Source organism: Streptomyces sp. NPDC050619, from assembly GCF_040654815.1.
Lineage (GTDB): Bacteria > Actinomycetota > Actinomycetes > Streptomycetales > Streptomycetaceae > Streptomyces.
Window position 1 is genome coordinate 225,085 of record NZ_JBFAIR010000010.1, and the last position, 55,270, is coordinate 280,354.

Genomic DNA, 55,270 nt, shown 5'->3' on the forward strand with positions numbered 1-55,270 from the left:
CCCGAGGACCCGCCGGCTCCGGCTCCGGAACAGGCGGTGGCGAGCAGGGCGGTGGCGGCGGCGCCGGCTATCAGGGCGTATCTGGTCGATCGCATGACTGACTCCAGGGAGTGTTCGAGGGCATGGGGAACCCGGCCCCCGCCTTGCGGGGTGGGATAGGTGGGGACTGACTGCGGCTCAGGCCTGGATGACCTGGGGTCCCAGCAGTGCGTAGCGGCGGGCCTCGGAACTGTGCAGACCCGCGTCGGTGACGATGGCCTCGAAGTCCGTGACCTGTGCGAATCGGCAGAAGCTCACGGCACCGAATTTCGTGTGGACGCCGGAGAACACACGGCGCCTGGCGACTCGCATGACCTCGGCCTTCAGCGCGCTGACCGAGGGGTCGGGGGTGGTGAGTCCGTGCTCGCGGGAGATGCCGTTCGCGCCGACGTACGCCAGGTCGATGGCGAAGCCGGCCAGCATGCCGGTGGCCCAGTGGTCGACCGTGGCCAGCGTCCCGCCGCGTACCCGGCCGCCGAGCAGCAGCACGTTGATGTTCTCGGCGGATGACAGAGCCCCGGCGGTGGACAGCGAGGCGGTGACCACGGTCAGTGGCCGATCGCGAGGCAGGGCGGCGGCGATGAGCTGCGGGGTGTAGCCCTCGTCGATGTAGACCGTCTCGGCGTCCCCGAGGAGTGCGACCGCAGCGGCCGCGATCCGTGACTTCTCGGGGACGTTCATCGTGGTCCGGAAGGCGAGCGTGGTCTCGAAGCCCGCGCTCTCCACGGGATGGGCGCCGCCGTGAGTACGTCGGACCAGCCCGTGCCTCTCCAGCAGGTTCAGGTCGCGCCTCACGGTCTCCTTGGAGACTTTCAGTTCGGCGGCGAGTTCTCCGACGTCCACGGATCCGTCACGGCGTGCCGTTTCCAGGATTCCACGTCTTCGTTCCTCGGTGTCCACGGCGACACCTCCGTTTCACGGCTCCGCAAGTTGTGCCCGAGAGGGCGCCTTCCGGAGCCCGGCCCGTTCGGGCTCTGGTGGCCCAATTTCTACAAGGCGACTGCGGCTACTGACCAGGTTCGGCGTAGCGGACTTCGTGACCGAATGTGCCCGTTTTCCGGAGGGTGGAGCCCCTGGTTGACGCGGTGGAGGGTTCGGGGTGCGGGAGGCTGCTGCCTGTTCGCCGACTGGGATGTGCCCATTCACTGCCCGTTTCCTAGTGGATCAGGACATCTGGTCGCAGTGCGGCGTAGAAATCCGGCCATCTGCAGCCCTTTGTGGTGGGCACCACAGTCGGGGTCTCTTAGAACTCCTAACAAAGGCGTTCGACGACCCAGCGGAAGGTGCCCAGGCCGGTGCCGTGTGGCTGGCCGCCTTCGGCGATCGCCGGGCGGATGCCCCGCTCGCGCAGGAGTCGTCGGTACTTGTCGTGGTCGTAGCCGCGGTCGGCGAAGAGCGTGTCGGGCAGCCGTCGCCGGGGTCGTCCGACGGCGCCGGCCACGGCTGGGATCTTGTCGAGCAGGGGCAGGAGCTGGGTGACGTCGTTGCGGTTGCCGCCGGTCAGCGACACCGCGAGCGGGATGCCCTGTCCGTCGGTGAGGACGTGGTGCTTGCTGCCCGGCCGTGCGCGGTCGACCGGGCTGGGTCCGCTTCTGGGCCGCGGCGGGCGGCCCGGACATGGGAGGAGTCGATCACCGCCCTCGACCAGTCCAGCTGGTTCTTCGACCGCAGCTTCTTCAGCAGCACCGCGTGCAACTTGTCCCAGACGCCGGCCTCGTTCCAGGCCGCCAGGCGGCGCCAGCAGGTCATGCCGGAGCCGAAGCCCAACTCCTGTGGCAGGTACTCCCACTGGATGCCGGTGTGCAGCACGAACAGGATGCCGCACAACGCCTGCCGGTCCGGGACCCGCGGCCGGCCTTCGACCTGCTTCGGCCCCGGCTCCGGCAGTAACGGCTCGATCAGCGACCACAGTTCATCCTGCGCCAGTAAGAGGGTGCTCTGCGAGGAGCGGCGCCCGCACAGTTCCTCTTGATCTGCCACATCAACTCCCCAGTATTTATGCGCTTTTGAGGTTGAGGGCCATGGGAGTTGGTGGTTGCGTGGCTCCGCATCCCCTGTAAAGAGCGCGTAAGTAGCGGGACGGAGTTGCCAGAAGGCCGCCACGATCGTCGACGGTGAGTGGCACCACTGCCTGGACAGCGACTACGACGGTCGTGTCTTCATGAGCCCGTGCGGCGGTGACCGCACCTACTACCAGCAGTGGCAGGCGGTCGGCTCCACCCTCGTCGACGTGCAGACCGGGCTCTGCCTCGACGGCAACGACGCCGGCGCGATCTACACCGAGCCGTGCCACCCGCAGGACGCCTACCAGAACTGGCATGGGTCGAAGGGCAAGCAGGTCATCTTCAACGAGAAGACCGAGCGGTTCCTGTCGGCGAGCGAGACCGGGGTGATCGGCGGCGCCTACCTCGGCTTCGACCGGCAGCAGTGGACGACGACCGCGACGGCGGGGGTCTGTGACATCGAGCCGCTGACCATGGTGATCGACCATGTGCAGGACGAGTTCGTCTACGTCACGAACAGTCCGTTCGTGAGCCAGGCGAACGGGCGGCGCCACGTGCACTTCTCGGTCACCAGCACCAACACCAAAGGGGTCAAGGCCTCAAGGCGACTGGAGAACACCAGTGGACCGACGAGACGACGACATCCGAGTCGATCGCCGTGACCTCGGACTTCGACGCCGAGGTCCCGCAGGCGTGACGAGGATGGAGGCGGGCTGGGCGGTGTTCCGGCGCGTGGTCACCTTCCACTGGCACCGGACGGCGAAGGACTGCACCGACCTGACCAGCGGTGAGCAGGACCTGCGGGTTCCCTACGGACAGGGATTCGGCTGGGACTGCGAACCCAAGCCCGGCTGCAGGCAGGCCTTGGAGGAGGCGAACCAGGGCACGCTGGGCTACCTCCCCGAGGGGCCGCCCGACCCGCCTGACAATTCAGGGGGAGGGGGCGGCAGCGGCTCCTCCTTCCGGTCCTCCGCACAGCCTCAGGCCGCACCTGCCGCCGCGTACAAGTTCGACCGCGGGCTGATAGCCCGCTCGGGCCCGACACCGCCACCTCCTCCACCCGCCTGCAAGCCGATCACCATCACCTACACCGGCGTACGGTCGGCGGACTATCACGCGCCCTTCACCGCCTCGGCCCGGGTGACCAGCGGCGGCAGTCCGGCCGCCTTCGGCACCGTCACGTTCTCCCTCGGCGGCACCTCCTGCACCGCCCCGCCAGGGTCTTCGGGCGACGCGGCCTGCCGGCTCACCCCGAAGGACGCGCCCGGCCAACTGCCGCTACGGGTCCGCTACTCCGGCACCGACAATTATCTGCCCAGTTCCACCGAGGTGGCCTTCACGATCCGCAAGGCGGTCTCCAACCTGCGGTACACGGGCACGAAGCGGATCGCCAACGGACAGCCCGCCCAGTTGTCCTCAGTCCTCACCGAAGGCGCGACCGGGACCACCCCGATCGCGGGACGCTCCGTCCAGCTCGCCCTGGGCGACGGCCCCGCCAAGCAGGCGTGCACCGCGACGACCGACTCCCAAGGCGTGGCGAGCTGCACGATCCCGTCGGCCGACCAGCCGCTGAACGCCGATGCGACGGTCCCGGTCACCGCCGACTTCGCCGGTGACCGTTACTACCTGCCTTCGGGCGACAAGGCCCAGGCCCGGCTGGAGTACTACACCGGTCAGGCGACCGGCCTGTCCGCCTCGGTGAACCTGCCCCTGGTCGCCCTGTCGGTCGGCCCCTCGCCGGACACCGGCTTCGTCCGTACGGCTTCGGCCACCCGGACCGACACGCCCTGCACGGCCTCGGCCGGGGTGCTGCTGGTCGAGGCCGACTCGCTGTGCCCGCAGGTGACCACCCGCCTGGCGCCGGGCACGGTGGAGGCGACGGTACGGGTCGCGGATGTGCACGTCGGACTGCCGGGACTGCCGGTGATCGACATCTCCGGCCTCACCGCGTCCTCCACCAGCACCTGCACCAGGACGAGCGGCTCTGCCACGATGACACTCGCCATCGCGGGACGCCGGGTGGACGTGCCGACCAGCCCGAACAGCACCATCGCGCTGCCCGGGGGCGGCCGGATCGTCGTCGACGAGCAGTCGCCGGTGAGCGACGCGGACAGCGGGCTGACCGTCAGGGCCGCGCACATCGTGGTCCCCGGTGCCGCCGGCAATGTCGTCGACGTCAGCGTCGGCACGGCGCAGAGCGCGGCGCACAACTGCCGGTAGACGCAGACATGCGCAGAACACCCACTCAGCGCACCTGGCCCGGTCGACGACCCGCTTCCCCCTGAAGCCGCCGACCGGGCCTGGTCCTCGACCGCGCGCGCACGGGCTGCGGGAGTAACCCGGCGACCTGCGCGGGAGGCTTCGAGAGCCATGGTGGGTGATGACTCTAGAACGGATGTGCGCCGGGGCTAGAGGCCGAATAACGCCAAGTCCCGGACCAGTGGCTCTCCGTAGTCCGCGCAGGTGGTCCGAGGGGCCATGACCCGGCCAGGCCCGGACCGGAACCCCCGGCCATCGGCGCTGTAACAGCTCGTGGACAAGGCCGGGACGACCTCGTGGGCCCCGTGCCTGGTGTGTCACGATTGAGGCTTGGAACGGTGCACCCAAGGGGGAGTTGGATGTACGTCAGCAGGGGGGCTGGAACACGCCTGTCCGCGGCGGTGCTGGGGGCGGCACTGATGATCGCGGGTTGTTCCTCGGGGGACGGTGACGACAAGGAGGACGACGTCGGCACCGGGATCAGCCAACAGCCCAAGGAAGGCGACCCGTTCTGGGTCAACCCCGAGGGCAACGCGGCGCAGCAGGTGGAGACCTACCAGAAGGCCGGCAAGAAGGAAGAGGCCGAACAGATCCGCAAGATCGCCGAGCAGCCGACCGGCGAGTGGATCGGCCCGGAGAACCCGGAGCAGGAGGCGCGCGGCTTCACCGAGGCCGCCGAAAAGGCTGACCGCACGGCCCTGTTGGTCCTCTACAACATCCCGCACCGCGACTGCGGCCAGTACTCGCAGGGCGGCGCCGCCGACGGCGACGCCTACCGGGCCTGGATCGACGGCGTGGCCAAGGGCATCGAGGACCGCTCCGCGACGGTGATCCTGGAGCCGGACGCCGTACTGCACCTGGTCGACGGCTGCACCGGACAGGAATTCCACGAGGAGCGCTACGCCCTGCTCACCGAGGCGGTCGGCAAGCTCGCGGCCCTGAAGAACACCAAGGTCTACCTGGACGCGGGCAACGCCGGCTGGGGCAACCCCGACCAGATCTTCGAGCCCCTCCAGCGGGCGGGCATCGACCAGGCCGACGGCTTCTCGGTCAACGTCTCCAACTTCTACTCCACCGAGGACTCCATCGCGTACGGCAAGCAGCTGTCCGCGAAGACCGGCGACAAGCCCTTCGTCATCGACACCAGCCGCAACGGCAACGGCCCCTACGAGGAGGGCAAGCCCGACGAACGCTGGTGCAACCCGCCGGGCCGGGCCCTGGGCGAGCCCCCGACAACCGAGACATCGGACCCGCTGGTCGACGCGTACATCTGGGGCAAGCGCCCGGGGGAGTCGGACGGCGAGTGCAAGGGCGGCCCGAAGGCAGGCGAATGGTGGCCCACCTACGCCTTGAAACTGGCGCAGGCTTCAGCCACCTAGGGGCGCGGGGCTGTGACATATGCGGCTCCGCCGCGTGGGCGCGACCAGCCACAGCGCTCCCGCACCCAAGAGTCATCCTGCGGGAGCGCTACGGCACTCGAACCCACTGCGCCTTCGACGGCGTCCCCTGATCATCATCCACAAACACCATGTACCACCCCGACTGCACCAGATTCTTGTTCTTCGGCACAGTCACCGTGATCTTGTTCCCCGTCGCCTTGTAGTCCAGCGCGATGGACCGCTGATCGACGTCAGTCACGTGCGTCGACGCACTCGGCCGAATCAGCCGCACCTTCTTGATCGACGAAGCATGCTCCGAGGTGAACGTCCCCGACCCACCCCGCTCGATGGTCTGCGGCCCACCCGACAACGACGGCCGGGAATCCCGGTACAGATACGGCGGCGTATACATCTCGATCCGCTGCTCGAACGTCCCCGGCTTGGTGTTCCCCTGGTCGCCGTACAGCGAGTCGGACCCGAAGAACATCACCCGCCCGTCGGGCAACAGCAGCGAACCGGAATGGTAGTTGCGCCCCACCAGAGGATCGGCCATCTCCTCGAACGTGTTCGTGTCCGGGTGATACAGCCGAGCCTGAAGAATGTTGGAATCACCGCGCCCGCGATAGTCCTCCGAACCCCCGGAAACCAGCACGGAGTCGTCCGGCAGGACCGACGCCTGCGGATAGCGCGTCCCCTTCTCCAGTGCCGGCCCGTCCACGAACTTCGGGTCGTCGGCCTTCAGGTCGATGATCCGCGTCTTGTTGCTGGACAGCTTGGACTCGCCGACCCCGCCGCCGCCGATCACCATGTACTTCTCGTCCTGCGCCGGCGGCAGCAGCACGGTCCCGGCCGTCTCCAGCTTGTCCGGGTCGCTGAGCCCGGGCACCTTGGTGAACTTGTTGGTGTCCACGTCCCAGATGCCCGGGTCGCGGCCCACGTCGTCCGGTCCGTAGCCCGCGTTCGCACCCGAGTAGAAGATCTTGCCGTTCTGCATCAGGAACAGCGCCGGGTACGTCGGGAGCTGCATGGTCTTCGGCAGGTAGGTCCACTTCTTGGTCTTCGGGTCGAAGACCTCGTTCTTGCCCGGGACCAGCTGGCCGATGTCGTCGAGGCCGGAGACGCTGAGGATCTTGCCGTTGCTCAGGGTGGTGAGCGTCGGATACCAGCGGGCCTCCTTCATCGGGTCGACCTTGATGTACTTCTCGGCGATCGGGTCGAATTCGAAGGCGTCCCGAATACCCTGGAAATCTTTCTTGTCGAGGGCGAGTTTCTGCGCGATGCCGTACGTGTTCTTGGCGTCGACACCGGAAAGGCCCTGGACGGTGTAGTTGTCCTGTGTGCCGGTCTGGTACTTGGCGCCGCTGTTCTGCGCCTCGACGTAAATCCGGCCCAGGCCCGGGGTGTTGCCGAGGAACCTGCCGGTCCGCTTGTCGAAGTTCTTCGTCGCCCGCTCGACGACGACCGGGTCCTTCGACACGAAGGTCTTGCCGTTCTCCTTGCCCACGAACTTGGTGCCCGCGGGCAGGGTGATCGGCTTGTCCGGGTTCTCGTTGTGGACGATCATCAGGCCGCCGGCCTTGGTGACGTCACCCTTCAGCTTCTCGTACCGCTTGGTGCCGCCGGCGATCAGCAGATTGCCGTTGGCGAGCTGCGTGTGGCCGGTGCAGAACAGGTCCTTGGGCGTCGGGACCTTCTTGATGGTGCCCTTGACCGGGTCCCAGATCCGGGTGTCGAACTTCTTGTCGTCGAAGTTGTCCTGGTTGTTTCCCGAACCCGCGACGAGCAGCACTTTGCCGGTGCGCAGCAGCGCCGCGTGAATGGTGTTCTGCCGGTATTCCTTCGGGAACTCGATGGTGTCCCATTTGCCGTTCGCGGCTTTGTACTCGGGTCTGTTGATCTGGTACTGGTGGTATTTCTCGGTGCCGAAGCGGTACAGCCACGGCCCGTTCATCCCGGCCAGCGCGAGCACCACCGCTGAACCAATCGCGAGTCGACGGGCGCGGCGGTGCCCTGCACGGTCCTTCATTCCTTACGTCCCCCAAGTCCACCAAGGGCGATCTGCATGGTCTGGTCATCGCTCCCGCTCGCGCCCCCGTTCGAGGCGGCCCAGCTCGGCTTGTGCTGCGGGGTGTGCTGGGCCGGGGTGCGCTGCGCGGGCAGCGGCTGCGGCTGATAGGCACCCGGGGGAACCGCCACAGGAGCCCCAGAGTGAGCCCCCGCAGGAGCCGCAGGAGCCGCAGGAGCCGCAGGAGCCGCCGCAGCCGCAGGAACCACCGAGTCCTGAGGCTCCTGCTGCGGCGCGGCCGGCTTCTTCTTCGCCCCCCGCAGCGACCAGCGCCAGGCGAGGATCGGCGACGCGGTGATCAGCAGCGCGAAGCACGCCCAGATGACCATCGCGGGGTGCGAGTGCCCGAACACGAATCCGGCGGCGATCGACGCGCCGAAGACCATGATGAAGAACAGGTGGATACGGAAGGTCCCCAGCAGTGTGTCCGGGCTGGCCGAGTCGCCCTTGGGCGTCACCACGAACTTGCTCTTGCGGCGCAGCACGGCGTCCATCAGCGAGCGGGCGTAGATCGGCGCGGAGAGCGCCGACATCACCATGCCCGCCACACCGCCGGAGCCCTCCGGCTCGTGCGGGGAGACGTTGTGCCGCCGGTTCCAGATGTACAGGCCGATCTGGAGCACCGACGCGTTGCCGTACAGCATCAGCCACACGGTCGGGTCGATGTTCACACCCGAGGCGCCCAGGCCCAGGAACAGCGCACAACTCAGGGCCGCAAGGATCCAGTTGAGGGCGGACATCGGGTAGAAGATGATCATCATCGTGTAGTTGAAGAGCTTGCTCGGCGGCAGCGAGTACCAGCCCTTCCAGTACTGCTTGAGGATGGTCTCGTAGGTCCCCCGCGACCAGCGCAGCTGCTGCGTGAAGAAGTCCGTCCAGGCGTTGGGCCCTTCGCCGACCGCGAGCACGTCCGGGGTGTAGACCGACCGCCACTTCTTGCCCGTGGCCGGGTTCTTCGCGCGGTGCATCTCGAAGCCGGTGGCCATGTCCTCGGTGATCGAGTCGTACAGGCCGCCGATCTGCTTGATCGCCTTGATCCGTACGGCGTTCGAGGTGCCCACGAACATCGGGGAGCCGTACCTGTTGCCGGCGCGCTGGATCAGCGCGTGGAAGAGGAACTGCTGCGACTCGGCGGCCTTGGTGATCGGGTTGTCGTAGTTGCCGTAGACCTGCGGGCCGATGACGAAGCCGATGTTCGGGTCGCGGAAGAAACCGAGCATCCGCTCGAGGTAGTTGGGCAGCGGCACATGGTCGGTGTCGACCGAGGCGAAGAAGTCGTAGTCGTCGCCGTGGGCTTCCAGCCAGGCGTTGTAGTTGCCGTGCTTGGTCTTGGCGCGGTGCGGGCCCTGGGGCTGGTTCCACTTCGCGACGCCCTTGCGGGAGAAGTGGTGCACGCCGAGCCGGGCGCAGACCTCCTTGACCGCCGGGTCGTCGCCCTCGTCGAGCAGCCAGACGTGCATGAGGCCGCGGTGGCGGATGCGTACCGCGGCTTCCAGGGTCTTCGTCACCATCTCCAGCGGCTCCTTGCCGGGCACGAAGGAGGTGAGGAAGGCGACTTTGGTGCCGGTCTCGGGCACGACCGGAATCGGGTCGCGGGCGACCAGGGTGGCGTGCGCGTTCGAGACCACGTTCATACAGCGGAAGAACTCGATGAGGCCGATCGAGACGAGCATCACGATGTCGAGCGCGGGCAGCCAGGAGAAGGCCGGGTAGTCGCGCTCGGTCCAGTGCTCGGGCTGGAGCAGCCAGGTCAGCAGGACCAGCGAGAGCAGCGGCGCGGCGGCGAGCATCAGCGCGACCCGGATGCGGTGCGGCTCCTGCGAGATCAGCGAGCGGTACTGCACTCTGTACGGCTTGCTCGGGTCGGGTTGGGTGAGGGGACCTGCCAGCCGGCTGTAGTGCTCGTAGTCGTACTTCGGCAGTGTCTTCTTGATCCGTCGGAACGCACCGGTCCGGTGTGACGGCACCCTGAGCTGGGTGGTCTGGGACGGGTCGTAGTTCTGCCGGGCGCCCGTCGGCGTCGACGTCATGAGTCATCCCCCCACACGCGAGTCACCGCGTGGTGTCGTTTCTTTACCGCTGCTCGGGTCCCCCTCGACCCTTCACAGTGGTATCAGCGCTGAGCCGCAGTCACCACACGATCCACATCTATGGACACAGAACTGCGACGTTCCGGTTGCATGATGCCCCCCTCGGCATCGCTCCATGAACGGGGCCCCTCTCCCCGCGACACCGGCGCAACCGGCTTCTTGCCCCCCAACTACCGCGTATACGCGGCATCTTGAAAACCAGGGTTCTACGGTGTTCATCTTGATCGCAAGATACGAAACGCGGTGTTTACCGGTCATACGCGCTCAATGTGGTCAATGTGGCCCGTGTGGGTGAAAACAGAGGACGGCCCCCCTCGGGTGAACGAGGGAGGCCGTCCTGTCCGTGCGCCGCCAGGGACTCGAACCCCGGACCCGCTGATTAAGAGTCAGCTGCTCTAACCAACTGAGCTAGCGGCGCGTGACCCGCACGACTCTACCGGATGCGGGGGAGTGCCCCGGACCGCCCACTCCCCCGGAGGGCCCCCGTACATCATTCGGACCGTCAACATGCGCGTGCCGAAGACAGTTGAGAAACTGACGAATGTGCACAGCCGCGAACATTTTCAGCTGGAGTGTGAGGGGAATCGCATGGCGACTCCGGTATTCGAGGAATTCGATCCCGCGAGCGACTGCGGCTGCCCCGGATGCGTTCACTGGCGGCGCGTCCTGCCGCGTTTTCCTCAGACCCGGTCCGGCCGCCATCCGGCAGCCCACCGGGCCGTCCTCCTCGCCGCGGCGGCCTCCACCGCCCTCGTGGCCGGGCAGGCGGCCCCGGCCCTCGCCGCCCCCCACGCACCGGCCCGTCCGGGCGTTCCCGCAGATGACGAGCCCGACACCCCGCAGGGAGGCAAGGCCCCGCTGCACGGCCCGGCCGGGAAACCGGCGAGGCCGGCCGGCCCGGTCAGGACGCCCGAGACCACCCGCGCGGACATCATCAAGCGGGCCAAGAAATGGGTCGCCGCGAAGGTGCCGTACAGCATGTACGCGTACTGGGGCGACGGATACCGGCAGGACTGTTCGGGCTTCGTTTCGATGGCCTGGAACCTGCCCGGAAACGAGTGGACGGGCAGCCTCGAGCAGTACGGGGTGCGGATTTCCAAGGAGGATCTCCAGCCCGGCGACATTCTGCTGTTCCACAATCCGGCCGACCCCGAGAAGGGGTCCCACGTCGTCATTTTCGGCGGCTGGACGGACTACACGCACACCTACTACATCGCCTACGAGGAGACCCGCCCCTACGCCCGCCGGCAGTCCACCCCGTACGCCTATTGGAGCCATTCCGACCGCTATCGCGCCTACCGCTACAAGGGGCTCGCGGGCGGCCCGACGGGGGTGCGGCCCGGCACGGAGAAGCCGAGCACGGAGAAGCCCGGCACGGAGAAGCCCGGCACGGAGAAGCCAGACGCGGCGCAGTCCGGCAGTGGGAAGCCGGGTGCGCCGGCCGGGACGCCGTACCCCGGAAGGGCGTATTTCGGCCCCGGCGCGAACAACAAGCACGTCACCCGGCTCGGCCGCATGCTCGTCGAACGCGGTGCCGGGCGCTACTACACCTCCGGCCCCGGCCCCCGCTGGTCGGACGCGGACCGCAGGGCGACCCGGGCCTTCCAGCAGGCGCAGGGCTGGCGGGGCCAGGACGCCGACGGGCTGCCGGGCCCGCGGACCTGGGCGCTGCTGGTGACGGGGGAGGGCAGGGACATCACGGCTGGGACGGCGGGCCCGCCGGCGCCCGCCTCGCACGGGGTGTCCGGCTATCCGGGGCGGGCGATGTTCCGGCCCGGAGCGGCCAACACGTACGTCACCCTGCTCGGAAAGCAGCTGGTGAAGAAGGGATTCGGCAAGTACTACACGACCGGGCCGGGACCGCGCTGGGGCGAGGCGGACCGGCGCAACGTCGAGGCCTTCCAGCGCGCCCAGGGATGGCGGGGCGGCGCGGCGGACGGCTATCCGGGGCCGGAGACCTGGCGGCGGCTCTTTTCCTGACCACCTGTTGTGGCGCATCTGGCGCGGAGGCTGGAGGCACGCATGAGTACGACCACTTCCCACACCCCCGAGTCCGAGGGCCCGTCGAGGCCCGCCCGGCTCATCCAGAACGAGTCGACCACCGAGATCCCCGTCCACCTGCTGTTCCGGGACGAGCCCGACCCGGTGTCGGTGCCGCTGCGGCCCGCGGTGGTGGGGCGCCGGCAGGGCACGGGGGAGCAGCCGCGCTTCCGGCGTCCTGTGCCCGCGAAACCGAGCCCCGTCCCGAAGGTCGACCCCGCGCTGGTGGAGCGGCCCGCGCGGGTGCTGCCGGGTTCGGCGGGGGTGCTCGCCGGTGCCTGCGGGATGGCCGGATGTCTCGCCACCTCGTGGTGGGCGGGCGCGCTGCCGCCGCTCGTGGTGGAGGCGCTGGGGCTGCCGTCGTCCGCTGCGGCGGGCCTCGGTCCCGTGCAGTGGGCGGCGTACGCGGGGGCGGGGGCTCTCGGGCTGTTCGGCTTCGGCGGGCTGGCCCGCGGCCGGACCGGGCGGGCCTGGGTGCTCGGCCTCTTCGGCCGCTACCGGGGGACCGTCCGGCGCACCGGCCTGATGTGGGTCAACCCGATGCTGCTGCGCCGCCGGATCGACGTACGGCTGCGGCACTGGCGCAGCGAGCCGATGCCCGCGGCCGACGCGAGCGGGGTCGCGCTGCGGGCGGTGGTCCTGGTGGTGTGGCGGGTGCGGGACACCGCGCGGGCCATGCTGGGGATCGAGGACCACGAGACGTATCTGCGCGCGTGCGTGGAGGTGGCGCTCGCCCGGGTGCCGGTGGAGCTGCCGGGGTCCGGGCGAGGGGCCACCGCCGGGGAGGCGCTGACCCGGCTGGTGGCGGCGGACGCGGCGCCGGTCGGCATCGAGGTGTTCTCGGTGCACCCGCTGCGCGTCGAGTACGCCCCCGAGGTCGCCGCCGCGATGCACCGGCGCCGGATCGCCGCGCTGGATGCCCAGCACCGGGCGAGCGTGCTCACGTCGGTGGTCGACTCGGTGGAGGACACGGTGACCCGGCTGACCATGCGGGGGCTGGTCGAACTCGACGACTACGAGCGGAAGGCGCTGGTGAAGGACCTGACGGTCGCGTTCTGCGCGGGGCGCGGGGACGCGTCTGCGTGATTGGTATGGACATGTTCAATCGGCAGTAATAACCTGCGACTTGGTCTAGACCTACCTGCACAGCTCAGTGAACTCCCCCACGTTCTCCAGGAGCAGCAGCATGCGCAAAAAGACCAAGTGGTACGCCGCCGCGCTCGGCCTCGCGACGACCGGAGCCCTCGTGCTCTCGTCGGGCGGCGCGAGCGGCCACGGCTACACCGACCTCCCCGTCAGCCGTCAGAAGCTCTGCCAGAACGGCACCGTGACCAACTGCGGCAACATCCAGTGGGAGCCCCAGAGCGTCGAGGGCCCCAAGGGCTTCCCGGCCTCCGGTCCGGCCGACGGGCGGATTTGTTCCGCGAACAACACGCCCTTCGCGCAGCTCGACAGCCCGAAGACCCCCTCGGGCGGCGCCTGGCCCACCACGAAGGTGAGCGGCGGCCAGAGCTACACGTTCCGCTGGCAGTTCACGGCCATGCACGCCACGACCGACTTCCGGTACTACGTCACCAAGCCGGGCTGGAACCAGAACCACAACCTGGCCCGCTCCGACCTCAACCTCACCCCGTTCCTGACCGTCCCCTACGGCGGCCAGCGTCCCCCCGCCACGCTCTCCCACAGCGGCACCCTGCCGTCGGGGCTGAGCGGCCACCACGTCATCGTCGCGGTATGGACGGTCGCGGACACGGCCAACGCGTTCTACGCCTGCTCGGACGTCACGTTCTGAACGACGTGATGGGCGACTGCGGTCGCTAGTCTCCACATCTGACGGTACGTCAACTACCGTGCGCCCCCATGGAGTCCACGAGGCGTACCGTCGCGGAACTCGTCGCCGGCCGGTGGGGCGACCACCGGCCGGGGCTGTGGTGCGAGATGGGGAGGGTGCTCACGCACCACGAGGTGGCGGCGGGGGCCGCGGCCCGGGCGGCCCTGCTGGCCGATCTGCTGCCGCCCGAGGCGCACATCGGGATCCTGCTCGACAACACCCCCGAATACCCGATGTGGTTGAGCGCGGCGGCCCTCGCGCGCACCGCCGTCGCCGGCATCAACCCCACCCGCCGGGGCCCCGAACTCGCCCGCGACATCCTGCACACCGAGTGCCGGATCCTGATCACCGAGCGCACCCACCTCCCGCTCCTCGCCGGCCTGGAACTACCCGGCGTACGCCTGCTGGTCACGGACACCCAGGAGTACGACGACCTCCTCGCGCCCTACGCGGGCGCCCGGCCGGACGCCTCCCGGGCCACCCCCGCCGACCGCCTCCTCCTCTACTTCACCTCGGGCTCGACCGGCGCCCCCAAGGCCGCGATCTGCACCCAGGGCCGCCTGGCCGCCGCCGGCCGCTCCCTGGCCGACCAGTTCACCGTCCGCCCCGACGACGTGCACTACGTCTGCATGCCGATGTTCCACGGCAACGCGGTGATCGCCGACTGGGCGCCCGCGCTCTCGGCCGGGGCGGGGGTGGCGCTGCGGCGGCGGTTCTCGGCGTCACGGTTCCTGGCGGACGTACGGCAGTACGGGGCGACGTACTTCACGTACGTGGGCCGGGCCGTCCAGTACCTCCTCGCCACCGAGCCACGCCCCGACGACCGCGACAACCCGCTGCGGCTGGGTTTCGGCACCGAGGCGGGGGCGGTGGACGCGGCGGCCTTCGAGCGGCGGTTCGGGGTGCGGCTGGTGGAGGGCTACGGGTCGTCCGAGGGCGGCGCGGCGATCCAGTGGCGGCCCGGCACGCCGCCCGGCGCGGTCGGCCCGGCGCCACCCGGACTCGCGGTGCTGGATCCGGCCACCCGCGAGGAGTGCCCGCCGGCGGTCTTCGACGCGACGGGGCGGCTGCTGAACGGCGACGAAGCCATCGGCGAACTGGTCAACCGCGGGCCCAGCCCCTTCGAGGGCTACTGGCGCAACCCGGACGCGGAGGCGGAGCGGCTGCGGAACGACGGCTGGTACTGGACCGGCGACCTCTTCTACCGGGACACCGACGGCTTCCTCTACTTCGCCGGCCGCACCGACGACCGGCTGCGCGTCGACAGCGAGAACCTGGCCGCCGCGGTGATCGAGAACATCCTCGCCCGGTACGAGGGCGCGGTCGCCGTCGCTGTCTACGCGGTGCCGGACCCGGTGACCGGGGACCAGGTGATGGCGGCGCTCGCCGGTGACTTCGACCCGCTCGGCTTCGCCGAGTTCCTGCTCGCCCAGCCGGACCTGGGGACGAAGATGGCGCCCCGGTTCGTGCGCGTGGTGGAGCGGATGCCGGTCACGGCCACGAACAAGATCCACCGGGCGCGGCTCAGGAAGGAGGGGGTCCGCTGCGCGGATCCGGTGTGGTGGCGGCCTCCCGGGGAGCAGACGTACCGGAGGCTGACCTCGGCGGACGCCGAAGGGCCCCTCGTTTCCACGAGAGGCCCTTCATCCGTGCGCCGCCAGGGACTCGAACCCCGGACCCGCTGATTAAGAGTCAGCTGCTCTAACCAACTGAGCTAGCGGCGCGTGACTCCCGCCAGACGCTTTTCGCGGCCGACGACACAGAAAATACTACCTGGTCCCAAGGAGTGCTTGTGACGCGCGGCCCGCTCTAGATCGCCAGCGACAGCAGTACCGGAGCCGCCCCCCGGTTCAGCTTGTCCGCGGCCTGGCGCAGGCGGTGGGCGTGCTCGACCGGGAGGGACAGGGCCAGGCAGCCGACCGAGGAGCCGGCCGTGATCGGGACGGCCGCGCAGACCGTGCCGACCGCGTACTCCTGGAGGTCGAGGTGGGGCACCGTCGGCGGCTGGGTCTCCAGGCGGGAGAGCAGCAGCCTGTCGCTGGTGATGGTGCGCGAGGTGAGGCGGGCCATCTTGTGCCGGGCGAGGTGGTCGCGCCGGCCGTTGTGGTCGAGCTGGCCCAGCAGGCTCTTGCCGAGCGCGGTGGCGTGGGCGGAGTAGCGGAAGTCGACCCACTCGTTGACCGAGGGAGTCGCGGGGCCGTCGGCGTACTGGGCGATCGTGACCTCGCCGTCGACGTACCGGCTGATGTAGACGGCGGCGCCGATCGAGTCGCGCAGCCGGTCCAGGGTGCGCTGGAGTTTCTCGCGCAGGGCCTGGTCGCGGTCCTGGGCGTCGCAGAGGCGGGTGAGGGCGGCCCCGGTGACGTACGCCCCGTCGGCCACCTGCTCGACGTATCCCTCGCGGCGCAGCATGCGCAGGAGCGTGGTCAGGCGCTCCGGGCCGAGGCCGGTCAGGCTGGCGAGGCGGGTGTCGGTGATTCCGGTGGTGTGCCGCGACACGGTCTCCAGGACACGCAGGGCGTCCTGGGCCGAGTGGTACGGCGCGGTCGGCTCGTGCATCAGCGCCACGGTGTTTCCCCCTGCGCTCGCTCGGTGCTTTACAACGGGGCCGTAATCCGGACAGCCAATCCCCTCCACGATAGCCGCCAACGGCTGCTGTCGGAGGGGCTGTTCCCGATCGGTATATGCCGTTGGCCGGGCGTCGGTCACGATGTCACCGACGCCCGGACCACAGATCCGGCGGCTCCGCCCAGCCTGCGGGCCCAGGACAGAACCGCGCTACAGAACCGCGCTCAGGAATTCCCGTGTGCGTGCGTGGTCGGGGTCGCCGAAGAGCTTCTCCGGCGGCCCGGACTCGATGACGCGGCCCGAGTCGAACATCAGCACCTGGTCGGAGATGTCCCGGGCGAAATTCATCTCGTGCGTCACGCAGAGCATCGTGATGTCGGTGGTGCGGGCGATGTCCCGCAGCACGTCGAGCACGCCCGCCACCAGCTCCGGGTCGAGCGCCGACGTCACCTCGTCCAGCAGCAGCACCTGCGGCCGCATCGCCAGCGCCCGGGCGATCGCCACCCGCTGCTGCTGGCCGCCGGACAGCTGGGTCGGGCGGGAGTCCGCCTTGTCGGCGAGGCCCACCAGGTCGAGCAGCCCGCGGGCGCGCTCCTCCGCCTCGTCCTTGGACATGCCGAGGACGGTGACGGGGGCCTCGGTGATGTTCCTGAGGGCCGTCATGTTCGGGAACAGGTTGAACTGCTGGAACACCATCCCGATCTTCTTGCGGACCTCGCGGACCTGCTTCTCCGGGGCCGGGAAGAGCTGCTCCCCGTCGACGGTGATCGTGCCCTCGTCGGGCTTGGTCAGGGTCATCAGCAGCCGCAGGATCGTCGTCTTGCCGGAACCCGACGGACCGATCAGCGTGACGTGCTTGCCGGTGTCGACGGAGAAGTCGAGCCGGTCGAGCACGGTGTTGCTGCCGAAGCGCTTGCTGACCTGTTCGAGGCGGATCAGCTCACGCCGGTCCACGGCGGGCGCGTCGGTGGGCGTGGGTTCGGTGGGTGTCGTGGGTTCTGTCTCAGCGGGCAAGGCGACGCTCCAGTGCTCGGAGGAGGAGGGAGGCGGGATAGGCGATGACGATGAAGGCGATGCCGACGATCACGATCGGTTCGTTCATCTGGAAGGTCTGCGAACCGAACTGGCGGGCCCGGCCGAGCATCTCCAGCACACCGATCGTCATGAGCATCGGCGAGTCCTTCAGCATCGCGATGACGTAGTTGCCCAGCGCGGGCACGACGCGGCGCAGCGCCTGGGGCAGGATCACCACGGTCCAGGTGCGCGTGCGCGGCAGATTGAGGGCCGTCGCCGCCTCCCACTGGCCGACGGGCACGCCGTCGATGCCGGCGCGGTACACCTCCGCGGTGTACGTGGAGTAGTGCAGCCCCAGGCCGAGCACGCCCGTGGCCAGCGCCGAGAGGGTCAGACCCCACTCGGGCAGGACGTAGAAGATGAAGAACAGCTGCACCAGCAGCGGGGTGTTGCGGATGAACTCCGTGATGGCCGTGACCGGCCAGCTCACCACCTTCAGGGACGAGCGCTGGGCCAGCGCCCAGACCAGGCCCAGGGCGAAGGCGATCAGCGAGCCCAGTACCAGGGCCTGAAGGGTGACGACCACGCCGTCCCAGAACTCCGGCATGAAGTCGCCCACAGTGGACCAGTCCCACTTCATGAGGCACCTCCGGGAGCGGTCGGGGTGCCGACGAGGTCCGGTCGCGGGTCGGTGCCGGAGGGTTTGCGGGTCACGGCGCGATCCTTGGGCGGGGCCTGCCCGACACTCGCCTTGGCCCTGCGTTCCACCAGCCGCATCACGCGGGTGAGGATGAAGGCCAGGACGAAGTACATGACGAGGATGATCGTGTAGACGGGAGCGCTCTCACCGGTGGCGTTGCGCACCAGCTGGGCCCCGAAGGTGATGTCACTGACACCCAGGACCGACACCAGGGCGGTGCCCTTCAGCAGCTCGATGAGCAGGTTGTTGAAGGGAGGCACCATTTCCGGCCAGGCCTGCGGCAGCACGACCTTCCGCAGCCGCTGGGCGGGCGTGAAGCCGAGCGCGACGCCCGCCTCGCGCTGGGCCGGCGGCACCGCGGCCAGCGCGCCGCGCACGATCTCCGAGCCGTAGGCGCCGTAGGTGCAGCCCAGCGTGAGCACGGCGGCCCACATCGGCACGAGCTGCCAGCCCAGGGTCAACGGCACCACGAAGAACACCCAGGTCATCAGGACCAGGGCGGAGGTGCCACGGAAGATCTCGAAGTACGCCCCCGACAGGAACCGTACGATCCACAGCCGGTGGGTGCGCGCGGTGCCCACGACGAAGGCGACGACCACGCCGAGCGCGGCACTGTAGACGGTCAGCTGGACGGTGATCCAGACGCCCTTGAACAGGATGGCCCACAGGCCTGAGCCGATGTCACTCATGCCTGGCACTTCTCCTTGGCCGTGATGGTCGTCATCTGGTCCTTGGTGAACCCGAAGGGCCGCATGATCTCCAGCAGTTCGCCGCTGCGCTTCAGCTTGTACAGCTCCCGGTTGAAGGCGTCACGCAGGTTCGTCTCCGGCATGCGGAACGCGAACGCGCCGACGTCGATGACCGGTTTGCCGTCCATGTACGGCGTGACCTCCTCCGTCGCCTCCACCTTCGAGCTGCGGCTCTGCTCGACCACGAGGCGCACCGTGACCGCGGTACCCACGAAGACATCGACCCGGCCCTGTTCGACGGCGAGGAGACCGGCCAGCTGATCGGGCAGGGTGGTGATCTGCTTCACCCCTGCCTCCTTGGCGTAGTCGATCTCCGCGTAGCCGATACCGGTCGCCATCCGGGCCCCGGCCCGTGCGATGTCGGCGTAGGTGCGCAGATTCTTCGGATTGCCCTTCGGCACGATGAAGGCGTCCTTCATCTGGTACTCCGGGTCGGCGAAGAGCACCTGCTCGCAGCGCTCCGGATTGATGTACATGCCGGCGGCGACCACGTCGAACTGCAAGGAGTTCAGCCCGAAGATCAGGGAACCGAACTCCGTCGGGAACGGCTCGACCTTGTCGACGCCGAGATTCTGGAAGATACGGGTGGCGATGGCCGGTGCCGAACCCGTGATCTTGCCGTCCTTTCCGATGTATCCATAGGGCTGCTCGCCCGCTATGCCCAGCCGCACGGTGCCGTTGGCCCGCAGCTGGTCGAGCAGGTGCCCGCCGTCTCCGGTGTCGGCCGTGGCCACCCGGCTGCATCCGCTGCTCGCACCGACCGCGCCCGCGGTGGCCAGGGCGGCCGTGCCCGAGAGCAGGGTGCGGCGGCGGATGCCGGATCTAGTCGTGCCTCGTGAGCCGTTGTCGTCTGCCTGCACTCCAACCATGGGCGCGCGGCTACCCGGATCGTCACCCGGTATGCCGGTCGGTTTCCGATTCTTCACACATGGGGGTAGTGCGTTCCAGCCACCGATTGAAACGCGCGCCACGGGGCAGGCAGGCCCGCAGGACACCAGCGGAGACCCGAAGGAGACTCAATGGCGGAACGCCACATCGAAGTCGCGCTCGAACGGCGCGGGGTCCGGTGCACGGCACGGCTGCTCGACGACCGGGCGCCCATCACCTGCGCGGCGGTGTGGGACGCGCTGCCCCTGAGCAGCGACGTCTACCACGCGAAGTACGCCCGCAACGAGATCTACGCCCTTTTCCCGCCGTTCGCGACGGCGGAGCCCCCGCTGGAGAACCCGACGGTCACCCCGATCCCGGGCGACCTGTGCTACTTCTCCTTCGCCGGCACGGAGCTCGGCACCCAGGCCTACGGCTACGAGCGCGAGGTCCGCCCCGGCACGACCGTCGTCGACCTGGCGCTCTTCTACGAGCGCAACAACCTCCTCCTCAACGGCGACGTGGGCTGGGTGCCGGGCATCGTCTGGGGCCAGATCATCGAGGGCCTGGACGAGATGGCGGACGCGTGCAACGACCTGTGGCGGACCGGGGCGGTGGGGGAGACGCTCAGCTTCCGACGGGCGTGACGGCCGGAAGTCGAGCGTCGTGACGGCCGCAAGCCGAGCGTCGTGACGGTCGGATTCAGGCCGTCGTGACCCCTGCCTCGTACAAGGCGTGCGCCGCCCGCAGCACCAGATCGTCCCGGTGCCGGGCGGCGACGATCTGAAGGCCCACCGGCAGCCCGTCGCCGTCCGTCCCCACCGGTACGGAGGCCGCGGGCTGCTGGGTCATGTTGAACGGGTACGTGAACGGCGTCCAGCCCGTCCAGCGGCGGTGGCCCGAGCCCTTCGGCACCTCGGGGCCCGCCTCGAACGCGGTGATCGGGAGGGTGGGCGTCACCAGCAGGTCGTAGGAGTCGTGGAAGCGGCCCATCCGGCGGCCGAGTTCCATCCGGACGTCGACCGCGGCCAGGTAGTCCAGCGCGCTGTAGCGGGCGCCCTGGTCGCAGATCTCCCGCAGCCCCGGGTCGAGCAGCTCCCGCTGGTGCGGTCCCAGGTGCTGGGTCACGCGGGCCGCGCCGCTGAACCACAGCGTGTGGAAGGCGTCCACCGGGTCGGTGAGGTCGGGGTCGGTCTCGGTGACGTACGCGCCGAGGTCCGCCAGCCGCTCCACCGCGTGCCGTACCGCCGCCGCGACGGCCGGCTGCACCGCCACCTGACCGCCGAGGGAGGGCGAGTAGGCGACCTTCAGCCCGTGCACTCCTCCCGACAGCCCCGCCGAGAAGGAACCGGGCGCCGAGCCGAGTGCCGACCAGTCACGGGAGTCCGGGATGCCGATGACGTCGAGGAGCAGTGCCGCGTCCGCCGCGTCGCGGGTCATGGGGCCGACATGCGCCAGCGTGCCGAAGGCGCTCGCCGGGTAGAGGGGCACGCGGCCGTACGTCGGCTTCAGCGCGAAGATCCCGCAGAAGGCCGCCGGGATACGGACACTGCCGCCGCCGTCGGTGCCGAGGGCGAGCGGTCCCGCGCCGCGGGCCACGGCCGCCGCCGCGCCGCCGCTGGAGCCGCCGGCGGTGCGGGCCGGGTCGTGCGGATTGCGGGTCACGCCGTTCAGCGGGGAGTCCGTGACGCCCTTCCAGCCGAACTCGGGGGTCGTGGTCTTGCCGAGGAAGACGGCACCGTGCTCGCGCAGCCGGGCGACGGAGGGGGCGTCCTCGTCCCAGTGGCCCTGCTGCGAGATCGTCCTGGAGCCCTTGAGGGTCGGCGCCCCGCGCATCAGCAGGATGTCCTTCACCGTGACGGGGACGCCGTCCACCAGCCCGGCCGGTGCGCCGCGCCGCCAGCGATCGGCCGACTCCCGTGCCTGCGCGAGGGCCTCGTCCGCGGTGAGGCGCACGAACGCGTTCAGCTCCGGCTGGATCCGCTCGGCTCGCTCCAGGGTCGCTCGGGTCACCTCCACAGGGCTGAATTCGCCCTTGCGATAGCCGTCGACGAGTTGTACTGCGGTCAGTTCGGTCAGGTTCGTCATCCGGCCCTCCGTAGAACGTTCAGTGTCCGGGTACGTACCCGCGCGCCTTGTCCACCACGTTCGGCAGTGACCTTCCCGCCTCCCAAAGGTCGTACAGCTCCAGGAACTGCGTACCCAGCTCCTCCCGCCAGCCGATCGTGTCGCCGCTCATGTGCGGGGACACGATCAGGTTCGGCACCTGCCACAGCGGGCTGCCCGGGGTGAGGGGCTCGTGCTCGAAGACGTCCAGGGCGGCGCCCGCGATCCAGCGCCTGGACAGCGCCTCGACCAGCGCGTCCTCGACGACCAGCTGGCCCCGGCCGACGTTGATGAAGCGGGCGGAGGGCCGCATCAGGCCGAAGCGGCGGGCGTCGAACATGCCGTACGTCTGCTCCGTGAGCGGCGCGACCGAGATCACCCAGTCGGCGCGGGCCAGCAGCAGGTCGAGATCCTCCGGGCCGTGGACGCCGGTGCGCGCGGTGCGGCCGACGAGGGCGGCGCCGATGCCGAGCGCCTCGAGAGTGGCGACGATCGCGCGCCCGATGGGCCCCGAACCCACGACGCACGCGCGCGTGCCGGCGACCCGCATCGACTCGCGGTGCCGCCAGGTCCGCTGCCCCTGGAGCTCCCAGGTCCGGGGCAGGTCCTTGGCCATCGTGAGGACGAGCGCGGCGACGTACTCGGCGATCGGCTGGTCGAAGACACCGCGGGCGTTGGTCACCACCGTGTCGGAGATGGCGAGTTCGGGGCACATCAGGTGGTCCACGCCCGCGCTCGCCGTGTGCACCCAGCGCGGCCGCGGGCCCTCACCCGGCCAGGCCCGGCGCACCGCGTGCGAGGTGAAGTCCCACACCAGCAGCACATCGGCGGACGGCAGCCGCTCGGCGAGCGTCGACTCGTCCGCGTGCTCGATCCGGGCGCGGCCGGTGAGGCGCCCGAGGCGGGGGAGCGGATCGGCGTCGAGCACGAGCACCGTGGGCAGGGACGGGGGACCGGACTCGGGCGCGGTCATTTGTAAGCCATTCGGGGGAGCCGATTTATCGGGGACGACGGCCGTCTGACGTGGGCGGACACTGGGAGGAGACGGCCGTGTGACGCAGGCGTGACAAGAGCGGATTGACCCACGCTCGCACCCCAACCTACCTTCGTCAACACGGGCATGCGTACCGTCCGTTGTCCCCTGGTCCCTCACCGTGAGGCCGGTGTCTGCCATGGACGTTTCCTTTTTGGGGGGCCCACGCCCCCAGCGCGGTATCGGGGTCGTAGCCCCTTTTGACTTCGCCCTCGACCGCGAGCTGTGGCGTTGGGTCCCGGACGAGGTGTCACTGCACCTGACCCGGACGCCGTATGTCCCGGTCGAGGTCAGTCTCGATCTGGCCCGCCTGGTCAGCGAGCACGAAACGCTGCACGAGGCGGTGCTCACGCTGACCGCTATCGCGCCCGAGGTCGTCGCCTATGCCTGCACGTCCGGCAGCTTCGTCGGCGGGATCGCCGGGGAGCGGGCGATGTGCGCGGCGATGACCGTGGCCGGCGCGCTGCCGTCGGTGACGACGTCCGGGGCGCTGCTGGAGGCGCTGAAGGAGCTGGACGTGAGCCGGGTGGCGCTGGTGACCCCGTACACCGTGTCCGTCACCCGGGCGCTGGAGGAGTACGTCGCGGAGGCGGGCGTCACCGTCAGCGGATGCGCGTACATGGGCCTGACCCGGCACATCTGGAAGGTCCCCTACCGCGATGTGGCGGAGATGGCGCGCAAGGCCGTGCAGGACGGTGCCGACGCCCTGTTCATCAGCTGCACCAACCTGCCCACGTATGACGTGATCCCCCAGCTGGAGGCGGAGCTGCGCATCCCGGTGATCTCGGCCAACCAGGTCACGATGTGGGCTGCGCTGCGTCAGCTGGGTACCCGAGCCGTGGGACCGTACCAGGCGCTGATCGATCCGGCCGCCCGGCCCGGTCCCGTACTGCCGCAGATGCCGGGGCTGCCGGCACTGCCGGCGCTACCGGAACTGCCGGGCGAAGAACAGCAGCAGGAAGGCTCGACATGACAGCACTCGGGTTCCTCTATCCGGGCCACTCCGCAGAGGACGACTATCCGCGCATCGAGCAGTTGCTCGGCAGCGACATCCGGCTGGACGTGGTCCACACCGACATCGGCGAGGACGCCCACCGGGTCGACGCCCTGCTCGAGATGGGCTCCGCGGGGCGGCTGGCGGCGGGCGTCGAGGAACTGCGGCTGGCGGGCGCCGAGTCGGTGGTGTGGGCCTGCACCAGCGGCAGCTTCGTGTACGGCTGGGAGGGCGCCCACGAACAGGTACGTTCCCTCGCCCTCACGGCAGGCATGCCCGCCTCCTCCACGTCCTTCGCCTTCGTGCACGCGGTGCGGGAGATCGGGGCGAAGCGGGTGGCGGTGGGGGCGACCTACCCCGACGACGTGGCCGACCTGTTCGCGGAGTTCCTGCGGGCGGCAGGTCTGGAGGTGACCGGGGTCCGCGGCTCGGGGATCATCACGGCGGCGGAGGTCGGCACCTGGGGGGAGGCGGAGGTGTTCGCGCTGGCCCGCGCGGCCGACGACCCCTCGGCACAGGCGCTGCTCATGCCGGACACGGCCCTGCATACGGCGGCACACATCCCGGCCCTGGAAAAGGAACTCGGCAAGCCGGTGCTGACGGCGAACCAGGTCACGGTCTGGGAGGCGCTGCGCTTGACGGACCGCCGGGTGAACGCACCAGAACTGGGCGCCCTGTTCAAGAGGGAGCCGATCGTGCAGGCGTAGCTGTCTCCTGGCCCCCGGCCTATGCCTTTCGTGCACCTCTCGACCCACCGAGACGGGTGGTGGGTGGGCATAGGCCCGGGGGTCTGGGGGCGGAGCCCCCAGCAACGCCCGCACCAACACCGGACCACCAGGAATAAACGGAGACCCCCTCCTGTTAAGGCCACGCAGCACACCGCAGGCCAAAAACAGGAGGCACCCACAGTGACGGCAACGGCAGACGACGAGATCCGGGGAACCACCCACGGCACCGCCCCCACCCCCCTCTCCGTACTGGACCTGGTCACCGTAGGCGCAGGCCGAACCGCCACCGACGCCCTCCGCACCAGCGTCGCCATCGCCAAACTCGCGGAGTCCCGCAACTTCCACCGCTACTGGGTCGCCGAACACCACTCCATGCCCGGCGTCGCCTCCACCTCCCCGGCCGTGATCCTGGCCCACCTCGCCGCCCACACCACCCGCATACGCCTCGGCTCGGGCGGCGTCATGCTGCCCAACCACGCCCCCCTGGTGATCGCGGAGCAGTTCGGCACCCTCGAAGCCATGGCCCCCGGCCGCGTCGACCTCGGCCTCGGCCGCGCCCCCGGCACGGACGGCGCCACCGCCGCCGCCCTCCGCCGCACCGAACGCCTCAACGAAGGCGCCGACGACTTCCCCGAGCAGCTCGCCGAGCTCACCCGCTTCCTGGACGACGACTTCCCGGACGGCCATCGCTACCGCCGTATCCACGCCGTCCCGGGCCCGATCCAGGCGACCTCCCCCGGCGGCGTCCAGTCCCCGCACCGCCCGCCGATCTGGCTGCTCGGCTCCTCCGGCTTCAGCGCCCGCCTCGCCGGCGTCCTCGGCCTGCCCTTCGCCTTCGCGCACCACTTCTCGGCGCAGAACACCGTCCCGGCCCTGGACCTCTACCGCGAGTCCTTCCAGCCCTCCGCCGTTCTCGACGAGCCCTATGCCCTCATCGGTGTCTCCGCCATCGCCACCGAGGACGAGAAGGAAGCCCGTCGGCAGGTCATGGCCGCCGCGCTCAACATGATCCATCTGCGCACCGGCCGCCCCGGCCTCGTCCCCACCCCCGAGGAGGCCGAGGCCTACGCATTCAGCCCGATGGAACGGGAGTTCGTCGACTCCTGGAACGCCAACGTCATCCACGGCACCCCCGACGAGGTCCGCTCCGGCCTCGACGACCTGCACAAGCGCACCGGCGCCGACGAGCTGATGATCACGGGCAACGCCCACAGCGGGGACGTACGCCTGCGCTCGTACGAACTCATCGCGGACGCCTACGGCCTGCCCACCCTCTGAGCCGGGCCCTCACACCCGCACCCCCAGCAACCCGGAGATACGATCCGGCGGCACCGGCCGTGAGTACAGCCACCCCTGGCCGGTGTCGCACCCGATCCGCCGCAGCCGCGCGGCCTGCGCCGAGGTCTCCACGCACTCCGCGGTGACGGTCAGCCCCAGCCGGTGGGCGAGCTGGATCATCGCCTCGACGACGATCTCGTCGGCCGGGTTCGGGGGCACCCCCTCACCCTCGTACTGGAAGCCCCGTACGAACGAGCCGTCCAGTTTCAGTACCGACACCGGCAGCCGGCTCAGGTACGCCAGGTTCGAATAGCCGGTTCCGAAGTCGTCGATGGCGATGCCCACACCCATGTCGCTGAGCGCCTGGAGCGCTTGCAGCGGGCGGCCCGCCGAGCCCATCACCGCCGACTCCGTGAGCTCCAGTTGCAGCAGATGCGGCGCGAGGCCCGTCTCCGCGAGGATCTCCGCCACGTCCGCGACCAGGTCGGAGTCCCAGACCTGACGCACCGCCACGTTCACACTGACGAAGATCGGCGGCTCGCCGGGGTGTTCCAGCTGCCAGCGGCGGGCCTGGCGGCAGGCCGTGGCCAGCACCCAGCGGCCGAGCTGCACGATCGAGCCGTCCTCCTCGGCCAGTCCGATGAACCGATTCGGCGTCAGCATTCCGAACTGATGGTGGTTCCATCGGATCAGGGCCTCGACGCCCCGCAGCCGGCCGTCCTCCATGCACACCAATGGCTGGTATTCGAGGGTGAACTCGCCGCGCTCGATCGCCGGGCGGAGCGTGGAGGCGAGGGCCTGGCGGGTCATGCGGTGGGCGTTGCGCTCCGGGTCGAAGAGCGTCCAGCGGGCCTTGCCGTCGGCCTTGGCCCAGTACAGCGTGGTGTCGGCGGCTTGCATCAGGCCCGTGGCCGAGGTCCCCGCCGCGTGCCGCTCGACCACTCCGATCGACGCCGACACCGACAGCCGCTGCCCGGACAGGTCGAAGGGCGCCTGCACCGCCTTCAGCACGGAATCGGCGAGGTCGGCGAGCTGCTCGGTGCCGGTGGAGTCCTCGACGAGCAGGGCGAACTCGTCGCCGCCGAGCCGGGCCACCAGCGGGGCGCTCGCCCGGCCGCGTCCGGCCTCCTCGGCGCAGCGCGTGAGGCGTTCGGCCACGGCGGTCAGCAGCCGGTCGCCGACGCGGTGGCCGAGGGTGTCGTTGACGGCCTTGAATCCGTCCAGATCCAGGTAGCACAGGCCGATCCGGCCGGTGCCGCCCTGCTCGTACGACTCCGCCTCCAGCGCCGCCGACAGGCGCTCGAAGAACAGCGTGCGGTTGGGCAGCCGGGTCACCGGGTCGTGCATCTGCAAGTGCCGCAGCCGGGCCTGGAGTTCGCGCCGGGAGCTGATGTCGGCGACGGACAGCAACACGGTGCCGGGGCCGTCGTGCCCGGTGAGGGGAGCGACCGTCACCTGCGCCCAGACGGACTGGCCGTCGGGATGCTTGATCCGGCGCGTGCAGCGCAGCTTGGCCTGACGGCCGCGCAGCACCTCCCGGTAGGCGTGCCAGACCCGGGCGTCGGAGGCCAGGTCCACCAGGTCGGCGGCGATGCGCCCGGCCAGCGCGCCCGGCTCGCTGCCGAGCAGTTCGCCGAGCGTGGCGTTGGCGTTGACGACCAGTCCCTCGCGGTCGACGACGGCCATGGCGAGCGGAGCGGCCGTGAACACCGAGTGGTAGGTCAGGGGCTCGGTGGGCAGAGCTGTCAGCAGCTCGGTACGAGGAGATGCGTTGTCGTTACTCTCTGTTACGGCGGACCGGTCGAGGTCTGCCGCGGGCGTCGGCCCTTCGGACGTTCCGCTCACCGCTCGCTCCCGCAGTGCACTCGATCGCTGTCCGGCAGGAAAGTGTGCCGATCATAGAGGCTGGCCCAAGGCCCTTCCAGCCACTGTCCAGTGTCCCGGAACAACCGACCGTTCTGACAGATCGTTTCTGCACGGATATGGACGGGCTGCTTCAGGCGCCTGACCAGTTGTGACGTTGCGTGAGCGATCCAGGGGTGTCGCTCCCGACGGTTCCTGACGGTCTCTCGGCCCTCTCACTCGTCTGGTGCAGATAAACAGGGCTTAGTACGACAAATTCACACAATCTGGGTGCGGTATCCCGTGAACCGCTCCCGGAGGTCCCTGTGCCGCGTCCGTTCCCGCGCCCCCGACTGCGCAGCACCGCGGCCGTGTTCACCACGCTGTCGGCCCTCGCCGCGACCTCCCTCGTGGCAGATCCCTCCGTCGCCGAGCCGTTCTCGGCGACGCCGTGCGCCCTGGAGCGCACCGAGGCCCACCACTCGGAGGGCCTGGACACCTGGAACACCGCCTATGCGCGCCCGACCCGCTCGCTGGACGCGGTGATGGTTTTCCTGTCCTTCCCGGATTCTGCCCCGCTGACCACCCCCGCCGAACTCACCGCCGACCACTTCCCGGCCACCAGCCGCTACTTCGCCCGCGCCTCCTACGGCAAGTTCGCCCTGCGCCCGCATGCGCTGGGGCACTGGATCGGGATGCCGCGGCCTTCGACGTCGTACGCCATACAGCGCGACTGGAACCCCGCGCACCGGGCCGCCTACCTGCACGATGCGCTAGCCGTAGCCGACGAGCAGGTCGACTTCTCGCGCTACGACGTCGTCTACTTCGTCGCCGATCCGGACGCGCCCGGTGTGGACTCGGACGCCACAAAGGTGGTCAACCTGGACACCCCGCTGCGAGCCGACGACACGGACATCCGGCGGGTCGTCACGGTCTTCGAGCAGCACCCGCCGGACCGGCTGGTTCTCGCCCATGAGACCGGGCATGTCTTCGACCTGCCGGACCTGTACCACCGTCCGGCGGACGGCGAGGGCGACTGGGACACCTTCGTCGGTGACTGGGACCTGATGGGCAGCCAGTTCGGGCTGGCGCCGGACCTCTTGGGCTGGCACAAGTGGAAGCTCGGCTGGCTGGGGTCGAGGCAGGTGGCGTGCGTACGGGAGAGCGGGCCGACGCGGCTGACCCTGGAGCCGCTCGCCGCGGGACCGGGGGTCCCGGTCATGGGCACCGCCGGGGCGCCGGCCTTCGGGCTCGGCGGCGGGACCAAGCTCGCGGTCGTCCGCACCGGGGCCGACAGCGCGCTCGCCATCGAGGCGCGCGACCCGATGGGCAACGACACGGCGGCCTGCCGGTCGGGCCTCCTCGTCTACCGGGTACGCAGCGGCGCCGCGTCCGGCAGCGGACCGGTCGAGGTGATCGACGCCCACCCGCACAGCGAGGCCTGCTGGGAGAACTCCGTCTATCCTCCGCTCGCGGACGCCCCGGTCGCCCTCGGCGAGAGCTTCACGGTGCCGGGCGAGGGGGTGCCGGTGCGGGTGGAGGCGCAGGGGCGTACGACTTCGGGGGCGTGGAACGTGGAGATCACGGTCGGGCAGCGCGTCCTTCAGGACGTACGGACAAGGCCCCTCGCTCTCGCGAGGGGCCTTTCGGTGTCTGTGCGCCGCCAGGGACTCGAACCCCGGACCCGCTGATTAAGAGTCAGCTGCTCTAACCAACTGAGCTAGCGGCGCCTGCTGACGTCGTAGACCTTAGCACCCTGATCGACCCCGGGAAAAATCGATATCCGCACCGCCGCGCGGGCCGCCCGGACGGCCGCCCACAGCAGGATCTCGGGGCCCGGCAGCCAGGGGTCACGGGTGTCCGGGGCGACCAGCCAGCGGGCGTCGGCGCGGGCAGGGGAGCCGGCGGCGGCCGTCGGGGCGGGGACGGTCACCGCGTCACCGGTGCCGTGGCACAGCAGTGGCGGGATCGCCGCTGTGCGCGTGCTGCCGGGGGCTCCCCACTCCTCCCAGCGCAGCAGCGAGGGCAGCCGCTGGGCCGTGCCCGGCGCGGCGAACAGCAGCATCCGGCCCCGGAACGCGGCGACCGGGCCCGAGCCCGGGCCCTCCGCCCACAGCCGGTCGACCATACGGTGCCCGAAGAACTCGGGCACGCTGATCACGTCGAAGACGGAACCGCAGGGCAGGACGGCCGGCGCGCTGGGCCGCTCCTCCCAGAGCGCGAGCGTGCTGCGCGGATACGGTCCCGCCGAGGCGAGCCAGGCGGCTCCGTCCGGGGTGACCCCCGAGACGTCGAAGCGGTCGGGGAGGGTCTCGTCGTGTGGGCTGCTCATGGCGTCTACGTCTACCGGGCGTGAGCGGTCGGTCTCCGAGGGTTGCCGGAAAGCGGGACGCGAGGGGGAGGCAGCGGGTATCTTGCCCCGCTGGCATATGCCATACGCGGATGCGTGAACGTGCACCGACTCATACGGGGTCGGCGTGCTCCGGTCCCTCGGTCCCGCGGATCAGGTCCCGCCCGAACTCGACCATCTTCTTCGCGTAGTCCTCGGTCCACTCGGCCCGCGAGGCGATGTCCGCGGGCGTCAGCCGGTCGAAGCGCCGCGGGTCGGCCAGCTGGGCCGCCGCGATGGCCTGGTACTCCACGGCACGGTCGGTCGCCGCCCGGAACGCGAGCGTCAGCTCGGTCGCTCGGGCCAGCAGCGCGCGGGGATCGTCGATCGACTCCAGATCGAAGAAGTGCTCGGGGTCCTCGGCGGCCTGCGTGGGCTCGAAGAGCAAGGGCGCGGGGCGTAGCCGCGGTTCGTTCCGACGCGGCGTGGGCTCCGCCATGTCTTCTCCTCCTCGTACGTCACGGAGTGACCCGCTGGTGAGTGGGCCACCGTCCATTGTCCCGCGCCCGCGCAAGGGGGCCGGGCTCCCCGGCAGATCTCAAGGCCGCCAGGCCACGCGATGTTCCCCGAGATGGGGTGGGCCGGTGTGTGGGTCATGGTCGCCAGGTCACCCGGTGTTCCGCCAGGTGCGCCAGCACCGCGTGGTTCGCCTCCCAGCCGTCCGGGAACTTCACGAGCGTTCCCAGCTGGACCGGTTCGGTCGACGGGTAGTCGTCCAGCAGGTCGGTGACGCCGGCCCGGCACACCACGATGCACGCGTGCCGGTGGCGGGAGGCCAGGACGCACAGGCGGCCGGTCTCCAGGTGGAACGCCGTGGCGTCGGGGCGGCCGGAGAGGGGGTGCAGGACGACGGTGACGTCGTACTCGCGACCCTGGAGGCGGTTCGCCGTGTCGACCGTGACATCCGCGACGCCCAACTCGGCCAGCGCCGCGCGGACCGCCGCCGCCTGGTCGCGGTGGGCCGTGCCGACGGCGATCCGGTCGGGGGTCAGGGGCGTGGGCTCGGGGGAGCGCTCCGACGTGGCGGCGCCGCCCCGGTCCAGCAGGCGGCGTACGACCGTCGCCACCGCCCGCACCGCCTCGGGATCCGTCCGCGGGGTGTGCCGCGCGGGCAGCTCCAGCAGGCCCCAGCCCGATTCCGCGGCCTCGTCGATCACCCGGTCGGGACCGGAGCCGTCCGACGGGACGGCGAAGGCGAGCCGCCGGTCGTCGTGGTCCGTGCCGCTGCGGAAGGGCGTGTACGGGTAGAACGCGTCGGAGACCAGCGGCGCGGCGGAGGCCGGGAGCCGCCAGGACACCGGCAGGCGGTGCTGCGGCAGCTCGGGGTTGTGCGCGAGCAGGGTCGTCACGGCCGAACCCGAGGGGTCGTACGACAGGCCCGCCCACTGCTCGCTGCCCACGATCGCGAACGGGTCCAGCTGGCCGGGGTCGCCCACGAACAGCGCCCGCTCGAACAGCCCGGCCACGGCGAGCAGCGCGTCCGAGCGCATCTGGTAGGCCTCGTCGACGATCGCGTGCCGCCACGGTTCGTCGACCTTGACGTGCCCCCACTTGGCGGCCGTCGAGATCACGACCGCGAGCCCGGTGAGGTCGCCGGCCTTCGCGGATTTCCGTACGTTCGGCAGGTCGTCGAGCGCCTTGTCGTACGGGTCGGTGTCGCTGCTGTGCAGCCGGCCGACCGGCAGGCCCGGGTTCTTCTCGGCGAGTCTGAGCACCAGGTCGTCGACCTGGGCGTTGGTCTGCGCGACGACCATCAACGGGCGCCCGGCGTCGGCGAGTTCGAGCGCCGCGCGCACGACGAGCGTGGACTTGCCGGCGCCGGGCGGGGAGTCGACGACGACACCGCGGTGCGTCCCGTGCAGGGTGTCGTGCAGGATCGCGTCGGTGGCGCGGGTGGCTTCGGCGCCGGGATCGAAGACGGTCACAGGACATCCTCCGCGGTCACGGGGTCGGGATCGGGAGTCGTCGCCTCGCCCGGCGGTCCGCCGTGCGTCCACGGGGTGTCCTCCGGGTCGGGCAGCTTCGCGCCGCCGCGCTGCTCGTGCTCGAAGAGGGTGAAGCAGAGCCGGTCGCCCTTCTGGGGCACCGACCCGGGCTCGGGCTCCCTGCCCCGCCCCATCTTGTCCATGATCCGCAGGATCACCAGCGCGCCCTCGTCCGCTTCGTCGTGGTACCCCACGAACTCGGCCGCCTGCGGCTTGCCGCCCAGCGCGCGGTACACCCTGGCCCGTTCGCCCAGGTGCGGCCGGTCGTCGGTGCGGACGGTGACCAGCGGGCGGGGGCTGGGCCGCTTGCCCTCGCTGTACGCCATGACCACGTCCGTGACCTCGCCCGCGAACGCCTCCCCGGCCAGCCGCCGCCCCGCCATCACCAGCGGGTCGTCGAGGGCTTCCTGCGCCTCCAGGCGGGCCTGTTCGCGCTCGCGTGCGGCGAGCTTGTTCGCGGCGGTGACCGCGTCGTCGCGGCGCGGCTGCGGGGGCTCGCCGGACCGGACACGGTCGCGGTGGGCGGTGAACGACCAGCGGTCGCGCGTCCACCGCTCCTCGACGTGCGCGCCCTCGGGCAGCGCGGACAGCAGGTCCAGGCCGCGCCACACCGCGTCCCAGGTGGGGCGCGTCCGGCTCTCGACCAGGGCGCGGACCTCCCGCTCGGCGGCGGTGAGCGCGCCGAGCCGGTCGTCCGCCTCCAGTCCGTCCTCGGCGGCGGCGAGCGCGATGCGGGCGCGGTCGTAGCGCTCGAAGGCGGGGGCGAGCAGCTTGTTGTCGAACGCCGGGTCGGTGGCCGGGCCGGCGGGCGGGCACAGCAGCTGGCCCCGCGCGTCCCGCCCCAGTTCGGCGTGGAGCGCGGCCTCGGCGCCGGAGGTGCCCTCCGGCGGGTCGATCCAGGCGAGCAGCGCGCCGAGGTGCTGGTCCTCCAGCGTGGACTGACCGGTCGCCCAGTGCCGGGCCAGTACGTCCGTCATGGCCACCAGCAGCGAGGACCCGGGCACCCGGGCGCGCTCGCCGAAGTGGGTCAGCCACCGGCCGAGCAACGGCAGCGCGGGCGGCGCGGGGTACGGCGTCTGAGGATCCTGCTCCGCCGTACGCCGAAAGCGCATGGAGCGCCCGAGCAGCCGTACGAACTCGACGCCCGCGCGGCTCGGCACGATCAGCTGCGGGGCGTCCGCGCACAGGTCCACCTCGACCTTGACCCGCTTGCCGGTCTCCGGGTCGGTCTCGGTGCGCTCGGCGGCCTCGACGGACTCGGCGTACGCGTCGATGTGCGGCAGGACGACGTCGGCCAGCTCGGCCAGGAACGCGAACCTGAGATCCCGGTCGCGCGGCTGCGCCACGACCAGCAGCCGCGGCGCCTCCCGCTCGGTACCCACCAGCGCACCGAGCGGCGCCCCGGCCTCACCGGCGGTGGTGAGCGGCACGAAAACGAGCGGCCGCCCGGACAGATGCCGGTGCCGCACGGTGGCAGTGGGCTGGGCCCGCCCGGCACTGACAGCTTCCAGCCGACCCAGGGTCGAGATCAGGGACACGGGGCTTGTTCCTCCGGGGAGGTCGGCGGTGGGGTTGTGGTGGGTCCGCAGCTTTTGAAAGGCGTGGCGGGCAACACACCTAAGGGGCGCGGGGAACTGCGCGACCAGCCCCCACGGCCCTGCAGCCGCGAGACAACACCAGCCACCCCTCTGGGAGCGAACCGCCGCAACGATGTCACCTGCCCGCACCCCCCAACGCCTCCGCCCGCAACCACGCAGCCCGGCGCAGCGCCCCCACCGCCGGATCCTCCGCATCCCCGCCCTCCCCACGGGCCGCCGCCAGCACCTCCTCGACGGTGCTCAGACCGCCCAGTTCGGCGCGCACCGACCGACCGAGGGAGGTCACCGCGCCGGACGCGCGGGAGCGGTCCCGGCAGTGGAAGGCCAGCTCGCACGCGGACAGGCACTCGGGTGCGTACGTCGCCGGGACCGACTCGACCGCGGCCGTCAGCTCGGCGGCCGGCAGGTCGGGGGAGAAGCAGGTGCCCTCGGGAAGGGCGTCGGCGATGTCCTCGATACGGGTGAGCCGGGCCAGCTGGCGGGCGGTCACCGCGCGCTGCTTGCGCACGTCCACGGCGGAGGCGGCGGGAAAGTTGGAGAAGTCCTTGGGGCAGACCAGCAGCACGTGGTGGCGCACCCGCGCGGCCGTGTCCACTGGCGGGTCAAGCCGGGCCGCGACCTCCTCCAGCGCCAGCACATACACCGCCGCCTGCCGCGCGGCAGCGCCCACCTTCGCCGGGTCCGCGGAGCCGTCCAGCATCGGGAAGGACTTGATCTCCACGACCGTCCAGCTGCCGTCCGGGTGCACGACCACCGCGTCCGGTTCCAGGAAGGCGGGCGAACCGGCCACGTCGAGGGCCAGCATCGGGTGGTCGAGCAGTGTCCACACGCCGGCCGCGGTGGCGTCGCGCAGGGCGAGCGCCGTACGCGCCGTGCGGCCCTCGGGGCCGATCGCGGAGAGCTCGGGCACCTGGGCGTCCGACGGCGGCTCGGCTCTCGGATCCAGCTTCTCGTGCACCAGCCGCAGCAGCTCCGCGCCGCCGTCCGACTTGACCCGCGCCTCGAAGGCGTTGCCCCGGGTGAGGGCGAACTGCGACTGTCCGAAGGCGGAGGGCGAGCCCAGCGCGCTCGCCAGCGCCGGCTTGTTCACCCCGGCGCCGTCGAGGATCGCGCGCCGCTCGCACCCGGGGTTGGCGGCGAGCGCCGCCAGGGCGCGTGCGTCCAGCGCCTTGGCCGGGACGTCGGGGCCGCGCAGCTCAGCGAGCCGGTGCCGGAGCGCCGTCCCCCGCGTCCGCGGGAGCGGCACTCGGCTCGGCTCCGCCGGGGATCCGTGACTCGCGCTGCCGTGGAATTCGTTCACCCGGGGAAGTCTGGCATCCGTCACTGACAATTGAGGCGGTTGCGCCACGAGAGCCCGCCGCGACGGCCGTGACGCGAACCCGCAGCCGCTCCATGACCGGTTCCCCGACCCGCAGGATGTGCGGCGCGATCAGCAGCCCGATCCCCATCACGACCCCGCCCGCGACCGCGTCGAGGAGGTAGTGGTTCGCGGTGCCCATCACCACGATCGTGGTCACCAGCGGGTACATGACACCCGCGATCTTCGTGATACGCGTCCCGCCGTAGCGCCACAGAATCACACCGCACCACAGCGCCCAGCCCACATGCAGGCTCGGCATGGCCGCGTACTGGTTCGTCATTCCGCCCAGACCCCGCGGAGCGCTCGCCTCGTCGCCCCACCAGCCGTACGAGCTGTACTGCGCCATCGTGTCGACGAAGCCGTAGCCGGCGGACAGGAGGCGGGGCGGACAGGTCGGCAGCAGCGTGAAGCCGACCAGGCCGATGAAGGTGGACGTCATCAGCCAGGTGCGGGCCAGGCGGTAGTGCACGGCACGGGATCTGAACAGCCAGATCAGGACCGCGGGCGTGACCAGGTAGTGCAGCGACGCGTACCAGAAGTCGGCCGGTACCCCCAGCCACCGCTCGCTCGTGAAGAGCCGGTTGAGCGGGTGCTCGGCGTTGATGTGCAGGAACTTCTCGACGCGCAGGATCGTCAGGCCGTGGTCCACGGCACTGGTGACGTCGCCCCGGACCAGCAGCCGGCCCGCCGAGTAGCAGGCGTACACCAGGAGGATCAGCGGCAGCTCGGTCCACCAGCGCAGTCGGGTACGCGGAGCCGCCTCGATGCCTGGTGTCTCGGTCTGCGGCATCCGATCGCCCTCCCCCTTCGTTCCGCGCGCGCCCGGTGGTGTCCGGCCGGTCGTGCCACTTTACGGCGTATGTGCGCGCCCTCACGGAGCGCCCCTGCCCCTCAAGGACGCAAAGATCGCCCGCCGGGTTGCCCCTGTACAGCGTGCGCGATGATGGAGGCGCTCCGCCTCTCATTTCTCCCGGAAGGGTCTCTTCATGGCACCGCGCATCCTGCTGGCCCGGCACGGACAGACCCAGTGGTCGCTGTCCGGCAAGCACACCGGCAGGACCGACGTGCCACTCCTCGAAGAGGGCCGGCGCGGCGCCAAACAGCTCGGCGAGCGCCTGCACCGGGCGCCGTTCGACGGCCTTCCGGGGGCCGAGGTGCGCACCAGCCCGCTGGCACGCGCGCGTGAGACGTGCGAACTCGCCGGGTTCGGGGAACGCGCGAGCACCTGGGACACGCTCATGGAGTGGGACTACGGCACCTACGAGGGCATGACCCCGCAGGACATCCAGGAGCTGAGGCCCGGCTGGCTCATCTGGCGCGACGGTGTGCCGGAGGGCGAGTCCCTCGCCGAGGTCACGGCCCGGGCGGACGAGGTGGTGGCCTGGGCCCGCGCGGAGGACCGGGACGTGCTGGTCTTCGCGCACGGGCACATCCTGCGGTCCATCGGAGCGCGATGGCTGGGTCTGCCGCTCGACTTCGCCGCCCGGATCCGGCTCAACCCGACCTCCCTGTCCGTCCTGGGCTGGGCGTACGGGGAGCCGGCCATCGAGAGCTGGAACGACCTGGGGCACCTCGCCTAGCCGAGCGACTGGCGCCCTTTCGCTACGGCGTCCGCGGCAGGCTCGCGTGCCTCTCCAGGAACGCCGACACCCCCGATGCCCGCCGGTGCGGCAGCAGGACTCGGGCCGTGCCCGCCAGCATCGTCTGGATGCGTGACGACTGGACCTCGCCCAGCAGGTCCAGCACCCGCATCCCCGCCGCCGCGGCCTCGTCGGGACGCCCGCCGCGCGCGAGGTCGTCCGCCAGTTCCGCCGTGTACAGCGCCAGGTTCCGCGTGAAGTGCGGGTCCTGGAGCTGGGCCGCACGGCCCGCGTGCCGGGCCGCCCGCCGCCAGTCGCCCAGCGTCGACCAGCACTGCGCCTCCAGCCCCTCCAGCTCGGCCTCCCCGTAGAAGCTCATCCACTCGGGGTCGGCGTCCGAGTGGCCTCGCTCAAAGAGGGCCTGCGCGCGGGCGAGCGCCTGTTCGCAGCCGGTGCGGTCGGCGAGCCCGGCCCAGCCGCCCGCCTCGCGCAGCGCGAGCAGCGACATCAGGCGGGCGGAACCCAGGGAGCGCGCGGCGCGTTGCGCGGCCTGCGCGGCGCGCAGGGCCTCCCGGGGCCGCCCGGCATCGCGCGCGAGGAAGGCCGTATTGCAGAAGGCGTGTGCCTCCAGGGCCTCGTCGCCGTTCATCCGGGCGGTGGCGAGGGCCTCCGCGTAGTGCGAGCGGGCGTCGTCGAAGCGGCCCGAGTCGTGGGCCAGCCAGCCCACCGAGATGGCCAGTTCACCGGCGCCCGAGTGGAGCCGGTCGGCGGTCGTCCGCCGGGTCGCCCCGGCGTCGAGCAGCGCGTACGCGGCGCGCAGGGGAGCCGCAGCGCGCCGGTAGAGGCCGTCCGCGCCGTGCCGGTCGTCGAGCAGCCGGATCCTGCGGACGGCCTCTTCGAGGGCGCCCGCCTCACTCGCGCCGGCGCGACGCACAGGGCTCTGCGCGGCCGAGGCGTCGTGGGCGAGCCCCAGGGGGCTCAGTGAGGCGGCGGCCACAGTGGCGCCGCTGGTCATGAATAGGCGACGCAGCACGTCGCTCTCCTCGTAGATCTCGTCGTTCTGGTGGTCGCTCTGGTGCGGGTCGGGCGGATTCTGTGTCTCATACGGCTCGCAGGCCCCTTTCGTCTCATCCGCGTCATCCGTGGTGCGCGCTCGTCCGCGCACGGACGAGCGGGGCGCGAACCCCAGGTCGGTGAGCGTGCGGCCGGGGAACATATGCAGGAACACCCGTTCATACGCGTAGTTGGGGCAGCGGATCTCGCCCGCCTCGACCCGGCCCACATAGCGCGCGTCACAGCAGACCCGCTCGCCGATCTCGCGGGCGGCCCGCCGTACCGCCGCGGCGAACTCGGCCGGCGATCGCTGTCCGCGCAACTGCCGGAACGCGAGATTCGGCTGCGGTGGTCTGGGGGGCTGGGGTGAGGTCACCGTTGACGACGCCATGGCCGGGTCCTCTCGTGCGAACCGTCGAACCATGCCGGATTAGGGGTGAGTTGTGCGTGTGGCACCCTGTTTCCGGCGGGCATGAACGTACCCGCTGTGCCCGACCCCCCACGCTGTGTTTGGCTACAAACGGGATATCTCATCCGCGATCTGCCATGAACTGCCATCCTTTGCGGCGGTCTTCCGCCGTAGCCGTTGACGTGCCGGCGCGTTGAACTCTGCGGACCGGGAGGCGCCCGACTCCCGAGCCGCTCGTTGGAGGAGGGGTTCCGTGGTGGTGGAGGCCGGGATGGAGACCAGCCAGAGCGTCGATCCCTGTACGCCGGTGACGTCCATGACGTCAGCGGCGTCCGTGACGTCCAGCACGTCCATGACGCCGATGGCGCCGATGACGTCCAGCGCGCCGCCTTCGTGGCCGCCCGCATGTCCGGACAGCGCGTGCGATCTCGTCACGGTGCCGACGCGCCAGGGACTCGAGGCCGTCGACATCCTGCGCCGGGGGGCGGGCGACGCGGTGGGGCCCGTACTGCACGACGACGGTGACGACACGCTCGGATTCCTGGTGCCGCCGGGGACCGCGGCCGGCTGGGACGTGCCGGGCAGTACCTGCACGGAGACCGACGGGGGCGGGCTGCGACTGAGCCCCGAGCCGCCGGTGGAAGGGTCGGACTGGTTGCTGCCCCCCGGGGAGGCGGACCTGGCGACCGATCCGGCGGTGCTGCGGGCGGCGCTGGGTGAGGCTGCGCGGTTGATCGAGGCGGCGGACAACTGCCTGTGACGGCCACGCGGGCTCGCTGGGCCGGCCTCCCCGAACCCCCCTGATAATGGTGGGATGGGAAAGTCCAGGAACCCCCGGCGGGCCGGCACAGCCGCCGCCGTCGTCGAAGCAGTCGACGGCGGGCTCGCCGAGCTCATCCCCGACCCGGACCGGTCGCGGGCCTGGACGCTGCTCGTCGACGGGGCGCCGCAGTCGCACGTCGATCTCGACGACCCGGCGTATCTCTCCTTCGAGTACCAGCGGCGGCTCGGACACGTCATCGACCTGGCCGCACCGCCCGGCAAGCCCGTGCACGCCGTGCACCTCGGCGGCGGCGCGCTGACGCTGGCCCGCTATGTCGCCGCCACCCGCCCCCGCTCCACCCAGCAGGTCGTCGAGCGCGACGCGGCCCTCGTCCAACTGGTCCGCCGGGAGCTGCCGTTGGCGCCGAACATCCGGATACGGGTGCGCTCGACGGACGCCCGGGAAGGCCTCGCCAAGGTGCCCGACGGATGGGCCGACCTCGTCATCGCCGACGTGTTCAGCGGTGCCCGCACCCCGGCCCACCTCACCTCGACCGAGTTCCTCGACGATGTCCGCCGGGCGCTGAAGCCGGGCGGTTTCTATGCCGCCAACCTCGCCGACGGGCCGCCGCTGGCCCACCTGCGCGGCCAGATCGCCACCGCGGCGGCCCGCTTCCCGCAGCTCGCGCTCATCGCCGATCCGACCGTGCTGCGCGGCAAACGCTTCGGCAACGCGGTCCTCCTCGCCGCCGACCACCCGCTCCCGCTCGCCGAACTCATCCGCCGCGCCGCCTCGGATCCGCACCCGGGCCGCGTCGAACACGGCAAGCCGCTCACCGACTTCACCGGAGGCGCCGTACCGGTGACGGACTCCGCGGCGGTGGCCTCGCCGGCGCCACCGCCGTCCGTGTTCCGGTGACTGCTTTTCAGATGACTGTTCTTCAGACGGCTCAGTAGTTCCCGATCTCCACCCGCGGCGGCCCGTCGTGCCAGGTGCAGAACACCGACACCCGGTCCGCGCCCGAGCTGAACTCCACGCGGATCCACGACTCCGTCTTCCACACCTGCATCGACCAGCCGGTGCCTGGCGTCGCCGACACGAGCGTCGCGGACGTCCTGCCGAGGTCGAAGACCGCGCGTCCGCCGTCGGTGTCGTAGCTCTTGACCTGGCCCGAAGTGGTGGGGGAGGGGCTGGGGTTCGCGGTCGTCGAGGGGGTGGCGGCGGGCTTGCGGGACGGCGTCTCGCTGGGACTGGGCGACGGGGTCCGCGACGGACTCTTCGACGGGGACGGCCGGTTCGTCGACGACGTCAGCGGCTTCGGTCCCCGCGTGGTCGTGTCGGCCGCCGTGATGGGCAGGGCGCGCGGCGGGTCGTACGCCGTGCCCGCCATCACCGTGTGCACGCCCCACCACGACAGCGTGACCGCCGCGCCCGTGGCGAGCGTCCAAGCCAGTACGTGTACGAGTCCTCTCAGCATCGCGGGCCATACTGCCGCACGTGTCCCACCGGTGTCCCCGGTCTCCCGCGTCCCCGATTTCACGGACCGTTGTCCACATGCGCGAAGTTGTCCACAGGCGCCGGAACGACCTCTCCCGCATGGCGTACGGTGCGGCGCATGGCAAGTGTGCTCGTGGTCGAGGACGACCAGTTCGTACGCTCGGCGCTCATCCGGCATCTGGCCGACGCCTCGCACACCGTGCGCAGCGTCGGGACGGCGCTGGAGGCGCTGCGCGAGGTCGCTCATATCCGTTTCGACGTGGTCATCCTGGACCTCGGACTGCCCGATCTGGACGGCGCCGAGGCCCTGAAGATGCTGCGCGGCATCACGGACGTCCCGGTGATCATCGCCACCGCCCGGGACGACGAGACGGAGATCGTCCGGCTGCTGAACGACGGTGCGGACGACTACCTGACCAAGCCGTTCTCCGTCGAGCATCTGTCCGCGCGGATCGCCGCCGTGCTCCGCCGCTCCCGTTTAACCACCGGGGACGCGGCGTCGCAGACCGTGCTGCGCGTCGGCGGCCTGACCGTCGACCCGCTGCGGCGCCAGGCCGAGCTGGACGGCGTACGACTCGACCTCACCCGGCGCGAGTTCGACCTGCTCGCCTTCCTGGCCGGCCGGCCCGGCGTCGTCGTATCGCGCAAGGAGCTGCTCACCGAGGTGTGGCACCAGTCGTACGGCGACGATCAGACCATCGACGTCCATCTGTCCTGGCTGCGCCGCAAATTAGGTGAGACGGCCGCACGGCCCCGCTATCTGCACACGCTGCGGGGCGTCGGCGTGAAGCTGGAGCCGCCGGTCACGGAGCCGGCCGGCACTCAGCCACCGGGAGCGGAGCCGGCGCGATGAGATGGGCACTGGTCAAGGTCTCGCTCGCGGTCACCACGATGGTCGTTGCCGCTTTCGCGATCCCACTCGGACTCGTCATCAAGGAGATGGCCCGCGACCGCGCCTTCTCCAACGCCGAGCGGGAGGCGGCGGCCGTCGCCCCGGCCCTGTCCATCACCACCGACCGCGACCAGCTGGAGCGCGTCGTCGCCTCCGCGGGCTCGGACGCCGGGATGGCCGTGCACATACCGGCGGGCGACGGTGCGGCGGGCGACGACGCCGCGACACTGGACATCGGACGGCAGCGCGCCACCGACGGGGACATCGCGACCGTGCGGAAGCTGGGGCGGGCCTCCACCAGCGGGGTGTCCGGCGGCTCCACGCTGCTCCAGCCGGTCGCGCTGAGCTCCGGTGAGATCGCGGTCGTCGAGGTGTACGTCCCCGAGTCCGAGGTCAGCAACGGGGTGGCCACCGCCTGGGCGGTGCTCGCCGCGGTCGGTGTCGCGCTGGTCGTCGGCTCGGTCGCGGTCGCCGACCGGCTGGGCGTACGGATGGTGCGGCCGGCTCAGCGGCTGGTCGAGGGTGCGCACGAACTGGGGGAGGGGAAGCTGGGGGCGAGAGTGCCGGAGGAGGGGCCGACCGAACTGCGGCTGGCGGCGGTCGCGTTCAACTCCATGGCCGATCAGGTCGTACAACTCCTCGCCAACGAGCGGGAGTTGGCGGCCGATCTGTCCCACCGGCTGCGCACGCCGCTGACCGTGCTGCGGCTGAACGCGGCCTCGCTCGGCGAGGGGCCGGCCGCCGACCAGACGCGCTCCGCGGTCGCCCAGTTGGAGCGCGAGATCGACATGATCATCCGGACGGCCCGGGACGCCAAGCCGCAGACCGGCGCGGCCGGGCCGGGCGCCGGGTGCGACGCGGCCGAGGTGGTGCGCGAGCGGATGGCGTTCTGGTCGGCGCTGGCGGAGGACGAGGGCCGCAAGTGGCGGGTGGCCGGGGCCGACCGGCCGGTGCGCATACCCGTGGCCCGCGCCGACCTGGCCGCCGCCCTGGACGCCCTGCTCGGCAACGTCTTCCGGCACACCCGGGAGGGCACGGCCTTCGCGGTCGACCTGCACAACGGCGAGGACGCGGTGATCGTGCTCGTGTCGGACGCGGGGCCCGGCATATCCGACCCCCAGGCGGCGATGGCGCGCGGCCGGGGTTCGGGGAACGACGGATCGACCGGGCTCGGGCTGGACATCGTGCGGCGGCTCGCGGAGTCGACGGGCGGGGACGTGCGGATCGGCTCCTCCGTGCTCGGCGGGACCGAGGTACGGATCTGGATCCAGCTGGACGGGCGGGAGCACGCGCCTGTGGGGCGCGGGCATCGAGGCTCCGTACGACGCCGTCGCCCCGGCCGATTGGTCTCTACCTTTAACCGCTCCCGATCCCTTCCTTAAGCGCACCCTAAGATCGCCAACTCCCGTCCGGATCAGGCACTTTGCCCGATTCCGGATCGCTAGCGTGCTGCCGCACCCACCCCGTGAAGAGTGAAGGCAGGCACGCGATGAGCACGCACCGGCGCAAGGTGAGCGGTAGGAGCAAGGCGATCGGCGGGTTAGTCGCCGCCGCGGTGGTCGGCGGCGGCGCCCTCGTGTCCAGTGGAACTGCCCAGGCGGCCGGCGTCGGCGCCGCGTACACCAGGACCAGTGCCTGGTCGACGGGTTACACCGCCCAGTACGTCGTCACGAACACCAGCGGTGCGGCGCAGAGCGACTGGACGCTGGAGTTCGACCTGCCCTCCGGATCCACGCTCGGCTCCCTCTGGAACGCCGAGTCGAGCGTCAGCGGTCAGCACGTCACCGTGAAGCCGCCGAAGTGGGACACGGACGGGCTGGCCGCCGGTGAGTCGGTCACCGTCGGTTTCGTGGTCAGCGGCACCGGCAACCCCGCCGGCTGCCTCATAGGCGGCGCCACGTGCTCCGCGGACGACGTCCCTGCGCCGAAGCCGAGCAATCGCCCGACGGAGTCCGCGACACCGACCGCCACACCCACGGCGACGGCCTCCCCCTCGCAGAGCACCGGTACCGGCAGTGGCACCACCGCCGACGCCGGCTTCGCCCCGTACGTCGACACCTCCCTCTACCCGGCCTTCGACCTGGTCGCGAGCGCCGAGGCGACCGGCGTGCGGGACTACACCCTCGCCTTCGTCACCGACGGCGGCGGCTGCACGCCCAAGTGGGGCGGCGTCACCGACCTCGGCAGTGACGCCGTGGCCGCCCAGATCGGCGCGCTGCGTGCCAAGGGCGGTGACGTCCGCGTCTCCTTCGGCGGTGCGGCCGGGGCCGAGCTGGCCACGGCGTGCTCCTCGGCGGACGCGCTGGCGACGGCGTACGGCAAGGTCGTGGACGCGTACGACCTCACCAAGGTCGACTTCGACATCGAGGGCGGCGCGCTGCCGGACACGGCCGCGAACACGCGCCGCGCGCAGGCCATCGCGAAGCTCCAGCAGCTCCACCCCGACCTGGACGTCTCCTTCACCCTCCCCGTCATGCCCGAGGGCCTGACCCAGGACGGCGTGAACCTGCTGGCCGACGCGGAGTCCAACGGCGTGCGGATCGACACCGTCAACATCATGGCGATGGACTACGGAGCGTCGTACAGCGGCGACATGGGCACCTACGCCGAGCAGGCCGCCACCGCCACCCAGGCGCAGATCAAGGGCGTGCTCGGGCTGAGCGACAGCGCGGCCTGGCAGGCGGTCGCGGTCACGCCGATGATCGGCGTCAACGATGTGGCCAGCGAGATCTTCAAGATCGACGACGCCGCCCAACTGGTGGACTTCGCCGAGTCGAAGGGCCTCGGCCGGCTGTCCATGTGGTCCGCCACCCGCGACAAGCAGTGCGCGGGCGGCGCCAAGCCCACAGCGGACGCGACGTGCAGCTCGATCGTCCAGGACCCGTTCGCCTTCACCAAGGCGTTCGGCGCCTACAAGTAACGCACCCGACCCACCTCGGATCAGACCTCGGCCCGCGACCGTGGCTTTGTGCCCTTGAGGTTCTCGCCTTCGGGATTCTCGCCTTCGGGGTTCTCGGCGGCGCTCTCGCTGAGGCCCATGCGGTCGTGCACCGCGCGCAATGGCCTCGGCGCGTACCAGGCCGTACGGCCCAGGAGCCGCATGGCCGCCGGGACGAGCACACCGCGTACGGCCACCGCGTCGATCAGAATGGCCAGCCCGCTGCCGAGGCCGAACATCTGGATGAAGCTGACGTCGGCCGTGCCGAAGGCGAAGAAGCTGACGGCGAGGAGGCCGGCCGCCATGGTCACGATCCGCCCGGTGTGGGAGAGGCCGCTGGTGACGGCGGTCTCCGTGTCGGCGCCGGCGTCGTGGAGCTCCTTGATACGGCTGGTCACGAAGACCTCGTAGTCCATGGACAGGCCGAAGGCGATGCAGAACATGAGCACCGTCATGGACGTGTCCATGGGCTGGGGAGTGAAGCCGAGCCAGGACGACAGATGGCCGTCCTGGAAGATCCACACCATGACGCCGATGGCCGCGGTGAGGCTGATGGCGTTGAGGACCAGGGCGCGCAGCGGCTGGACCACGCTGCCGGTGAAGAGGAAGAGGATCAGGAAGGTGGTCACCGCGACCAGGCCGATCGCGGCCGGGAGCCGGTCGGCGATCGAGGACTTGGCGTCGACGAGCCGTGCGTCGGTGCCGCCGACCAGTGTCTCGGTCCCGCCGGGCGGATCCACCGCGCGTACGGCCTTGACCAGGTCCTGGGCCTCGTCCGACTTGGGAGTGAGGCCGGTGAGGACGGTGATCCGCTGGGCGTCCGGCCGGCCGAGGGCGGCGGCCGCGGGACCGGGCTGGGCGGACCGGCCGTCGCTGTAGGCGCCCGCGGAGGTCTCGACGCGCGCCGCGCCGTCGAGCCGCGAGAGGGTCGCCGCGTAGGTGCGCAGGTCGGCCGGGGCCACGGCCCCCGTCGTGACGATCTGCACCGCCGACTCGTCACTGCCCCTGAAGTCGCTCCGCATCACGGTGGCGACCTGCCGGCTCTGCGCGCTGGTGGGCAGCACCCGCTCGTCCGGCGTGCCGAAGGTGACGCCGAGCAGCGGACTCGCGGCGAGCAGCAGGATCGCGAGGACCGGTAGCGCGGTCAGGGCGGGCCTGCGCATGACCGTCCGGGACAGCCGGGCCCACAGGGGTGCCTCGGGACTCCGTACGGTCTCCGCCCAGGGCAGCCGGCCCTTGTTGATCCGGTGGCCCAGCACCGCGAGCAGCGCCGGCATGACGAGCAGCGCGCTGACGGCGGCGATGATCACCACGCCGATGCCGGCGTAGGCGAAGGACCGCAGGAAGAACTGCGGGAAGACGAGCAGGGCGGCGAGCGCGGCGGCGACGGTCGCGGCGGAGAAGGTGATGGTCCGCCCGGCCGTCCGTACCGTGTGCCGGAGCGCTTCGGGCACCTCGGCGCCCTCCGCGAGATGCTCGCGGAACCGGCTGATCATGAGCAGGGCGTAGTCGATGCCGAGGCCCAGGCCGAGGGCGGTGGTGAGGTTGATCGAGAACACCGACACGTTGGTGAGGCTGCCGAGCAGATAGAGCTCGGCAAAGGTGCCGACGATGGCGATCAGCCCGATGACCAGGGGCAGCAGGGCCGCGACGAGGCTGCCGAAGGCGATCACGAGCAGGATGAGGATCAGCGGGACGGCGATCGTCTCGGCCACGGCGAGGTCCTTGGCGACCTGGGTGGGTATGTCGTCGCCGACCGCGGCCTCGCCGCCCGCCCGCACGCTCAGTCCGTTCCGGTCGCCGGTGTACTCGTCGATGATCGCCGAGGCGTTGTCGCCCCGCTCGGTCTCGTCGCCCTTGACGTGGGCCAGCACCAGCGCCTGGTCGCCGTCCCGGGAGGTCAGCGCGGAGCTGCCGCTGTCCCAGTAGGAGATCACGTTCGAAAGACTGGGTTCGTCCTTGAGCCGCGAGGTGAGGGACTGGCCGGCGCGCTCGGCGGCGGCGGAGCTGACCCCGCCGCTGTCGGAGCCGTCGTCGGGGCGGACCAGCAGGACCAGGTTGCTCTCACCGCCGAACCTGTCGTCGATGACCTCCTGGGCACGGGTCGAGGGCGCGTTCGGATCGTCGAAGCCGCCGCTCTGGAGCTTGCCGAACGCCCCGACGCCGATGACGCCCATGGCGACCAGGAAGAGCACGGTGAGTGTCAGTACGAGCCGGCTCCGGTGGAGGGCCAGTTCGGCGATGCGGTCGAACACGGGGATCGCCTCCGGAATACTGGATGTTTACGCCGTTAACACCGACGTTGGCACAGGAAGTTAACGGCGTCAACTTGGGAGATGTTAATGTCGTCAACTTTGGGCAGGATGAGGTCAGAGGTTCAGGCAGGATGGGGTCATGGCATCGATCACGAGCGGCAGAACCCGCTACCACCACGGCGATCTCCGCAACGCGCTGATCGAGGCCGCCGTCGGACTCGCGGTCGCCGGCGGCCCCGAGCGGGTCGTCCTGCGCGAGGCGGCCCGCAGCGTAGGGGTGTCGCCCACGGCCGCGTACCGCCACTTCAACGGCCAGGCAGACCTCCTGAAGGCCGTGAAGCTACGCGGCCAGCAGGCACTCGCCGCCTCGATGACCGAGGACGTGCGCGCACTGCCCAAACTCGACGACCCGGGCGAGGAGGCCGTGCGCCGAGCCGAGGCGATCGGGCGCGGATATGTCCGGTTCGCGATCGAGCACCCCGGGCTCTACCGCACCGCGTTCTGCCGCACGTCCGAGGCCGAGAGGAGCGACTTCACCGGCCTCGAAGCCCCCGAGGAGGGGGCGGAGTTCGCGGCGTTCAGGGAACTCACGGACACCCTCGACGCACTCGTGGCCGCAGGCCGCATGCGGCCGGAGAACCGCCCCGCCGCCGAGGTCGCCGCCTGGTCGACGGTCCATGGCCTCTCCCTGCTCATCCTCGACGGCCCACTGGCCCTGCTCCCCGCCGACCAGCGCGACGCGGTCGTCGAGCGCACCATCACCACCGTCGTGGCGGGGCTCATCCGCTAGTGCTGTGGCCGTGAAGGTCTTGCGGGTTGAGGGGAGGGCCCGCTTGTTGGCCGAGTGGGCGATGACCAGGGCGCGTTGTCCGCTCCAGCCGGCGGCGAGATCGTGGAGGAAGTCGGCGGTGGCCGTGATGACCTGGCGATAGCTTTGTCCTTGAGGGAAGGGGACATCGAGGTGCCGAGAGCGTTCGGCTGCCGGCCCGGTGCAGATCGGAGACGAAGACGGCGGCGAGTCCGTCGTTGCGGCGACGCTCACCGAGCTGGGCGGCGAGGGATCGCCCTCGGGCGGAGAGCGTGCCCGGGAGCCGGCCGGTGGCGATCCGCAGCGGAGCGCAGACCGTGGACGAGCTGAACGCCGCCTGGGTCGGTGTCGAGGCCCACATCAGTCACGTCAAGCGCAGCTTCGGCTTCCGTCGCACGCGACTGCGCCGCCTGGCCGGGGCCCAGACTTGGGCCGGACTCGGGATCTTCGCCTACAACCTCCAGCGGATGACCGTCCTCAGCCAGTGAGGGACAGGCCACCGGAAGGGCAGCGGCACAACGCCGTCCCGAGCACCGGCCCCGTCACCAGCCAAATCCGATGAGGTGCTCGATCCGGGCCAGGGGGTCGCGGCCCGCAGGCCAGGTGATCATCAACAGGTGGTGGGTGGTGGGTGGTGGGTGGTGGGTGGTGCCGGTCAGGGCGAGGGCCAGGGCGGCGCAGTCGCGGGTGGCGGGCACCCGTCCGAGGCGCTGCTCGGCCTGGAGGTAGGCCGTGAGCGAGCCCTCGAAGGCGCCGAACCCGGGTCCCCCTGTTCCCAGGCGGCGTGGATGCGCTCCGTGGCTCCGGGCCGGGTGAGGGCCAGGGCGCTCAGCGCGGGGCCCGGGGAGCCGAGCAGGAGGGCAGCCACCGCGGTCAGGTTCACGCTGACGGTGTCGGTTCCGGCGCGGGCGGGAAGCGCGGCGGCCGCGTGGGCGAGCTCCTCGAAGCGGAGCAGCACCAGCTGGGCCACGAAGTCGTCCAGGTCGGCGAAGTGACTGTGCAGGACGCCCTTGGCACAGTCGGCCTCGGCGGTGACGGCCCGGCTGGTGAGTCCGGCCGGCCCCTCGCGGGCCAGCACCCCGGTGACATGTGCCCGAGATCAGTTTCCTACCTGAGCTTGCGCATTGGAAACCGTTCGGTTTACCGTGAGGCACGGCGAAACCGATCGGTTTCCGTCGAGAGTCCGGGAGCGCATGATGACGACCAATCGACCGGTGGCCCTCGTGGCGGGCGCGTCCTGGGGTATCGGCAAGAAAACCGCGCTCGCGCTGGTCGCAGCGGGTTTCGACGTGGCCGGCGCCGGTCGCGACACGGCCCCAGGGCCGGACGCGCGAGCCGCCTGCGGTTCGTTCCCGCCTGGTTCTTGGACAGGCGGATCCGCACGCTGAACAAGCTGACCGGCTGAGTGTCCTGCCGCCGGTGCCCCGCGCCCGCCCAGAGCAGCGAACACCAGTTTCCTGATACCGGAAAGGGTATTGACAATGAGTACGAATTCGCAGAAGAAGAAGTTTTACGCCCTGAATATGTTTGACGTGACCGACCTGGAGAAGTACCTCGCATATTTCAGCCGTTTGCCCGAAGCGGCTCCGCAATATGGCGGTCGAATGGTGGCGTTCGGCCGTTTCCGAGACAACGTAGCCGGTGACCTCGCGCCACGGCAGGTTCTGTTTCTCGTTGAATGGGAGTCCGAAGAGGCGTTCAACACCTTCCGGGACGACCCGGACCTGGCCGACTTGCATCCGCTGCGGGAGAGCGGGGCGGCGTCCTATATCTGGCAGACGTTCGATGGTCTCGATATGAGTGACCCCGCCGACGTTCCGCTCGACGATGTACTGGCGGTGCTCAAGCCTTAAGACGTCATTTCATCAGCCGAGTTATGTCAAAGACATCGACATTGCGAAGAGGGGGATGACATGTCGTTCTCATCAGCCGGCAGGCACGTCGAACGAACCCCGGACGAGCGTTTTACCGCTCTCGCTGACTGGCCGTACGAGCCGCGGTACGTCACGGTCGGCGAGGGCCTGCGGATGCACTACGTCGACGAGGGGCCGTCCGGCGGTCCGGTCGTGGTGCTCGCTCACGGAGCGCCAACCTGGGGCTATCTGTACCGCAAAATGATTCCCGGTCTGGTGGCAGCGGGCCGACGGGTCCTGGTCCCGGATCTGATCGGGCTCGGCCGCTCGGACAAGCCGGTCGACCCGGCCGCGTACACCTACGAGTCCCACGTCGCCTGGACCGGTGACTGGCTGGACCAGCTCGGCCTCACCGACATCACCCTGTTCGGCCAGGACTGGGGCGGGTTCATCTTCAACGTGCACGTCGGGCTCACGCCCGACCGGTTCGCGGCCGTGGTCGCCTCCAACACCGGCCTGATCGATCCGGACTTCCTGGCCACACTGACCCAGGAGCAGTTCGCGCAGAAATTCGGCGCATTCCTGCAATGGCGGGAGATGTCCGAGTCACCCGGCCTGACCGTTCCGCGGGCGGTCGCCAGTGCTCTCAGCGTGAGCGGCGACGCCCTGACCGAGGAGGATGCCGCCGCCTACGGCGCCCCCTTCCCCTCCGATCGGCACCTCGCCGGGGCACGGCAGTTCCCGCACCTCGTACCGCTCGACGACGCAGACCCGCCCGCCTCGATGCTGCGCCGCGCCTGGGCCGGACTGGCAGCCTTCGACAAGCCGTTCCTGACCGCCTTCGCCGAAGACGAACAGCTCACCCGCTCCCACGAGCAGGCCCTCCAGGCCCGCGTCCCGGGTGCGAAGGGGCGGGACCACGTGACGGTCCCCCACGCCGGTCACTTCCTGCAGGAACAGCAGCCCGACCTGCTGGTCAAGGCCATCCTCAGCCTCGGCTGACAGCCCACTCGCCCCACCACACCTGCCCGCTCGCGTGGGCGGGTGTGGTGACATGGCGCGGACCGGCCTCACACCTGCCGGGAGCGGATGAAGCAGCGGAACCGCTGCGTACCGGACTGAAGGCCATACCCGCCTGGTGCCCTGCACCAGTAATTGATCGTCAGCCTCGCCGTTTCGGTTGGGGTAATGAGACGTCGTTGATCGTCATCTGCCGTGTGGGCTGGGTGTCGTCAGCTGCGAGAACTTGTCGGACATGTTGCTCACGAGCGTCTCGCGCATCTCTGTGCTGATCAATTCCCGTATGTCGATCTATTCCCATCTCTGCGGCGACGTGGGCGATCGGGCGGTTCCGGCAGCGGTCGATCAGACGGTGCCGCCCTTCTCAGCGGTCGACGAGTGTGCGAAGGAGTTCCAAGCCCGCCTGCCAGTCACCGAGGTCGCTGTCGGAATTGATGTGGCCGTGGCCTGCGATGAGATGGCCTTGCGCCTGCCACTCGTGCGCGAAGGAGGCGGACGTCGTCGGGTCGCAGTAGGGGTCGTCGTCGCTGGCCACCATCAGGCTCGGGCACGGCAAGGGGCGAGCGGACAGGCCTAGGAACGTCGATGCGGCCTCACGTGGGAACGCCGGTCCCTGGGGATGGGGAGGTGCGACCAGGAACGCCGCCACCGTGTCGGGTCGTGCCTGCTCCAGCCAGTGCGCAGCTGCCCAGCAGCCAAGGCTGTGAGCCACCAACGCCACCTGGTCATCACGCCGGGAAGCGATCTCGTAGGCAGCCTGGATTGCGGCAACCCAGTCCGACAGGTCCGGCCTGCTCCACGAGGCCGGTGCGATCCGGACCGCTGAGGGCCCCCACCGCTTCTCCCACAAGCTCTGCCAGTGCCGCTCATCCGAACCGTTAATCCCAGGAATGATGACGTACGCGACCATGGCCTACCGCCCTTCCCATTCGTGCCCACGCACATCGCGGGGGCACCCTGGGGCGATTCTCGATGGATCAGCGGCAACGATCGGGCTCAGCAAGTGATCTCAAAGAAAGTAGGGGTGACAACGATGGAATCACTCGACGAGATCGACCGTGCCATTTTGGAACTGCTCCAGACCGACGGCCGGCTCACCGGAGCGGAGGTCGGACGCCGCGTCGGGCTGTCCCAGCCGGCAGCCGGCGCCCGCATCCAACGCCTGGAGAAGAACGGGATCATCACCAGCTACCGTGCCGTCGTCGCCCCAGCCGCAGTCGGATTGAACATCCACGCCATCGTCCGGCTACGCACCACCCACGCGCAGCTGTCCCCAGCCCTCACCCTTGCCAGCAAGACACCCGAGATCGTCTCGACCCTTCGCGTGACTGGCGAGGACTGCCTGCTGCTCGACGTGCACTGTTCTCACGCCGAACGACTTGAACAGATCGTGGACTCCCTCGCCCGTTACGGACCGGTCACCACCTCACTCGTCCTGCGCAGCTACCCGCCCAAGTCGTTGCCAACGGCACCGTCAGCAACGTCCTGACCCGCAACAACTAGGTAGGGGCAGAGCGGCGTCAGCCGATATTCGCTTCGTGCCGTGCGCAAGGCGCCGTACGGTGGCGCGGTGACGACTCAGGTGATCATCCTCAACGGCGGTTCCAGCTCGGGGAAGTCCGGGATCGTACGGTGCCTTCAGGCGGTGCTTCCTGATCCGTGGCTGGCGTTCGGCGTCGATTCGTTCGTCGAGGCGCTCCCCGCGAAGATGCGGGCGTCCGACGAGGGGATCAAGTTCGAAGCGGACGGCGCGGTGAGCGTCGGGCCGGACTTCATGGCGCTACAGACGGCCTGGACGGAGGGCCTCGTGGCGATGGCCCGGGCTGGCGCCAGGGTCGTCATCGACGACGTCTTCCTCGGCGGAGCGGCGTCCCAGCAGCGGTGGCAGAAGGTACTCGGCGACCTGGACGTGCTGTGGGTCGGCGTCCGGTGCGAGAGCGCGGTCGCCGCCGGCCGGGAGGTCGCACGGGGAGACCGGGTCCAGGGAATGGCCGCGTCGCAGGCGGATGTGGTGCACGAGGGCGTGATCTACGACGTGGAAGTGGACACCACACATACGGAGTCCCTGGTGTGCGCGCGAACCATCGCCACCCACGTCGGCTGATCGACGGAGCAGCTCCGGCCTGGTCAATTCATGTGCCGCCCGGGGATGTTGTGGTGATACGAGATCCGCGCTTCCACTGAGTCGATACTAATTCCGAACGGGAACCTGAATTTCCCCTCCTCTGCAGAATCAATCGGAAAATCAGGGTACCGCCTCGATTTACGCCGCTACGATGCATGAGCCGCAAGGCGTGGGGATCGGGGGATTCATGGATCACGCACGGGCACGTCTGCTCTCTTTGCTGCTGGCCGGGGTGTCACTGCTGGCCCTGGTGGGCGCGGCGGGCTGCGAGGACTCCGACCCGTCCGTTTCCTTCACTCCGGCCTTCGCGCCCGTCACTTTCACCTTGGACGCCTCGGGAAAGATCTCCATCTCGGCAGGAAAGGCGATCGTGACGCCCATCGGGATCTTCTCTGTGGACGCCGGGGTGGAACATCAGTTCTCCGTCAGCCCCAAAAGATATCTGACCGCGGTCTTCCGATACGTCAAACCGAAACTCGGATTGGTGGAAGCCGGTTATCTGATCCGCACCGACCGCAGAATCGAGCCGGAACTCGACGGCCAGTCGCTCGCCTCGGCGCAAGGCGGCCTGCTCCGCATCGACGCCACCGAAGCCGAGCCCGGCGAGGTCACACGGCTGAAGATCTCCGACGTCCCACAGGACACACCGGTCCCCACGGCGTCGGCGTCCACCTGCCGCGACTCCGGCAGCACCGAGGTCCAGTTGCCCGAGGTGTCGGCCGGTGACTCCGTCGAGGACACCGTCGCCGGGTTGGCCGCGGCCTGCCTGAACGTCCAGTACGCCGCGGAGGCCGCGGACGGCGACGAGGGCACGGTGTCCCGAGTGGTCGTCCCCACGACCGTGCCCGGCGGCGAGGTCCAGCTGCCGCCGGTCGGCGACGGCGCCCCCGGCCCGGGCGACAAGGTCACCACCGACGAACGCCGGGTGGCCACGGTGTTCGTCGTGGCACCACCCGAGGAGCCCTCCCCGACACCGACGGACAGCTCGGCTTCGCCCACCGCCACGCCGCCGGACCTGGCCACCACGACCGTCCTCGCCACCGGGAACGCCCCGGTCCGCACCGAACCGAGCACCGCCGGCGCCCAGGTCAGCAGCGTCGCCGAGGGGCTCACCTACGACGCGCTGTGCCGGCGGCACGGCGAGGAGGTCACCGCGCACGGCAGGACCAGCGATGTGTGGATCCAACTGCGGCGTGGCACTGGCGAAACGGGCTGGGTGACCGCGACGGCGCTCGACGGCGACCCGGAGACGGTGGTGGCCACTGCGTGCTGAGCGCACCGGGGGCTCAGCGACTGAGGTGTCCGGCCTTCACCGCGTGCAGCAGGTTCGCCAGGGCGTGGGGTGTGGTCGTAGCGAGCTGGTGAGGGTGGTCGCTTTCGCGGAGGTGGATGAGGGATGAAGTTGATGCCGCCAGCTCTACGCAGTTGCCCTCGCCGCCGGAGCTGAACGAAGACTTCTGCCAGGTGAGTTGGGGCATGCCGGTTCCTTTCAGAGGGTGTACATCACGTGCTGGACCAGGCTCAGCGAGTCGCGTGACTCGTGCGACTCCGGTGCCGATTCCGGATCGACCGGTGCCAGCGCAAGCTCAGAGAGTCGCTCGAACATCTTCGCGTACTCGTCGAGTTGCTCTCCATCCCTCAGGAAGAGCGACTTCGTCGGATGCTCAAGGTAGACCGTGTCCAGTTCGGGGGTCGCGGCGCCGTAGATGACGAACGACTGGGTGTGCGCGGCGTAGTTCCCTGCCTCGAACGGGTACACCTGCACCGTCACGTTGGGCAGCCGGGAGATCTCGATCAGCCTCAGGAGCTGCCTGCGCATGGTCGCGGGCCCGCCTACGCGGGTGTGCAGCGCGGCTTCATGGATGACGGCGCGATAGCTCACGGGGGAGTCGGCGGTCAGTACGCGCTGCCGGGCCAGACGGAACTGGGCGTATCGGTCCGCCCGTTGCGGGTCCTCCTCGGTCGCTTCGAGTACGGCGCGGGCGTAGTCCTCGGTCTGGAGCATTCCCGGGATGAGCATCGGTTCGTGCGTCCGTAGCACGGTTGACCGCGATTCGAGTTCTGCCAGGTCCCGTGCTGCGGGCCCGATCGTGTCGCTGAACTCGCCCCACCAGCCCTTGCCGCTCTCCAGAGCCATCGCCATCAGGCCGTCGAAGTAGGCGCCGTCGGGGCAGCCGTATGCGCGGAGCAATTTGTAGAGACCGTTGCGCGGAACGTCGACCCGGCCGGTTTCGATGTGGCTGATCCTGGTGCGCTCGGCCTCGATCAACTCGGCGGCGGCTTCGCCCGACAGCCCGGCTCGCTCACGCAGTTTGCGCAGCTCTGCACCCAGACGCCGCTGCCGCTCGCTGGGGTTGGTCCTCGGTGGCATGCGGCGCAGTTTGCCCCGTGGCTTGTACGAGCGTCCACCAGCTTGGCGGGGCGTCACTCTTGAGGGGGGAAGTCGGCGTACACGGTTGTAACTTTCCCATGAGTGGTCCTAGCTTCGAAGCGACCCCATCACGCCGCCCCCACGAGGAAGTACCCCCGCTCTCACTCCAGTTGAGGCCCGGACCTGGTCACCGCGTAGGCGTCTGTCCTAGAAAGGCCCCCATGGACGACCGACCGAACACCGTCTCCCTCGTCTTCCCACCCCACCCCGCCTGGGCCCGAACGGCCCGCGAAACCATCCGCACCCTCCTCACCACCTCCTACCGCCCCGAACTCACCGACACCGCACTCCTGTTGACCTCAGAGGCAGTCACCAACGCCATCAACGCCTGCACGGACAAGGGCTGCACCACCCCCGTCACCCTCCACGCCGGCTGGACCGACCCACACCGCCTCCGCGTCCTCATCCACGACGAAGCCCCGGGGCTGCCCTCCGTCCGCACGCCGACGGCCGCCCTCGATGACGAGGGCGGCCGTGGCATGCAGCTCATCTCGTACGGTGCCGACGCCTGGGGCGTGTGCACGCACGGTCCCGGCCGGGGCAAGGCCACCTGGTTCGAGGTGGGCCGGGATGCCTGAACGCCTGGGTGCACCTTCTCGTCTGCGTGATACCACTGGTGCCGTCACGGCTGGTACCGTCGAAGCCATGCCGAAGATCACCGTGGAACTCACCGCCGAAGAACTCGCGGCGGTCAACCAGTACGCCCGTGCCCTCGGCAAGTCCACCCGC

Annotated in this window: 53 protein-coding genes, 3 tRNA genes and 3 pseudogenes (2 of these 59 running past the window's edge); 28 read left to right on the forward strand and 31 right to left on the reverse strand. The window is 70.4% G+C overall.

Annotated features, from left to right (window positions below; genetic code table 11):
• The 3 genes and pseudogenes from AB0I77_RS19000 to AB0I77_RS19010 all read right to left on the reverse strand — a co-directional run.
• On the reverse strand, positions 1–95 hold the 5' portion of the coding sequence (locus tag AB0I77_RS19000) for a sugar ABC transporter substrate-binding protein (protein WP_363283731.1). Its footprint begins 1,258 nt before the window's first position; the window shows 95 of its 1,353 coding nt (coding positions 1–95); its start codon is at positions 93–95; its stop codon lies off the left edge, out of view.
• A gap of 82 nt (positions 96–177) precedes the next feature.
• Positions 178–939: a DeoR/GlpR family DNA-binding transcription regulator gene (locus tag AB0I77_RS19005; protein WP_363283732.1), complete on the reverse strand. Its 762-nt coding sequence runs from the start codon at positions 937–939 to the stop codon at positions 178–180.
• A 361-nt stretch (positions 940–1,300) separates the two neighbouring features.
• Positions 1,301–1,965: pseudogene (locus AB0I77_RS19010) on the reverse strand (IS5 family transposase); the annotation flags it as partial.
• 178 nt (positions 1,966–2,143) lie between these two features.
• Here AB0I77_RS19010 and AB0I77_RS19015 point away from each other — a divergent pair.
• From AB0I77_RS19015 to AB0I77_RS19025, 3 genes are all read left to right on the forward strand, one after another.
• Entirely contained in the window at positions 2,144–2,704 is a 561-nt protein-coding gene (locus AB0I77_RS19015; RefSeq protein WP_363283804.1) for a ricin-type beta-trefoil lectin domain protein, read from the forward strand.
• A 40-nt stretch (positions 2,705–2,744) separates the two neighbouring features.
• Positions 2,745–4,262 (forward strand): Ig-like domain-containing protein, encoded by a 1,518-nt coding sequence (locus tag AB0I77_RS19020; protein ID WP_363283805.1) that lies wholly within the window; start codon positions 2,745–2,747, stop codon positions 4,260–4,262.
• A 398-nt stretch (positions 4,263–4,660) separates the two neighbouring features.
• Complete coding sequence (locus tag AB0I77_RS19025; protein WP_363283733.1) at positions 4,661–5,680, forward strand: glycoside hydrolase family 6 protein; 1,020 nt, start codon at positions 4,661–4,663, stop codon at positions 5,678–5,680.
• An 88-nt stretch (positions 5,681–5,768) separates the two neighbouring features.
• Here AB0I77_RS19025 and AB0I77_RS19030 read toward each other — a convergent pair whose 3' ends face one another.
• The 3 genes from AB0I77_RS19030 to AB0I77_RS19040 all read right to left on the reverse strand — a co-directional run bounded on the left by AB0I77_RS19030 (position 5,769) and on the right by AB0I77_RS19040 (position 10,253).
• Positions 5,769–7,706, reverse strand: a complete 1,938-nt coding sequence (locus AB0I77_RS19030; RefSeq protein WP_363283734.1) for a kelch motif-containing protein — start codon at positions 7,704–7,706, stop codon at positions 5,769–5,771.
• Complete coding sequence (locus AB0I77_RS19035; RefSeq protein ID WP_363283735.1) at positions 7,703–9,775, reverse strand: glycosyltransferase family 2 protein; 2,073 nt, start codon at positions 9,773–9,775, stop codon at positions 7,703–7,705. The genes AB0I77_RS19030 and AB0I77_RS19035 overlap by 4 nt, the downstream gene beginning before the upstream one ends.
• Positions 9,776–10,179: 404 nt before the next feature.
• Positions 10,180–10,253 (reverse strand) — tRNA-Lys (locus AB0I77_RS19040).
• 170 nt (positions 10,254–10,423) lie between these two features.
• Here AB0I77_RS19040 and AB0I77_RS19045 point away from each other — a divergent pair.
• From AB0I77_RS19045 to AB0I77_RS19060, 4 genes are all read left to right on the forward strand, one after another.
• Positions 10,424–11,815 (forward strand): peptidoglycan-binding protein, encoded by a 1,392-nt coding sequence (locus AB0I77_RS19045; RefSeq protein WP_363283736.1) that lies wholly within the window; start codon positions 10,424–10,426, stop codon positions 11,813–11,815.
• 42 nt (positions 11,816–11,857) lie between these two features.
• Complete coding sequence (locus AB0I77_RS19050; protein WP_363283737.1) at positions 11,858–12,961, forward strand: SPFH domain-containing protein; 1,104 nt, start codon at positions 11,858–11,860, stop codon at positions 12,959–12,961.
• A gap of 100 nt (positions 12,962–13,061) precedes the next feature.
• On the forward strand, positions 13,062–13,667 hold the full coding sequence (locus AB0I77_RS19055; RefSeq protein ID WP_363283738.1) for a lytic polysaccharide monooxygenase: 606 nt from the start codon (positions 13,062–13,064) through the stop codon (positions 13,665–13,667).
• A gap of 68 nt (positions 13,668–13,735) precedes the next feature.
• A complete protein-coding gene (locus AB0I77_RS19060) occupies positions 13,736–15,391 on the forward strand; it encodes a long-chain-fatty-acid--CoA ligase (protein ID WP_363283739.1) in 1,656 nt (551 codons plus the stop codon).
• Here the strand turns inward: AB0I77_RS19060 and AB0I77_RS19065 are convergent.
• The 6 genes from AB0I77_RS19065 to ehuB form a co-directional block, all read right to left on the reverse strand.
• Positions 15,357–15,430, reverse strand: a tRNA-Lys gene (locus AB0I77_RS19065). The genes AB0I77_RS19060 and AB0I77_RS19065 overlap by 35 nt on opposite strands.
• An 85-nt stretch (positions 15,431–15,515) precedes the next feature.
• Positions 15,516–16,274 (reverse strand): IclR family transcriptional regulator C-terminal domain-containing protein, encoded by a 759-nt coding sequence (locus AB0I77_RS19070; protein ID WP_363283740.1) that lies wholly within the window; start codon positions 16,272–16,274, stop codon positions 15,516–15,518.
• Between the two features lie 210 nt (positions 16,275–16,484).
• Positions 16,485–17,228 carry an ectoine/hydroxyectoine ABC transporter ATP-binding protein EhuA gene (ehuA, locus tag AB0I77_RS19075; protein ID WP_363283806.1) on the reverse strand — a complete coding sequence of 248 codons (744 nt, stop codon included), beginning with the start codon at positions 17,226–17,228 and terminating at the stop codon, positions 16,485–16,487.
• Between the two features lie 49 nt (positions 17,229–17,277).
• The gene (ehuD, locus tag AB0I77_RS19080) at positions 17,278–17,928 is read right to left on the reverse strand and encodes an ectoine/hydroxyectoine ABC transporter permease subunit EhuD (RefSeq protein ID WP_363283741.1); all 651 of its coding nucleotides are present in this window, start codon (positions 17,926–17,928) and stop codon (positions 17,278–17,280) included.
• A complete protein-coding gene (ehuC, locus tag AB0I77_RS19085; protein ID WP_363283742.1) occupies positions 17,925–18,677 on the reverse strand; it encodes an ectoine/hydroxyectoine ABC transporter permease subunit EhuC in 753 nt (250 codons plus the stop codon). The genes ehuD and ehuC overlap by 4 nt, the downstream gene beginning before the upstream one ends.
• Positions 18,674–19,606 (reverse strand): ectoine/hydroxyectoine ABC transporter substrate-binding protein EhuB, encoded by a 933-nt coding sequence (ehuB, locus tag AB0I77_RS19090; protein WP_363283743.1) that lies wholly within the window; start codon positions 19,604–19,606, stop codon positions 18,674–18,676. Before ehuB ends, ehuC begins: the two co-directional genes overlap by 4 nt.
• A 150-nt stretch (positions 19,607–19,756) precedes the next feature.
• Between ehuB and AB0I77_RS19095 the strand changes: the two genes are divergently transcribed.
• Positions 19,757–20,251, forward strand: coding sequence for a DUF3830 family protein (locus AB0I77_RS19095; RefSeq protein WP_363283744.1), 495 nt, complete (start codon positions 19,757–19,759; stop codon positions 20,249–20,251).
• A 55-nt stretch (positions 20,252–20,306) separates the two neighbouring features.
• Here the strand turns inward: AB0I77_RS19095 and AB0I77_RS19100 are convergent, their stop codons facing one another.
• Positions 20,307–21,692, reverse strand: coding sequence for an amidase (locus AB0I77_RS19100; protein WP_363283745.1), 1,386 nt, complete (start codon positions 21,690–21,692; stop codon positions 20,307–20,309).
• A 19-nt stretch (positions 21,693–21,711) separates the two neighbouring features.
• Positions 21,712–22,683, reverse strand: a complete 972-nt coding sequence (locus AB0I77_RS19105; RefSeq protein ID WP_363283746.1) for a D-2-hydroxyacid dehydrogenase — start codon at positions 22,681–22,683, stop codon at positions 21,712–21,714.
• 199 nt (positions 22,684–22,882) lie between these two features.
• On the opposite strand from AB0I77_RS19105, the gene AB0I77_RS19110 reads away from it, so the two are divergent.
• The 3 genes from AB0I77_RS19110 to AB0I77_RS19120 all read left to right on the forward strand — a co-directional run bounded on the left by AB0I77_RS19110 (position 22,883) and on the right by AB0I77_RS19120 (position 25,743).
• The gene (locus AB0I77_RS19110) at positions 22,883–23,716 is read left to right on the forward strand and encodes an aspartate/glutamate racemase family protein (protein WP_363283747.1); all 834 of its coding nucleotides are present in this window, start codon (positions 22,883–22,885) and stop codon (positions 23,714–23,716) included.
• Positions 23,713–24,444 carry a decarboxylase gene (locus tag AB0I77_RS19115; RefSeq protein WP_363283748.1) on the forward strand — a complete coding sequence of 244 codons (732 nt, stop codon included), beginning with the start codon at positions 23,713–23,715 and terminating at the stop codon, positions 24,442–24,444. Before AB0I77_RS19110 ends, AB0I77_RS19115 begins: the two co-directional genes overlap by 4 nt.
• Before the next feature lie 201 nt (positions 24,445–24,645).
• Positions 24,646–25,743 carry an LLM class flavin-dependent oxidoreductase gene (locus AB0I77_RS19120; RefSeq protein WP_363283749.1) on the forward strand — a complete coding sequence of 366 codons (1,098 nt, stop codon included), beginning with the start codon at positions 24,646–24,648 and terminating at the stop codon, positions 25,741–25,743.
• 9 nt (positions 25,744–25,752) lie between these two features.
• Here the strand turns inward: AB0I77_RS19120 and AB0I77_RS19125 are convergent, their stop codons facing one another.
• Entirely contained in the window at positions 25,753–27,588 is a 1,836-nt protein-coding gene (locus tag AB0I77_RS19125) for an EAL domain-containing protein (RefSeq protein ID WP_363283750.1), read from the reverse strand.
• 323 nt (positions 27,589–27,911) lie between these two features.
• Between AB0I77_RS19125 and AB0I77_RS19130 the strand changes: the two genes are divergently transcribed.
• On the forward strand, positions 27,912–29,276 hold the full coding sequence (locus AB0I77_RS19130) for a M6 family metalloprotease domain-containing protein (RefSeq protein ID WP_363283751.1): 1,365 nt from the start codon (positions 27,912–27,914) through the stop codon (positions 29,274–29,276).
• Here the strand turns inward: AB0I77_RS19130 and AB0I77_RS19135 are convergent.
• From AB0I77_RS19135 to AB0I77_RS19165, 7 genes are all read right to left on the reverse strand, one after another.
• Positions 29,242–29,315: transfer RNA gene (locus AB0I77_RS19135), tRNA-Lys, on the reverse strand. The genes AB0I77_RS19130 and AB0I77_RS19135 overlap by 35 nt on opposite strands.
• Complete coding sequence (locus tag AB0I77_RS19140) at positions 29,306–29,917, reverse strand: bifunctional DNA primase/polymerase (protein WP_363283752.1); 612 nt, start codon at positions 29,915–29,917, stop codon at positions 29,306–29,308. Before AB0I77_RS19140 ends, AB0I77_RS19135 begins: the two co-directional genes overlap by 10 nt.
• A gap of 130 nt (positions 29,918–30,047) precedes the next feature.
• Complete coding sequence (locus tag AB0I77_RS19145; RefSeq protein ID WP_363283753.1) at positions 30,048–30,413, reverse strand: hypothetical protein; 366 nt, start codon at positions 30,411–30,413, stop codon at positions 30,048–30,050.
• A gap of 154 nt (positions 30,414–30,567) precedes the next feature.
• Positions 30,568–31,899, reverse strand: coding sequence for an AAA domain-containing protein (locus AB0I77_RS19150; protein WP_363283754.1), 1,332 nt, complete (start codon positions 31,897–31,899; stop codon positions 30,568–30,570).
• Positions 31,896–33,497, reverse strand: a complete 1,602-nt coding sequence (locus tag AB0I77_RS19155; protein WP_363283755.1) for a hypothetical protein — start codon at positions 33,495–33,497, stop codon at positions 31,896–31,898. Before AB0I77_RS19155 ends, AB0I77_RS19150 begins: the two co-directional genes overlap by 4 nt.
• Before the next feature lie 175 nt (positions 33,498–33,672).
• Positions 33,673–34,803 (reverse strand): hypothetical protein, encoded by a 1,131-nt coding sequence (locus AB0I77_RS19160; protein ID WP_363283756.1) that lies wholly within the window; start codon positions 34,801–34,803, stop codon positions 33,673–33,675.
• On the reverse strand, positions 34,754–35,707 hold the full coding sequence (locus AB0I77_RS19165; protein ID WP_363283757.1) for a phosphatase PAP2 family protein: 954 nt from the start codon (positions 35,705–35,707) through the stop codon (positions 34,754–34,756). The genes AB0I77_RS19160 and AB0I77_RS19165 overlap by 50 nt, the downstream gene beginning before the upstream one ends.
• 196 nt (positions 35,708–35,903) lie before the next feature.
• On the opposite strand from AB0I77_RS19165, the gene AB0I77_RS19170 reads away from it, so the two are divergent.
• Entirely contained in the window at positions 35,904–36,497 is a 594-nt protein-coding gene (locus tag AB0I77_RS19170; protein WP_363283758.1) for a histidine phosphatase family protein, read from the forward strand.
• Positions 36,498–36,519: 22 nt separating this feature from the next.
• On the opposite strand, the gene AB0I77_RS19175 is transcribed toward AB0I77_RS19170, so the two are convergent.
• Positions 36,520–37,941: a hypothetical protein gene (locus AB0I77_RS19175; protein ID WP_363283759.1), complete on the reverse strand. Its 1,422-nt coding sequence runs from the start codon at positions 37,939–37,941 to the stop codon at positions 36,520–36,522.
• A gap of 123 nt (positions 37,942–38,064) precedes the next feature.
• The gene (locus AB0I77_RS19180) at positions 38,065–38,394 is read right to left on the reverse strand and encodes a hypothetical protein (RefSeq protein ID WP_363283812.1); all 330 of its coding nucleotides are present in this window, start codon (positions 38,392–38,394) and stop codon (positions 38,065–38,067) included.
• Between AB0I77_RS19180 and AB0I77_RS19185 the strand changes: the two genes are divergently transcribed.
• Together AB0I77_RS19185 and AB0I77_RS19190 are read left to right on the forward strand one after the other, a co-directional pair.
• Positions 38,276–38,719, forward strand: a complete 444-nt coding sequence (locus AB0I77_RS19185; RefSeq protein WP_363283807.1) for a hypothetical protein — start codon at positions 38,276–38,278, stop codon at positions 38,717–38,719. The genes AB0I77_RS19180 and AB0I77_RS19185 overlap by 119 nt on opposite strands.
• 54 nt (positions 38,720–38,773) lie before the next feature.
• Positions 38,774–39,640 carry a fused MFS/spermidine synthase gene (locus tag AB0I77_RS19190; protein WP_363283760.1) on the forward strand — a complete coding sequence of 289 codons (867 nt, stop codon included), beginning with the start codon at positions 38,774–38,776 and terminating at the stop codon, positions 39,638–39,640.
• 31 nt (positions 39,641–39,671) lie between these two features.
• Here the strand turns inward: AB0I77_RS19190 and AB0I77_RS19195 are convergent, their stop codons facing one another.
• Complete coding sequence (locus AB0I77_RS19195; protein WP_363283761.1) at positions 39,672–40,199, reverse strand: hypothetical protein; 528 nt, start codon at positions 40,197–40,199, stop codon at positions 39,672–39,674.
• Positions 40,200–40,337: 138 nt separating this feature from the next.
• Here AB0I77_RS19195 and AB0I77_RS19200 point away from each other — a divergent pair, with 138 nt between their 5' ends.
• The 3 genes from AB0I77_RS19200 to AB0I77_RS19210 all read left to right on the forward strand — a co-directional run bounded on the left by AB0I77_RS19200 (position 40,338) and on the right by AB0I77_RS19210 (position 44,031).
• Entirely contained in the window at positions 40,338–41,072 is a 735-nt protein-coding gene (locus AB0I77_RS19200; protein ID WP_363283762.1) for a response regulator transcription factor, read from the forward strand.
• Entirely contained in the window at positions 41,069–42,493 is a 1,425-nt protein-coding gene (locus tag AB0I77_RS19205; RefSeq protein WP_363283763.1) for a HAMP domain-containing sensor histidine kinase, read from the forward strand. Before AB0I77_RS19200 ends, AB0I77_RS19205 begins: the two co-directional genes overlap by 4 nt.
• Positions 42,494–42,600: 107 nt before the next feature.
• Positions 42,601–44,031, forward strand: a complete 1,431-nt coding sequence (locus AB0I77_RS19210) for a cellulose binding domain-containing protein (protein ID WP_363283764.1) — start codon at positions 42,601–42,603, stop codon at positions 44,029–44,031.
• Positions 44,032–44,051: 20 nt separating this feature from the next.
• Here AB0I77_RS19210 and AB0I77_RS19215 read toward each other — a convergent pair whose 3' ends face one another.
• Positions 44,052–46,304, reverse strand: a complete 2,253-nt coding sequence (locus AB0I77_RS19215; RefSeq protein ID WP_363283765.1) for an MMPL family transporter — start codon at positions 46,302–46,304, stop codon at positions 44,052–44,054.
• Positions 46,305–46,443: 139 nt separating this feature from the next.
• Between AB0I77_RS19215 and AB0I77_RS19220 the strand changes: the two genes are divergently transcribed.
• Positions 46,444–47,094: a TetR/AcrR family transcriptional regulator gene (locus tag AB0I77_RS19220; protein WP_363283766.1), complete on the forward strand. Its 651-nt coding sequence runs from the start codon at positions 46,444–46,446 to the stop codon at positions 47,092–47,094.
• A 359-nt stretch (positions 47,095–47,453) separates the two neighbouring features.
• A pseudogene (locus tag AB0I77_RS19225) lies at positions 47,454–47,600 on the forward strand (transposase); the annotation flags it as partial.
• Positions 47,601–47,654: 54 nt separating this feature from the next.
• On the opposite strand, the gene AB0I77_RS19230 reads toward AB0I77_RS19225, so the two are convergent.
• Both AB0I77_RS19230 and AB0I77_RS19235 read right to left on the reverse strand, forming a co-directional pair.
• Positions 47,655–47,810, reverse strand: a complete 156-nt coding sequence (locus tag AB0I77_RS19230) for a hypothetical protein (protein ID WP_363283767.1) — start codon at positions 47,808–47,810, stop codon at positions 47,655–47,657.
• Entirely contained in the window at positions 47,768–48,190 is a 423-nt protein-coding gene (locus AB0I77_RS19235; RefSeq protein ID WP_363283768.1) for a hypothetical protein, read from the reverse strand. The genes AB0I77_RS19230 and AB0I77_RS19235 overlap by 43 nt, the downstream gene beginning before the upstream one ends.
• 118 nt (positions 48,191–48,308) lie before the next feature.
• Here AB0I77_RS19235 and AB0I77_RS19240 point away from each other — a divergent pair.
• From AB0I77_RS19240 to AB0I77_RS19250, 3 genes and pseudogenes are all read left to right on the forward strand, one after another.
• Positions 48,309–48,428: pseudogene (locus AB0I77_RS19240) on the forward strand (short-chain dehydrogenase/reductase); the annotation flags it as partial.
• Positions 48,429–48,593: 165 nt separating this feature from the next.
• On the forward strand, positions 48,594–48,965 hold the full coding sequence (locus tag AB0I77_RS19245; RefSeq protein ID WP_363283769.1) for a DUF1330 domain-containing protein: 372 nt from the start codon (positions 48,594–48,596) through the stop codon (positions 48,963–48,965).
• 60 nt (positions 48,966–49,025) lie between these two features.
• On the forward strand, positions 49,026–49,967 hold the full coding sequence (locus AB0I77_RS19250) for a haloalkane dehalogenase (RefSeq protein WP_363283771.1): 942 nt from the start codon (positions 49,026–49,028) through the stop codon (positions 49,965–49,967).
• 382 nt (positions 49,968–50,349) lie between these two features.
• Here the strand turns inward: AB0I77_RS19250 and AB0I77_RS19255 are convergent, their stop codons facing one another.
• Positions 50,350–50,895, reverse strand: coding sequence for an alpha/beta hydrolase (locus tag AB0I77_RS19255; protein ID WP_363283772.1), 546 nt, complete (start codon positions 50,893–50,895; stop codon positions 50,350–50,352).
• 123 nt (positions 50,896–51,018) lie between these two features.
• Between AB0I77_RS19255 and AB0I77_RS19260 the strand changes: the two genes are divergently transcribed.
• The 3 genes from AB0I77_RS19260 to AB0I77_RS19270 all read left to right on the forward strand — a co-directional run bounded on the left by AB0I77_RS19260 (position 51,019) and on the right by AB0I77_RS19270 (position 53,383).
• A complete protein-coding gene (locus tag AB0I77_RS19260; protein WP_363283773.1) occupies positions 51,019–51,474 on the forward strand; it encodes an Lrp/AsnC family transcriptional regulator in 456 nt (151 codons plus the stop codon).
• Positions 51,475–51,555: 81 nt separating this feature from the next.
• Entirely contained in the window at positions 51,556–52,089 is a 534-nt protein-coding gene (gene cpt, locus AB0I77_RS19265; RefSeq protein ID WP_363283774.1) for a chloramphenicol phosphotransferase CPT, read from the forward strand.
• Between the two features lie 208 nt (positions 52,090–52,297).
• On the forward strand, positions 52,298–53,383 hold the full coding sequence (locus AB0I77_RS19270; RefSeq protein ID WP_363283775.1) for an SH3 domain-containing protein: 1,086 nt from the start codon (positions 52,298–52,300) through the stop codon (positions 53,381–53,383).
• Between the two features lie 13 nt (positions 53,384–53,396).
• Here the strand turns inward: AB0I77_RS19270 and AB0I77_RS19275 are convergent, their stop codons facing one another.
• Both AB0I77_RS19275 and AB0I77_RS19280 read right to left on the reverse strand, forming a co-directional pair.
• Entirely contained in the window at positions 53,397–53,588 is a 192-nt protein-coding gene (locus tag AB0I77_RS19275) for a DUF397 domain-containing protein (RefSeq protein ID WP_363283776.1), read from the reverse strand.
• A gap of 11 nt (positions 53,589–53,599) precedes the next feature.
• Positions 53,600–54,481: a helix-turn-helix transcriptional regulator gene (locus AB0I77_RS19280; RefSeq protein ID WP_363283777.1), complete on the reverse strand. Its 882-nt coding sequence runs from the start codon at positions 54,479–54,481 to the stop codon at positions 53,600–53,602.
• Positions 54,482–54,702: 221 nt separating this feature from the next.
• On the opposite strand from AB0I77_RS19280, the gene AB0I77_RS19285 reads away from it, so the two are divergent.
• Both AB0I77_RS19285 and AB0I77_RS19290 read left to right on the forward strand, forming a co-directional pair.
• Positions 54,703–55,119: an ATP-binding protein gene (locus AB0I77_RS19285; protein ID WP_363283778.1), complete on the forward strand. Its 417-nt coding sequence runs from the start codon at positions 54,703–54,705 to the stop codon at positions 55,117–55,119.
• Positions 55,120–55,186: 67 nt separating this feature from the next.
• Positions 55,187–55,270, forward strand: the start of a protein-coding gene (locus tag AB0I77_RS19290; protein WP_363283779.1) for a hypothetical protein. It continues 120 nt past the right edge of the window; only the first 84 of its 204 coding nucleotides appear in the window; its start codon is at positions 55,187–55,189; the stop codon falls past the right edge of the window.

Coding starts and splice junctions, on each gene's coding strand:
- AB0I77_RS19020 (WP_363283805.1), top strand. CDS start 2,745: ATGGAGGCGGGCTGGGCGGTGTTCCGGCGCGTGGTCACCTTCCACTGG.
- AB0I77_RS19025 (WP_363283733.1), top strand. CDS start 4,661: ATGTACGTCAGCAGGGGGGCTGGAACACGCCTGTCCGCGGCGGTGCTG.
- AB0I77_RS19030 (WP_363283734.1), bottom strand. CDS start 7,706: ATGAAGGACCGTGCAGGGCACCGCCGCGCCCGTCGACTCGCGATTGGT.
- AB0I77_RS19035 (WP_363283735.1), bottom strand. CDS start 9,775: ATGACGTCGACGCCGACGGGCGCCCGGCAGAACTACGACCCGTCCCAG.
- AB0I77_RS19045 (WP_363283736.1), top strand. CDS start 10,424: ATGGCGACTCCGGTATTCGAGGAATTCGATCCCGCGAGCGACTGCGGC.
- AB0I77_RS19050 (WP_363283737.1), top strand. CDS start 11,858: ATGAGTACGACCACTTCCCACACCCCCGAGTCCGAGGGCCCGTCGAGG.
- AB0I77_RS19055 (WP_363283738.1), top strand. CDS start 13,062: ATGCGCAAAAAGACCAAGTGGTACGCCGCCGCGCTCGGCCTCGCGACG.
- AB0I77_RS19060 (WP_363283739.1), top strand. CDS start 13,736: ATGGAGTCCACGAGGCGTACCGTCGCGGAACTCGTCGCCGGCCGGTGG.
- ehuD (WP_363283741.1), bottom strand. CDS start 17,928: ATGAAGTGGGACTGGTCCACTGTGGGCGACTTCATGCCGGAGTTCTGG.
- ehuC (WP_363283742.1), bottom strand. CDS start 18,677: ATGAGTGACATCGGCTCAGGCCTGTGGGCCATCCTGTTCAAGGGCGTC.
- ehuB (WP_363283743.1), bottom strand. CDS start 19,606: ATGGTTGGAGTGCAGGCAGACGACAACGGCTCACGAGGCACGACTAGA.
- AB0I77_RS19095 (WP_363283744.1), top strand. CDS start 19,757: ATGGCGGAACGCCACATCGAAGTCGCGCTCGAACGGCGCGGGGTCCGG.
- AB0I77_RS19100 (WP_363283745.1), bottom strand. CDS start 21,692: ATGACGAACCTGACCGAACTGACCGCAGTACAACTCGTCGACGGCTAT.
- AB0I77_RS19105 (WP_363283746.1), bottom strand. CDS start 22,683: ATGACCGCGCCCGAGTCCGGTCCCCCGTCCCTGCCCACGGTGCTCGTG.
- AB0I77_RS19110 (WP_363283747.1), top strand. CDS start 22,883: ATGGACGTTTCCTTTTTGGGGGGCCCACGCCCCCAGCGCGGTATCGGG.
- AB0I77_RS19115 (WP_363283748.1), top strand. CDS start 23,713: ATGACAGCACTCGGGTTCCTCTATCCGGGCCACTCCGCAGAGGACGAC.
- AB0I77_RS19140 (WP_363283752.1), bottom strand. CDS start 29,917: ATGAGCAGCCCACACGACGAGACCCTCCCCGACCGCTTCGACGTCTCG.
- AB0I77_RS19145 (WP_363283753.1), bottom strand. CDS start 30,413: ATGGCGGAGCCCACGCCGCGTCGGAACGAACCGCGGCTACGCCCCGCG.
- AB0I77_RS19165 (WP_363283757.1), bottom strand. CDS start 35,707: ATGCCGCAGACCGAGACACCAGGCATCGAGGCGGCTCCGCGTACCCGA.
- AB0I77_RS19170 (WP_363283758.1), top strand. CDS start 35,904: ATGGCACCGCGCATCCTGCTGGCCCGGCACGGACAGACCCAGTGGTCG.
- AB0I77_RS19175 (WP_363283759.1), bottom strand. CDS start 37,941: ATGGCGTCGTCAACGGTGACCTCACCCCAGCCCCCCAGACCACCGCAG.
- AB0I77_RS19185 (WP_363283807.1), top strand. CDS start 38,276: ATGACGTCAGCGGCGTCCGTGACGTCCAGCACGTCCATGACGCCGATG.
- AB0I77_RS19190 (WP_363283760.1), top strand. CDS start 38,774: ATGGGAAAGTCCAGGAACCCCCGGCGGGCCGGCACAGCCGCCGCCGTC.
- AB0I77_RS19195 (WP_363283761.1), bottom strand. CDS start 40,199: ATGCTGAGAGGACTCGTACACGTACTGGCTTGGACGCTCGCCACGGGC.
- AB0I77_RS19200 (WP_363283762.1), top strand. CDS start 40,338: ATGGCAAGTGTGCTCGTGGTCGAGGACGACCAGTTCGTACGCTCGGCG.
- AB0I77_RS19205 (WP_363283763.1), top strand. CDS start 41,069: ATGAGATGGGCACTGGTCAAGGTCTCGCTCGCGGTCACCACGATGGTC.
- AB0I77_RS19210 (WP_363283764.1), top strand. CDS start 42,601: ATGAGCACGCACCGGCGCAAGGTGAGCGGTAGGAGCAAGGCGATCGGC.
- AB0I77_RS19220 (WP_363283766.1), top strand. CDS start 46,444: ATGGCATCGATCACGAGCGGCAGAACCCGCTACCACCACGGCGATCTC.
- AB0I77_RS19245 (WP_363283769.1), top strand. CDS start 48,594: ATGAGTACGAATTCGCAGAAGAAGAAGTTTTACGCCCTGAATATGTTT.
- AB0I77_RS19250 (WP_363283771.1), top strand. CDS start 49,026: ATGTCGTTCTCATCAGCCGGCAGGCACGTCGAACGAACCCCGGACGAG.
- AB0I77_RS19255 (WP_363283772.1), bottom strand. CDS start 50,895: ATGGTCGCGTACGTCATCATTCCTGGGATTAACGGTTCGGATGAGCGG.
- AB0I77_RS19260 (WP_363283773.1), top strand. CDS start 51,019: ATGGAATCACTCGACGAGATCGACCGTGCCATTTTGGAACTGCTCCAG.
- AB0I77_RS19270 (WP_363283775.1), top strand. CDS start 52,298: ATGGATCACGCACGGGCACGTCTGCTCTCTTTGCTGCTGGCCGGGGTG.
- AB0I77_RS19275 (WP_363283776.1), bottom strand. CDS start 53,588: ATGCCCCAACTCACCTGGCAGAAGTCTTCGTTCAGCTCCGGCGGCGAG.
- AB0I77_RS19280 (WP_363283777.1), bottom strand. CDS start 54,481: ATGCCACCGAGGACCAACCCCAGCGAGCGGCAGCGGCGTCTGGGTGCA.
- AB0I77_RS19285 (WP_363283778.1), top strand. CDS start 54,703: ATGGACGACCGACCGAACACCGTCTCCCTCGTCTTCCCACCCCACCCC.